This is a genomic window from Pseudomonas arsenicoxydans, from assembly GCF_006438915.1.
Classification (GTDB): Bacteria; Pseudomonadota; Gammaproteobacteria; order Pseudomonadales; family Pseudomonadaceae; genus Aquipseudomonas; species Aquipseudomonas arsenicoxydans_A.
This window is the reverse complement of sequence record NZ_RCZE01000016.1, coordinates 1-54982: the sequence shown is the minus strand read 5'-3', so window position 1 is coordinate 54982 and position 54982 is coordinate 1. Positions and strand designations below refer to the sequence as shown.

The window sequence follows — 54982 nt, the reverse complement described above, 5'->3', positions numbered from 1 at the left end:
TTGACCGCCAGCGCCAGCATCCCTTCATCATCCAGCCCCGGTTCTTCTTCATGCACCGCATGCACCGCCAACCGCCCCAGCGCGCGCTCCGCCCGCAGATCCACCCGCGCGGCAATCCGTTCGTTGTGCAAAAACGGCAACACGTAATACCCGTAGACCCGCTTGTCCTGCGGCGTATAAATCTCCAGTCGATAGCGGAAATCAAACAACCGCTCGGTGCGACTGCGTTCCCAGATCAGCGAATCAAACGGTGAAAGCAATGCACTGGCCTCGACCTTGCGCGGCACTTTCGGCTCGGGCAGGCAATACGCCGGTTGCCGCCAGCCTTGCACTTCGCAGCTCAGCAACTCACCGGCCTCGACCAGTTCCGCCAGACGCGGGCGACTGTCTGCCGGGTTCAAACGAAAATAGTCCCGCAAATCCTTTTCCGTACCGACACCCAGAGCCGTCACTGCATGCAATAACAGTCCGCTCTGGGCCTCGGCCTCACTGAGTTCTGGCTGCTGCAAAATGGCCGAAGGAATCACCCGCTCCGGCAAATCATAAAGCCGTTCGAACCCACGGCGCCCCGCCACCGTCACTTCACCGGCGGCAAACAACCATTCCAGCGCGTGCTTTTCCGCGCTCCAGTCCCACCACGGCCCGGCTCGCTCCTCACGGGTCGACAGGCTTCCGGCACCCAAGGCACCGAGCTCTTCGACCGACGACAGCACCCGGCGGATCGTGTCCTGTTGTTCACGTCCGAAACGCGCCAGTTGCTGATAAATATCTTCGCCACGGGTCGCGCGCTGCATGCGCCACCGCATCAGGGGATACATCGACAACGGCAGCAACGAGGCTTCGTGCCCCCAATATTCAAACAACGTGCGACGTCGGCCCTGACTCCAGGCAGCCTGATCAAGCAAGTCGGATGAGTAATTACCGAGGCGGGAAAACAAAGGAAGGTAGTGCGAACGCACCAACGCATTGACCGAATCGATCTGCAGAATGCCCAGCCGTTCAATCAGCCGGTTGAGCTGAACCGGTTTGATCGTCGCTGGCGGCTGGCGCCCGTTGAACCCTTGGGCAGCCAGTGCCAGACGTCGAGCTTGCTTGTTGGAAAAGGACAGCGTTGCGGGCATGAATACCTCCGTGTCTGCTCGCAACCTACCTCACCAGAGAGGGGTTTGTGTAGCAATGGCCTCATCATTTATGCATCGGATCATCCCAGAACGGCCTGATCGATTCATGTTCGACATCGGCACGACTGACGCCGATGTCCTTCAATGCTTCATCGCTCAGACTCGCCAGCAGCTCGCGCTCACGATGAAGTTCGTACCAGCGGCTAAATTTGTGCAGCAGATCGGATACCGCATGAATGGAGAATCTTTCTGCCGTTACGTGTTGATGTTGACCTTTCATCTCGTTGTCCTCCGTTGGGGATGGCTCAAGTCTCGCCTGAGGGATAAGATCAATCCAACGAATGTTTCTGATGGTAACCATCTCGGAGATTGATGGATGTCAGCTTTCCCCAGTATTGATACGGATGTCCTGCGTACTTTTGTCGCCATCGCCGATCAGGGTGGTTTTACCCGTGCCGGTGAATTGGTCAATCGCACGCAGTCGGCGGTGAGCATGCAAATGAAACGTCTGGAAGAGGACGTGTTGCAGCGCCAACTGTTCGAACGTGACGGGCGACAGGTCAAACTGACCGCCGAAGGCCAGGTTTTGCTGGGGTATGCGAGACGCATCCTGAAACTCCACAGCGAAGTGTTCAACACATTGCGTGAGCCGCACATGGTCGGCACCGTGCGTATCGGCACGCCGGACGATTACGTGATGCGCTTTCTGCCGGGGATTTTGTCGCGCTTCGCCAAGAGCTATCCGCTGATTCAGATCGAGGTTCACTGCGAATCAACAAAACAATTGCTGCAACGTCAGGACCTGGACTTGTCCATCGTGACCCGCGAGCCCGGCACCGAGATTGGCCAGTTGTTGCGCAAGGAACGTTTCGTCTGGGCCGAGGCGCAATGTTTCAGCGCCCATGAGCAGACGCCGCTGCCTCTGGCGATGTTCAACAGTGATTGTTTCTGCCGGCTGTGGGCGTGTAACGCACTGGATGCGATGGGCCGTGATTACCGCATTGCCTACAACAGTTCGAGCCTGTCGGCATTGATGGCCGTGGTCAGCGCCGGGCTGGCGGTGACCGCGCAACTGGAAAGCCTGATCACCCCGGACATGCGCATCCTCGGTGAAGCAGAGGACCTGCCGCAATTACCGGAAGCCTGCATCATGCTCGTGCGCAATCTGCACAACCCGTCGCCGATCACCGAGTGCCTGGCCGAGCACATCGTCGAAGGCTTCAAACTTTAAACGCGAGCATCACCGCAGAGCACACCAGAAAACCGCAGAACAACCCGCGCAGCAGTCGCTCCGGCATGGCGTGGGCGATCTTCACGCCCCAACTGATGCTCATCAACCCGCCGATGGCCAATGGCACGCCAATCAGCCAGTCGACCTGGTGGTGCACCGCGTAAGTCACCAGCGTGACGCCGGTGCTGGGTAATGCCAGCGCCAGCGACAACCCTTGGGCCACCACTTGGCTGGTGCCAAACACGCTGGTCAACACCGGCGTCGCCACCACCGCCCCGCCTACACCAAACAAGCCGCCCATGGTTCCGGAGGCCGCGCCGAGCACGCCCAGCCATGGCCAGCCGTAATGCATCTGCGCCGAGGCCGGGGTGTTGGCGATGAACATTCGGATCAGGTTGTAGGCCGACAGCGCCACCAGGAACGCGACAAAGCCGATGCGCATGGTTTGAGCATCGATGCCGACCGCCCAGATCGAGCCGATCCACGCAAAACAGAACCCCATCGACGCCAAGGGCAACGCGTGACGCAACTCAATGCGATTGCGCTGGTGGTAGCGCCACAGCGCCAGCATGACGTTGGGTACAACCATCACCAGCGCGGTGCCTTGGGCGATCTGTTGATCGAGCCCGAACAGCACGCCCAGCAACGGGATCGCGATCAAACCGCCGCCGATGCCAAACAACCCGCCGAAGGTGCCGAGGGCCGCGCCAAACACCAGATACATCACAAACTCAATCACAGGCGAATCCTCTTTGTCAGGGTGTTCATGCTACGCAGTCCGCGATGGCGCGGAAATGCACAGCAACGCACAATGGCTATGCCAACTTCGCATAGCCGTGATCACCATGAACCCTAATCAATTGACCGAACAGCTTGGGCTGTTTCTGGATGTGCTGGAATCCGGGAGCTTCTCCGCGGCCTCCCGCCGCCATCCCCTGACCCCATCGGCCGTGGCGCGGCGCATCGATAGTCTGGAAAAGGCCGTCGGCAGCCAGTTGTTCAACCGCAGCACTCACACAGTGATGCCGACCCCGGCGGGCCTGGCCTTTGCCGAGCGCGCCCGACGAATTGTCGCAGAGCTTCGACTGGCCCGCGCCGAAGCGGTATCCCTGAGCAGCGCGCCGGAAGGCTTGATCAGAATCGATGCGCCCGCGGCGTTCGGGCGACGGCATCTGGCCCCGGTGATTGCCGACTTCCTGATGCTGTACCCCGGTCTCGACGTGCAACTGCACCTGATCGACAGCTTTGTCGACATGCAGGGCTTGAACCTGGGCAAGGTCGATCTGGTGCTGCGCGCCGGACAGATGGCCGACACCCGGCTGGTGGCCACGCCACTGGCGAGCTTGGTGCGCATTGCCTGCGCCAGCCCGGACTATTTACAACGCCGCGGCGTGCCGACCGAGCCCGCACAGTTAGTCGATCACGACGGTCTCGATTGGGATGGGCTCGCCCCGCCCTTCGCCTGGCGCTTTGAACGCGGCGGGCAGATTCATTTGCACCGCCCGGCGCGGATCCGCATGAGCGCCAACAATGCCGAGGCGTTGCTCTGTGGCGCGCTGGCCGGACTGGGCATCGCCCACCTGCCGACCTGGCTGGCCAGCGAATACCTGCTGCGCGGCGAACTGTTGCCGCTGTTCTGCGAAAACGGGCTGCCGAAACCGGAGAGCGCCGGCATCTATGCCTTGCGACTGGCGCAACAGCCCAATTCGCGCAGCCGGTTGTTGCTGGAATACCTCAAGACGCGCTTCAGCCCCATCCCGCCATGGGACCTGGCATTGCAAAACACGCTGGATCGCCATTAGTCGAAAATTATCTGGCGCATTAAAGATTCGCCCGCTAGATTCATGAAGATTACCGATCAAGGCTTTTGAGATGACCACCAAACGCGACACCCCGGATAACTGCGATCAGCTGCTGCTGGATAATCAGGCCTGTTTCGCCCTGCACTCGACTTCGCTGCTGATGACCAAGGTCTATAAACCGCTGCTGCAAGCGCTGGGCCTGACCTATCCGCAATACCTGGCGATGATGGTGCTGTGGGAACGCGATGGTTTGACCGTCGGTGAAATCAGCACACGCCTGCTGACCGATCCCGGCTCGCTGACGCCGTTGCTCAAACGCCTGGAAGTTGAGGGACTGCTCAGCCGTACACGCAGCCGCGAAGACGAACGGGTGGTGATCGTCGAACTCACCGAACAAGGCCACGCCTTGCGGGAAAAGGCACGCAGCATTCCACAATGCATCCTCGGCGCCAGCGGGATGACCGTGGAGCGACTGAACAAGCTGCAAGCGGAGCTGCAAGTGCTGCGCGGTAATTTGCAGGATAGCCTCTGATCCCCCAGCCAAAGTAGATCCCCTGTGGGAGCGGGCTTGCTCGCGAGTGCGGTGTGACATTCAGCATTGATGTTGGCTGACACACCGCATTCGCGAGCAAGCCCGCTCCCACATTTGTTTTGCGTCGTTCTTTCGATCTGTTTCAGCCCATCCTCAAAAAATTTTCACCTCTGAAATCCTGCCTCGACCGCTCTAGCCCAGCCCTTCACATCATCTGCCCCAATCTCAACCAAAACTTTCTCAAAAATTTATATTGCGCGATAAATACTTGCGCGATACATTCACCTCGCACTTACTTAGCGCACAAACATTTAGCGCAAAACATCCAAACCGAATGAGGCTCACACCATGCAAACTCTCTATACCGCAATCGCAACGTCCACCGGTGGCCGTGATGGTCGTGCCGTTTCCAGCGACAACATCCTCGACGTCAAACTCGCTACCCCGAAAGAACTCGGCGGTGCGGGCGGCGCAGCGACCAATCCTGAGCAACTGTTCGCAGCCGGTTACTCCGCCTGCTTCATCGGCGCCTTGAAATTCGTTGCCAGCCAGACCAAACGCAGCATCCCGAACGACGCCTCGATCACCGCCCATGTTGGTATCGGCCAAATCCCTGGCGGCTTCGGTCTGGACATCGACCTGCACATCAGCCTGCCAGGTCTTGAACAAGCCGATGCGCAAGCCTTGGTCGACGCTGCCCACCAGGTCTGCCCGTACTCCAACGCCACCCGTGGCAACGTCGATGTGCGCCTGCACGTCACCGTCTAACCGCTGAGCCCAAGGCCCGAACAGGAAACGAACATGAACACTTTCAGCAAAGTCTTGACCGGCACCCTTCTCGCCCTGTCCATCGGCAACGCGTTCGCAGGCGACGGTGTTGAACACAACACCCATGCCTTCCTCGACGTACTGAATGCCGGCACCGGCAAACCGATGGAGCAACTCACACCGAAAGATGCCCGCGCCGTTCTGACGGGCGCGCAAGCCTCGGTGAAACTGACGCTGCCCAAAGCGGATGTCAGCGAGAAGACCATTCAAGTCGATGGCCAACCGCTGCGCCTGACTATCGTCCGGCCGGCCGGGGTCAAGGGCGAACTGCCCGTGTTCATGTTCTTCCACGGTGGCGGCTGGGTGTTGGGCGACTTCCCGACCCACGAACGATTGGTGCGCGATCTGGTAACGGGCTCGGGGGCGGTTGCGGTGTTCGTCAATTACACCCCGTCGCCGGAAGCGCATTACCCGGTGGCGATTAACCAAGCGTATGCGGCAACCCAATGGGTAGCCGAGCACGGTAAAGAGATCGATGTCGACAGCAAACGCCTGGCCGTGGCCGGCAACAGCGTCGGTGGCAACATGGCGGCAGTGGTTGCGCTGATGGCCAAGGACAAGGGCACCCCGGCGATCAAGTTCCAGGTGCTGCTGTGGCCGGTGACGGACGCGAACTTCGACACCGCCTCATACAACCAGTTTGCCGAGAGGCACTTCCTCACCAAAAACATGATGAAGTGGTTCTGGGACAACTACACCACCGACGCCAACCAGCGTAACGAGATCTACGCCTCGCCGCTGCGGGCAACCACCGCCCAACTGAAGGGCTTGCCACCTGCACTGGTGCAGACGGCGGGCGCTGACGTTCTGCGCGATGAGGGTGAAGCCTATGCTCGCAAGCTTGATGAGGCTGGAGTGCCGGTGACGTCGGTTCGCTACAACGGGATGATCCACGACTACGGTTTGCTCAATGTGGTGAGCCAGGTGCCTGCGGTGCGTTCGGCGATGTTGCAAGCGTCTGAAGAACTGAAGCAACATCTGAAGAAATAACGCAGTACAAATGTGGGAGCGGGCTTGCTCGCGAAGGCGATACATCAGCCAACATTTTGTCGACTGACACACCGCTTTCGCGAGCAAGCCCGCTCCCACAGGGGATTTGCTGCGTTCACACGTAATGCGCAGACACAAAAAAGCCCGACTCACTGGTCGGGCTTTTTCATTACTCAAGCGGTGCTTATTTAGCACGGCCTTTGTAGGAACCGCCTTCGCGGGTATCGATTTCGATGCGATCACCGATTTCGATGAAGTCAGCAACTTGCAACTCGGTACCGTTGCTCAGCTTGGCAGGCTTCATGACTTTGCCGGAAGTGTCACCGCGAGCGGAACCTTCGGTGTAGTCAACTACGCGCACGATAGTGGTCGGCAGTTCTACGGAAACCAGACGCTCTTCGAAGAAGATCGCTTCGCAAACATCGGTCATGCCTTCTTCAACGAAAGGCAGAACGGCTTCGATGTCTTCAGCGTTCAGCTCGTACATGGTGTAGTCAGTGGTGTCCATGAACGTGTAGGTGTCGCCGCTGATGAAGGACAGGGTCGCTTCTTTGCGGTCGAGGATTACATCGTCCAGTTTGTCGTCAGCGCTGTAAACGATCTCGGTCTTGTAACCGGTCAGCAGGTTTTTCAGCTTGGTCTTCATGATCGCGCTGTTACGACCGGATTTGGTGAATTCAGCTTTCTGAACCAGCCAAGGATCGTTTTCGAGACGGATCACGGTACCGGGTTTCAGTTCTTTACCAGTTTTCATTGCGAATATCCGAATTTGGATGGGATTTACAAAAATCTAGGCCGCGTATCATATCCAATTTACATAAAACTGTACCAGCGCCGCGGCAAGATCGGCCTGCAAGGCTTGTTCCAGACACCACGCCTCGGCGTGTTTTTGCAGCTCTGGCCAGTGTTTGCAGGCCGTGCGCCAGTGGTCGGACATATCATGACCGGCATTCCAGGCGTGCCAAAGTCCGTTTATCGCGTGGCTGGCGGGCTCTGACAGGCCTTTTGTGTACAGCGCGAGGAACGCATCGAGCTTGTCCAGGTGGATGTGTTCCTCCTGCTGATAGATGTGCCAGAGCATCGGCCGACCTGCCCATTGGGCGCGGACGAAGGAATCTTCACCGCGCACAGCGTTGAAATCGCAGCACCAGAGCAGGTGATCGTATTGATCCTGTCGGACGAACGGCAGCACCTGGACGGTCAATCCGTTACGGACATGCAATGCCCCTGCGGCTAATCCTTCAACGCCGAGCCAGCGTTCGACATCGCCGAGAACCCGCCCTTCTGGCACCAGCAAATGGGTAGGTGTCGAATCGGCGGCGAGCACATTCAGCCAACTTGATAACCCGGCATTCTCATAGGCAAACAGCGAGATCAATTGCGCATCAGACGCACGATCTATCCCCAGCCCTTGAAGGAATATTCGCTGAGCCTCGGGACTTTGCTGAAACTGCCGTCGTCGCTCAAGCAGCCCACTCTCACGCAACAGGCCTCCGGTGCCCGGCTGGAATCCTGGAAAGAAGAAGTACTTCTGCACCGTTTTGTATTTGACTGACGGCAAACCGTGACAGCCGATCACCCAGTCCTCGGCGCTCAGGTAATCGAGGTTCATCCACAGCGGTGGCGTTACCCGCGCGGCCATGGCTTCCATGTAGGCACTCGGCAACTGGCAGGCAAACGCGGCGATGACCACATCCGCCGCTTCGGTGGCCAACCACTCGGTTGGCCATTGGCGCACTTCGACACCGGCCTGCCATTGCTGCGCGACATGGGTATCGATTTCGGGACATAGACGTTCGAAGGCGCGCAGGTCATCGACCCACAAGCGCACCTCCAGCCCGTGGTCGGCCACCAGTTGTCGAGCCAGGCGCCAGGTCACGCCGATGTCGCCAAAGTTGTCGACCACGGTGCAAAAAATATCCCAGCGCCAGCGGTTTTTCACTTGAGGCAGTTCAGGCATTCCAGATTCCCGTTGGCAAAGGCACCGATTGTCCGCATAAATTACCTCGTGCAGAAGAGCCGACGGCGATTAATCTTCGTGCGACAATCGCCACTCGCCCGCGACCATCCGCCAGGAGGCAGCCATGCCCTACCGTCCCAACCCGCGCCGTCCGTTGCCGATCCAGCTCAACGCCCTGCAATTGACCGGCAGCATCGCCCTCGGTTTGTGGCTGGGATTTCTCGCCATCGCGCTGACCTGCTGGCTCGTTTCGGCGGTGTTTTTCAAAGAGCAACTGGCACCGGTAGCCGCCGCGGTGGAGCAACTGGCCAAGCCGCCGGTTGTCGAACAGCCGAGGCCTGATATTCCACCGCAGAGCCCGTTGTTCGAGCAATACGAAGAGAACCTGCGCAAGGACGAGCAACAGGTCCGTATGGATCAGGCCCGTAGCAGCAGCCGCAATCTGTCCAACCCGAAATGCCAGTTCTGGCTGCAGCAGGACCATAACGCGCCGAGCGAAAAAAGCCGCGCCAATGTCCAGCAATTCTGCGACTGATCATGAACAAACAGACCGTCCACCAATTGATTCTCGACAAGCTGCGGATCGATCTCGACATCGCCGAGCGTGCCGCGCAAACCGCGTACGAAACCGCGACCCACGAAGAAAACATCGCCGAAAACAAGTACGACACCTTGGGGCTGGAGGCTTCTTATCTGGCAGCCGGCCAGGCCAAACGGGTCGAGGAAATCCGCCAGTCACTGACGCTGTGCCAGAACCTGGCCTTGCGCCCTTATGACGATCAGCGCGGCATCGAAGTCGGCGCGCTGCTCGGCCTGGAAGACGAGAAGGGTCGCGAACAATGGCTATTTCTGGCTCCCGACGCAGCCGGCCTGAAGGTCGATCTGGTGGGGCAACTGATTACCGTCATCACCCCCCGCTCGCCGCTGGGCAAAAGCCTGCTGGGCAAGTTCGAAGGGGATGAGGTGGAGATTCTGGTGGCGGGCGCTCGGCAACAGTTTTCTGTTACCGAGGTGGTCTAGCACCAATCAGTGGACCGGCAGTTCGACGCCGTCGAACAGTTCTTCCAGTTCCTGCTTGTTGTGGCACTGAATGGCTTTGGCCATCACTTCGCGGGTCAGGTGCGGGGCAAACTTCTCGATGAAGTCGCACATGAAACCACGCAAGAAAGTGCCGCGACGGAAACCGATTTTGGTGATGCTGGACTCGAACAAATCGCTTGCGTCGAGCATGACCAGATCGCTGTCGAGTTTGGCGTCGACCGCCATTTTCGCCACGATGCCCACGCCCAGACCCAAACGAACGTAAGTCTTGATCACGTCGGCGTCAGCGGCGGTGAACACCACTTTCGGCGTCAGGCCACGATGGCTGAACGCTTCGTCGAGCTTCGAGCGGCCGGTAAAACCGAACACGTAGGTCACGATCGGGTATTCGGCCAGGGCTTCGAGGGTCAGCTTCGACAGCTTGGTCAATGGGTGACCTTGTGGCACGACGACGCAGCGGTTCCAGCGGTAGCACGGCATCATCACCAGGTCGCCGAACAGCTCCAGCGCTTCGGTGGCAATGGCGAAATCGACGGTGCCGTCAGCGGCCATTTCAGCGATCTGCATCGGCGAACCCTGGTGCATGTGCAGAGCAACGTCGGGGTATTGCTTGATGAAGCTGCTGATCACCGGCGGCAACGCATAACGTGCCTGGGTGTGGGTGGTGGCGATCGACAGGGTGCCCTTTTTTTCGTTGGAGAATTCCTGGGCAATCTGCTTGATGCTTTCAACCTTGCGCAGGATTTCGCCGGCGGTGGTGATGATGCGTTCGCCGGCCGGGGTGACGCGGGTCAGGTGCTTGCCGCTGCGGGCAAACACCTCGACGCCCAATTCGTCTTCCAGCAGGCGGATCTGTTTACTGATACCCGGTTGCGAGGTGTAAAGGCTTTGGGCGGTAGCGGAAACGTTGAGGTCGTGGTGCGCCACTTCCCAGATGTAGCGCAGTTGTTGAAGCTTCATATGAATCCCTCAAAGCAGGTAGACGCCACGGGCATCAGCGACGGTATATAACTATATTAATGGCTTGAAGAATAAATCTAGAACTTTTTTGTCAAATTGCCACTATTTGTGTTCTAGCGATCTTCCTGACGGCGACGCTCTACCAGCGGCACCAGATAGACCGGCACCCGCGACAGCTGCAACACGCGCGCTGCGGTCCTGCCCAAGGGCGTTTCCGCGCCGGCACCATGGCTATGACTACCTACGATCAGCAAATCCACAGAGAGTTTCTGCGCCTGGTCGAGAATCACCTGCGACGGGTCCCCCTGAAGTACCCGCACCGCGCGGATTCGCGCCAGGTCCTGCTCCCCTTCATCCCCCAACTCTTCGCGAAAACTGTCGAGCACCCGCTGCTCGATATTGGCAATGACGGTACTCAAGCCCTGACTGTGAAACTCGTTCAAGGCCTGTTCATCCAGATAACTTTGAAGCACCGATTCGGCAAACAACCCCATGGGCTCGACCGCGTGGACCACATACAAGTCGGCATTGAATGTCCGCGCCAGGGCCAAGGCATGTTGCATCACCAACGGTGCATATAGGCCAAGGTCAGTGGCATACAGCATCGACTGAATCATTAGGATCTCCTCGCAAGCCAACATGGCGGAGATTTGATTCAGCTTAGCAGTGCCTTGGCGAGTACGACGCTCTGCGTAACGCGTTGAACGGTGGGCTTAAACCTTTTGCTCGTTGCTTATGCCGTGCGGTACGTGACCGGTGGCGACGACTTCGCGGGCCAGTTCGCAATGGCCGGCCTGATCGTCGAAAAACACATCGGCTGCAAACGCTTCGAGAAACGCCGATTTAGTCAGGCCACCGAGAAACAGTGATTCGTCCAGGCGAATGTCCCATTCGCGCAACGTACGGATCACGCGCTCATGGGCCGGCGCCGAACGCGCCGTGACTAGCGCCGTACGGATCGGACAGTCGTCGTCAGGAAACTCACGCTGCAACAAATTGAGGGCGGCCAGGAAGCCTTTGAACGGCCCACCGCGCAACGGCTCACGGGCGGCTTCACGTTCGCTGGCCTGAAACGCTTCCAGGCCACCCGACTGGTAGACCCGCTCCGACTCGTCGGAAAACAGCACCGCATCGCCATCGAAGGCAATCCGCAATTCATCACTGGCCGCGCGGCTGGCACCGCCCGACAGAATGGTCGCCGCCGCGAAACCCGCCTCCAGTGCGCTGCGTACGTCTTCGGCATGCGTCGACAGAAACAGGTCACAGCCAAAGGCCTTGAGATACGGATAAGGACTGCGCCCGCCGACAAACGCCGCGCGGGAAATCGCCAGCCCGTAGTGATGAATCGAGTTAAACACCCGCAACCCGGTGTCGGCGCTGTTGCGCGACACCAGGATCACCTCGACCCGAGCACGGCCAAGAAGGGTATTGAGGTTCAGGAGTTTCTGCACCAGAGGGAAGGCATCGCCGGGTTCGAGGATTTCGTCCTCGTGCTCGATCTGGTATTGCCGGTAGGCCTCGACGCCACTCGACAGATACACCTTGTGGCTTTCGCTCAGGTCGAACAGTGCGCGCGAAGAAATCGCCAGCACCAGTTTGTCGTCGATAGTTTTGGCCATGCCCTTCCCCCCGGATTGATCGACTCAGTTATTTCGTCGATCGATAAAACTCAAACTGCGATACAACGCTTCGATCAGCGGCAATTCACACCCTGCCACTTTGGCGGCTGCCAGGGGACGCGCGTAGATCGCGGCCAGTTCCAGCGGTCGTTTGTGCAGGAAGTCGTGGTACATGCTCGGCCAATAGTCCGGCATTTTTTCGGTCACCATGAACAGATGGTCGGCGTAACCGGCCGGTATGTCGTGGCCACAGGCGATTGCGCCCTGCACCACTTCGGCCATCAATGCCTTGATCAGTTCCCGGCTGTCAGCATCAGCCATCAATGGTGTGGTGCTGGCCCCCAGCAGAACCGACAGGCCGTTGTACGGGACATTCCAGACCAGTTTTTGCCAACGTGCCTGATGCAGGTTCGGCATGGCCTGGGAATCGATGCCGGCGTTGCGGAACAGTCCGGCACCCTCTTCTACAATCGCCACGCGCGCAGCTTCATCGGCCGCGGGACCACTGTGATAGCCGATGTTGACGGCGCCGAGTGCTTGATGGGTAATTTCCCCGGGACCGGTGCGATGGACACAGATAAAACACAGCCCGCCGAGCAGGTGCAAAGAGCCAGGAAGCACCTCGCGCAGGCTGTCTTCGACGTCCAAGCCATTCTGCAAGACCAGCACTTTGGCGTTCGGAGCAGCCGCCTGAATGATGGCGGGGGCCAGGTCGGCATTGCTGGTAGTTTTGGCGCCGACCAGCAACCAGTCGCAGGCGGGCATGTCTTGCGCGGATGAATAGGCCTGAACCGGGTTCAACGTCAGCGCGCCATGCGCCGCGCTGTCGAGCCGCAACCCGCGCTCGGCCACCGCTGAAAATTCACTGCGCAGCAAAAAGTGCACATCGAAGCCGGCACGCGCCAGCATCATCCCGTAGAACCCGCCGATTGCGCCGGTCCCGATCACACCGATTGTCGGCCTGGTCACTGCCCCCATCATGGCAACTCCTCTGCTGTTTTCATCAGCGCCCGTCCGACCGCTTCATTGAGTTCGGTGCCGGTCAGGCGCGATTTTAATGCCCCGAAGAACTCACCGTCGCGCACTAAAAACAGCGCCGGCAAATGAAAAACCTGATAACGCTCGACCACCCCGCCATTGTTCCCGGCATCGATCCAGCACAGTCGATCGACTGCCAGATCGAGCCTTGGCAATTGCTCACGGGCGAATCGGCAACTGGCGCAGCCGACACTGGTGAAAATCACCAGGGAAACACCGGGCATTGCCAGCAGCCGTTGGTCGGCATCGAAATCGGTCAGTTCCAATTCGACCACTATACTGGGGGAAACAATGTCAGATGGCCGACACAGGGAGTCCGTGTTCATGGGACGTTTTATTCCTCATCCTGACGATGTGCCCGTCGAATTAACGTTGCTCACGCATGAGTGCATCTCGCGACAGCGCTTGCACACTATCAGCCTCGGGGGCATGGCTTGCAATTATCACCGGGCCTGGCGCCACGGCACGGCGCTGGAAGTGCGCATGCCGACCCTGAACCCCGACTTGCGCTACTTGGGCTATGTGGCTTGGTGCCTGCGGCGCAAACGCGGCTACCTGGTGGGCATTGCCTTTGTCGACGAGCAGATGCTGTTCAGTGCCCGAATGGGCGAGCAAGTGTGCCAGATCGAACGCTATTGTCGCCTGCATGACGCGCACGACGACTTGCAGGGTATTCAGGCGCTGGCCCTCGAATGGGTCCAGGCGCATGCCGACGAGTTCTCTCACGACACCGTGCGCAAGGCATTTGCACAGGCTGTGCTGGATTAAACAGGTGTGTGCCCATTGTCGAGCAGGCGCGTAACGCGCTAAGGTTCGGGTCCCCGACGCGCTTAATTTGCTGTGCTCCGCCGCGCGGGTTCGCTGGCGGCCGGCACCCGTGACCTGACGAGTAAACGATGGCTGATTTACCGATCAACGACCTAAACGTCGCCTCCAACGAGACGCTGATCACTCCTGATCAGCTCAAGCGTGACCTCCCCCTGAGCGACGCCGCCCTGCGCACCGTCACCAAGGGCCGCGAAGTCATTCGCAATATCCTGGATGGCACCGACCACCGCCTGTTCGTCGTCATCGGGCCTTGCTCGATCCACGACATCAAGGCTGCCCACGAATACGCCGAGCGCCTGAAGGCGCTCGCGGCAGAAGTGTCCGATACCCTGTATCTGGTCATGCGCGTGTATTTCGAGAAACCACGCACCACCGTCGGCTGGAAAGGCTTGATCAACGACCCGTACCTGGACGACTCGTTCAAGATTCAGGACGGCTTGCACATCGGTCGCCAGTTGCTGCTGGACCTGGCCGAAATGGGCCTGCCGACCGCAACCGAAGCCCTCGACCCGATCTCCCCGCAATACTTGCAGGACTTGATCAGCTGGTCGGCCATCGGCGCGCGCACCACCGAATCCCAGACGCACCGCGAAATGGCGTCCGGCCTGTCTTCGGCTGTCGGCTTCAAGAACGGCACCGACGGCGGCCTGACCGTGGCGATCAACGCCCTGCAATCGGTTTCCAGCCCGCACCGCTTCCTGGGCATCAACCAGGAAGGTGGCGTGTCGATCGTCACCACCAAGGGCAACGCCTACGGCCACGTGGTGCTGCGCGGTGGCAACGGTAAGCCGAACTACGATTCGGTCAGTGTCGCGCTCTGCGAGCAAGCGCTGAACAAGGCGAAGATCAAGCCGAACATCATGGTCGATTGCAGCCACGCCAACTCCAACAAGGACCCGGCCCTGCAACCGCTGGTGATGGAGAACGTCGCCAACCAGATCCTCGAAGGCAACCAGTCGATCATCGGCCTGATGGTCGAGAGTCACTTGAACTGGGGCTGCCAGGCGATTCCGAAAGACCTCGCCGACCTGCAATACGGCGTGTCGATCACCGATGCCTGTATCGATTGGTCCGCCACCGAAAACACCTTGCGCAGCATGCATGCCAAGCTCAAGGACGTGCTGCCCAAACGCGATCGCACCTGATCACCGTTTAGCGCACACAAAAACGCCAGGCTTAAACCTGGCGTTTTTTTATGCGTTCGTTTGGGTCACAGCTTGGCGGCGTGCCGCTGGTGACGCTCCATGTAGCGCTCAACGTAGGAGCACGATGGAATGACGGTGTAACCCATTTCGTCAGCGTACTCCAGCGCCTTCTCGGTCAATGCCGCAGCGATGCCGCGACCACGCAAAGCGTTGGGTACGAAGGTGCGATAGATATCCAGGGTCTGCTTTCCCAGATCCATATAGGTCAGGTAGGCACGATGACCGTCCACACTGGTCTCGAATTGATGACCAGCCTGGTCATGGTGGATGGACAACGCCTCGCTCATCACTACTCCTCGCGGGTCTTGAATTCTGACCCCTACCTTACCGATGTTTTTCCGGCGAAGGAACATCTACGCCACCCCGTGCCAATGGACACCGAGAAGAACTGCAGCGATCTCGCGCAACCGAGCACGTATCAAATAGTAGGCACCATTGGCAGAAATGCTCAAGGTGCGCTCGTCATCAGGCTCAGTCAGCGGGTGCAGCTCGGGGTTACGCAGGGACGGCTCGACCGACGGTCTTTGCGGGTCGGCAGCCTGAACATTGCCGGATATTGAGACATAAGACGAATCCGCGCTCTTAAAGTCACCTCTAGATGGATAAAGATTATGAGAGTCACTGCGCAAAATTCGAACAGAAGTATGGACGAACTCATTTAGCCAGACTTTAGCCAAGACGGAAAAAAAGCCCTGTGAGTGCGCGGAACTTTTTTTGAGCGGCTCGCTCATCTCGGGCCTCGCAGCTGGATATTTTTTAAACAATGCAGTTAAAAGTTGCTCGAAAAAGAATCAACGCCTACAATTTTTTTTGCTTCTTGCTTTACGTCAGTTTACTTACGAGTAGTAATGAGTAGTATGTACGCCGGCTATTTCCTCACTCTGAGGAGACAGCTAACTTAATAGAATGTCCTTGAAGGGGAACACGATGAACAACGTTCTGAAATTCTCTGCTCTGGCTCTGGCCGCAGTTCTGGCTACCGGTTGCAGCAGCGCATCGAAAGAAACCGAAGCACGTCTGACCGCTACTGAAGACGCAGCTGCTCGCTCCCAGGCTCGTGCAGACGAAGCTTACCGTAAAGCTGATGAAGCTCTGGCTGCTGCTCAAAAAGCACAACAGACTGCTGACGAAGCTAACGAGCGTGCTCTGCGCATGCTGGACAAAGCTAGCCGTAAGTAATAATCCCTCGGGATTGTTATCAAGCCGACCCATTTATGGGTCGGCTTTTTAATGCCTGATGTTTCCATCGGGCATTAAAAAAACCGCCGACGCGGCCTGCGTCGGCGGGTTTTTTTAGGCTTTACTGCAACGGATCGAGCGGCGTATTCGAGACCATCGGCGCGGAGCCATTGGGCACCGCGATTTCCACTGGCAGGCCATCTTCAGCGGCGACCACGTCCCGCACCACATCCCAGTTCATCCGCAGGTTGTTGGTGATGTCTTCACGCTTGAGCATCGCATTGATCACCGACGTGTGCTTGTCGACCACCGACGGGTTGCCCTTGTCATCCAGCGGGGTGTGCGCTTCGAGATACACCTTGCCGCCGCTTACGCCAAACTTGTACGGGTCGTTGATGATCCGTACCGATGTGCCGACCGGCACCATTTTCGCCATTTCCAGCACGTTATTGTTGAACATGCGGAAGCAGCCGTGACTGGTGCGCATACCAATGCCGAATTTCTTGTTCGAACCATGAATCAGGTAGCCCGGCGTGCCCAGGCTGAACTTGAACGGCCCCAGAGGGTTATCCGGGCCCGCTGGCACCACATTCGGCAGCGGATCACCATCGGCGGCGTGCTCTGCCTTGATCGACGCTGGAGGGGTCCAGGTCGGGTTAGGCGTTTTCGCGGTGATGGTGGTGTGGGCGATCGGCGATCCCCAACCCTCACGACCAATCCCCAACGGGAACGTGTACACCACGTTCTGGCCTTTGGGGTAGTAATAGAGGCGGTACTCGGCCAGGTTGATCACGATGCCTTCGCGCGGGCCCGGTGGCAGGATGAAACGGGTCGGCAGAATGACTTCAGTACCGGCGCCCGGCAACCATGCATCGACACCCGGGTTGGCCGCGATCATTTCCGTGTAGCCCAGGTCGTAAGCGGTACCAAGGTCGGCGAAGGTATCTTCGTACTTGGCCTTGATCACCTGCACCTGGCCGATGATGTCTTCACCGGGCGGTGGCAGGGGAAACTCCAATGCTGCAGCTGGACCGGCCATACAAAGGGCGGCAAGAGACAGGCAGCGGGTGACGGCAGGAAAACGCGGCAACATCCGGAAAGTCCTTCGCATGATCGACAAGGGTATAAAAACGGGATTGTACACCGCCGCCTGGAATTTCGGGGAGTTGGCCGATAGCACGCTATCTTTTAGGCGTCAGAGCTCGAAACGCAGTTCTGGCCAGATCGGCGAGGTGCCGCGTTTTTGCGATTCCAGGATGGCCCGGCACAGCGAGCACAGGCGCTGGTCCTGGAAAACCCGACGATCCACACTCGACCAGCGTGGCTGTGCTGGCAGCAGGCTGCCGCACAAGGTTCGGTCCGCCGAGCCGCCTAGTTCCAGTTGTCGGGTTACCAGATGCACCCGCACTTCCTGGCAGGCGAACAGATCCAGCTGTTCGTCAGGCTCGATCAGTTGGTAGGCAAAAAGTGACCAGGCAGGACGCGGCATCGGGGGCTCCAAATCGGGGGCCGCCACCTTAGCCGAAAGCCTGCGCCTAGAAAAGGGTCATAACAGCGGTTTTAGCGTAGGCCAGACATTATCCAGCAACTTGTCCTGAGCCCCGGCCGCCGGGTGTATGCCGTCAGCCTGCATCAAGTCCGGATGACCGCCGACACCGTCGAGGAAAAACGGCACCAGCGCGATGTTTTTCTCAGTGGCCAGCGTGCTGTAGACCCTGGCAAAGGCCTCGGTGTAACGCACACCGTAATTGGGCGGCAGTTGCATGCCCAATAGCAGAACCTTGGCACCGCTTGCGCGAGAGCTGTCGATCATTGCCGCAAGGTTTTGTTGCAATTGAGTCGGAAGCAATCCACGCAGTCCGTCATTGCCACCCAACTCGAGGATGACGAGTTGCGGCTTATGCTCTGCAAGCAGCGCAGGCAGGCGCGCCTGGCCTCCGGCACTGGTGTCGCCGCTGATGGAGGCATTGACCACTTTATCGTCGAAACCTTCGTGCTTGAGCCGTTGTTCGAGCAGCGAGACCCACCCCAACCGGGTATCCAGTCCGAAACCCGCGCTGATACTATCGCCAACGATCAGGACAGTACCCGCCGCTGCGTTCTGGGCCATGCACATCAAGGCCAGGCCAGCACTCAAAAACCACACACGCATCGGATTCTCCATGGGCGCAAGCATTCTCACCGCGAAGAACCTCAGCAAAGTGGTTCCCAGCGCGGAAGGTGAACTGACTATCCTGCACGAACTCAGCCTGGAACTGAACAAGGGTGACAGCCTGGCCATCGTCGGCGCCTCCGGTTCCGGCAAGTCCACCCTCCTCGGCCTGCTCGCCGGCCTCGACCTGCCCAGCAGCGGCGAAGTCACCCTCGCCGGGCAAGGGCTGAGCACCCTCGATGAAGATCAACGTGCGCGCATTCGGGCCGAGCATGTCGGTTTTGTATTTCAGTCCTTTCAGCTGCTCGACAGCCTCAACGCCCTGGAAAACGTCATGCTGCCGCTGGAACTCGATGGCCGCAAAGACGCTCGCGAACGTGCCACCGAGTTGCTGCAACGGGTCGGCCTGGGCCAGCGCCTGACCCACTCACCGCGCCAGCTCTCGGGGGGTGAACAGCAACGGGTGGCGATTGCCCGGGCGTTTGCCGCCGAGCCCGACGTGCTGTTCGCCGATGAACCCACCGGCAATCTCGACAGCCACACCGGTGAGCGCATCAGCGACTTGTTGTTCGAACTCAACAAGGAACGCGGCACGACGCTGGTACTGGTGACCCACGACGAACGCCTGGCACATCGCTGCCGGCGCCTGATCCGCCTTGAAGCCGGCCTGCTGGTCGCCCCATTGGAGCCTTGATGGCACGCCTGCCGCTGTTGCGTCTGTTCAGTCTTGCCATCCGCCAACTGCTGCGCGATGCCCGCGCCGGCGAATTGCGCGTGCTGTTCTTCGCCTTGCTGGTGGCCGTGGCGGCGAGTACCGCCATCGGCTACTTTGGCGCCCGCCTGAACGGCGCCATGATGTTGCGCGCCACCGAATTTCTCGGCGCCGACCTGTTGCTCGAAGGCAGCTCACCGGCACGCCCTGAACAGATCAAAAGCGGTACGGAGCTGGGGCTTGAACACGCTCAAGTGGTGGAGTTCTCCAGCGTCATCGCCACCGATAACAGCATCCAGCTGTCCAGTATCAAAGCGGCTGACGCGGTCTATCCACTGCGCGGCCAACTGAAAAGCGCCCCGGCGCCTTTTGCCCCGGAAGAACCCGGTGGAGGACCGAAATCCGGCGAGGCCTGGGTCGAGGCACGACTGCTGACGGCGCTGGATCTGAAGATCGGCGACAGCATCGACGTCGGCATGAAAACCCTGAAACTGGCGCGCGTCCTGACCTACGAACCCGACCGCGCCGGCAATTTCTACAGCCTTACGCCCCGGGTGCTGATCAACCTCAGCGACCTGGCCGCCACCGGTGTGGTGCAACCCGGAAGCCGGGTCAGCTACCGCGAACTCTGGCGCGGCAAGGCCGAGGCGCTGGAAACCTATCGCCAACTGATCAAGCCTGGCCTGGCCGCCAACCAGCGCCTGCAGGATGCCCGCGACGGCAACCGACAAATTGGCGGCGCGCTGGGCAAGGCCGAGCGTTACCTCAACATGGCAAGTCTGGTGGCAGTCCTGTTGTCCGGCGTGGCGGTAGCGCTGTCGGCCACGCGCTTCGCCACGCGCCGCTTCGATGCCAGTGCCCTGCTGCGTTGCCTTGGCCTGTCACGCCGGGAAACCATGGTGCTGTTCAGTTTGCAGCTGACGGTACTCGGGCTGCTCGCCAGCCTCAGTGGCGCCCTCCTCGGATGGCTGGCACAGCTGGGGCTGTTCGCGTTGTTGCATGATTTGCTGCCGACCGACGTGCCGCCGGGTGGTCTGCTGCCGGCCATCGCCGGGATCGGTACCGGTTTGGTGGCACTGGCCGGATTTGCCCTGCCACCGCTGGCCGCGCTCGGTCGCGTGCCACCCTTGCGCGTGTTGCGCCGAGACATGTTGCCGATACCGTCCAGCACCTGGATGGTCTATGGCGCCGCCCTCGGCGCGCTCGGCCTGATCATGTGGCGCCTAAGCCTCGACCTGGTGCTGACCTTCGCCTTGCTCGGCGGGGGCGTGATCGCCGCGCTGGTGCTCGGCGGCATGCTCTTGCTACTGCTCAAAAGCCTGCGCCGGCTGCTGGCCCGCGCTTCGCTGCCCTGGCGCCTCGGGCTGGGCCAGTTGCTGCGCCATCCACTAGCCGCAGCGGGACAAGCCTTGGCCTTCGGCCTGATTCTGCTGTCCATGGCGCTGATCGCGTTGCTCAGAGGTGAACTGCTGGACACCTGGCAGAACCAATTGCCGAAAAACGCGCCGAATTATTTTGCGCTGAACATTCTGCCGGCGGACAAACAGTCCTTTACGGATCGCCTGATTCAACTGTCGGCGCAGTCCGCGCCGCTCTACCCGGTGGTACCAGGTCGACTGATCAGCATTAATGGTGAACCGGTGCAGGACATCGTCAGCAAGGACTCGGCGGGGGATCGGGCGATCCAGCGCGACCTGAGCCTGACCTGGGCGGCGGACTTGCCGGCGGGCAACAAACTCACGGCGGGCAACTGGTGGACCGAGCAGGCACCCGACGAGGTACCCGGTGTGTCGGTTGAAGGCAAAGTGGCCGAAAGCCTGAAGCTCAAGCTCGGTGATCACCTGGTGTTTACCGTGGGCGGGGTCAATCGTGAAGCGACGGTCACCAGCTTGCGAGAGATCAACTGGGACAACTTCCAGCCGAACTTTTTCATGATCTTCCAGCCCGGCACCTTGAAGGATTTGCCGGCGACGTACCTGACCAGTTTCTATCTGGCGGCCGGTCACGATCAGCAGATTGTCGACCTCTCGCGCAGCTTCCCGGCGGTGACGATTCTGCAGGTCGAAGCCTTGCTGGAACAGCTGCGCAGCATCCTCGCCCAGGTCACGCTGGCGGTGGAATATGTGCTGTTGTTTGTACTCGCGGCGGGGATGGCGGTGTTGTTTTCCGGCCTGCAGGCGACGCTCGATGAACGCATTCGTCAGGGCGCCCTGTTGCGCGCGCTGGGAGCCGAACGGCAGTTACTGGTGAAGGCCCGGCGGATCGAGTTCGGTTTACTCGGCGCGGTCAGCGGTTTGTTGGCGGCACTCGGCTCGGAACTGGTGAGCCTGGTGCTTTACCGCTACGCTTTCGACCTGCCGTGGCATCCGCATCCGTGGTTGTTGGTGCTGCCCCTGATCGGTGCGGTGCTGATTGGCGGTGCCGGTGTGTTCGGTACGCGTCGTGCGTTGAACGCCAGCCCCCTGACAGTGTTGCGCGAGGGTTGATAGACTCGAACCTTGCCCATTACAAGAAGTAGCCATGAGCCGTTATCGTCCACCCCGCCCCGCTGGCACCGCGCTGATCACCCCTGAAGGTGAAGCACGGATGCGGGCCGAGTTTCATGAGCTTTGGCATGTACGGCGACCGCAGGTGACGCAGTCGGTGAGCGAGGCTGCGGCGCAGGGTGATCGTTCCGAGAACGCGGAATACACCTACGGCAAAAAAATGCTGCGTGAAATCGACAGCCGTGTGCGCTTTCTCACCAAACGGCTTGAAGCGTTGAAGGTGGTTAGCGAAAAGCCCAGCGATCCGAACAAGGTCTATTTTGGCGCCTGGGTCACGATTGAAGACGAAGACGGCAAAGAGTCGCGCTATCGCATTGTCGGTCCGGATGAGCTGGACCTGAAGTTGGGGCTGATCAGCATCGACTCACCCCTCGCCCGCGCACTGATCGGCAAGGCGCTGGACGCCGAAGTTCGGGTCCAGACACCGACCGGTGAGCAATGCGTGTACATCGTGGCGATTGAGTATCCGTAAACCTTAGCGCCGGGTAATCAACCCCTGTCGAGCAACGCGGGTCAGTTGCCTGATCACTTCCGGCGCGTCGTCGAGGTTCGGTGATTGAATCACCGCCAAGTCAAAACTGTCGCTGGCAAATCGAGCCAGCGATTCGCCGTCTTCAACAAACTGGATCAGGAAAGCTGCAGGCCCACCGGTACGACGTGGCCAGCCGTCGAGGTAACGCAGAAGCGTCGGCTGATGTTTACCGCCAAGCAGGATTTTTGGATTGCGCTGGGTGAGATGTGCCGTGATCGGCGCGGGACGTACTACGGGGCTAAGTGCGTTCATCGAGTCGTGTCTCTGCCTCAAAATTCTGCATGGCAGGTGAGAGGCAACACCGAACCAGCGCTTTAGCGGTATTTCGAAGCCTGTTTCAAGCTTCTATCGGCAACTGGATGAGTCACCTGGCGCCCCGCAAGTAGCTGTTTAAATCGGCGCATGGGCAACATCCTAGAGAAGCTGACCGGACAGTGTCAAGAATGACGCGCAACAAAAAGGCCCGCGCAATGCGGGCCTTTTCGTTGAGCCAGAGCGGTCAGTCGGTGATGGCGCGGTCCAGCGACATCTTGCCGGCACCTTCGATCAATACCGCAATGCTGCCACCGAGCAAGGCCAGGGCGAATTCATAACCGTTGTTGGCCATGAACAAGCCGTTATGGATATGCACCGAGAAAATCGCGACCAGCGAGAGGAAGGTCAGGCCCAGTGCAGCCGGACGTGTCAGCAGACCGATAATCAACGCCAGACCACCAAAGAATTCGGTACCACCCGCCAGAATCGCCATCAGGTGACCGGGTGCCAGGCCCAGGCTTTCCATGTACTGCGCGGTGCCGGCAATGCCGTAGCCACCAAACATACCGAAGAGCTTCTGCGCGCCATGAGCTGCGAAGATGACCCCGACGACAATCCGTATCGCGGTCAGGCCGAAACCGGCGCGGGTAAACAGTACCTTGTTGATCAGTGAGCTCATGCTGTGTCATCCATTGTGAGTGTGTGTTCGTTGGGCGCCATATTAATCGATAAAACAAATGTAAAAAGCGCAATAGTTGCGACATAACAATCAGTTTAGTCGATCATTTTCGAGAGACCACTTTTTGTCCCTGCGGCTCCAATGACTCCCTCTCACGATCGAACGCCAGGTAATACTTATTCACGCTATTAACATAGCTGACGGGCCCCATTCCCACCTGCTCCATGGCTATGCGCTCGACCTGGAAGAACCACTGATTGGGATTAAGGCCGCGTCGCCGGGCTTCGGCGCGCATGCCCTGAACCCGCTCGGGGCCAATGTTGTAGGCCGCCAGCACGAAGGCCATGCGCTCACGTTCGTTGAGCTTGGGGCTGGCGAAGAACTTGCGGCGGATCATGGCCAGGTACTTGGCCCCGGCCTGGACGTTGGCGTCGAGGTCTTGAATGTTATTGACCCCCACCCGCTGGGCGGCCGACGGGGTGATTTGCATCAGGCCGGTGGGGCCACCCCCGTTGCGGGCACTGGGTTGCAGCGCCGACTCTTTAAACGCCAGCGCCGCCAGGTTCAACCAGTCCATGCCTTGGGCATCGGCGTGCTTCTGCAGTACCGGGCGCAGTTTTTCCAGACGTTGGCGGTCGGACTTGGCCAGTGGATAGTGCACTTGATACAGCCGGCGATAGATCCGTAGAAACGCAACGTCCTGGTCCGATGGCTTCTTATACGTAGTCAGAAAACGATCAATGCTCGCCCGCAGCATCGAGGCATCGCGGCGCACAAACCAGAATTCTTCGCCCGGATCACTGATCAGCACCTGCTTGTCGAAACGCAATTTTGGCAGGATCTTGCCCCAGCGCTCGGCAATTGGTTGCTCGACGATGGTCAGGTGAAAGATCCCGCCCTGAACCATTTCCAGCACATCTTCGACGGCCAGACTGGGATCGACCCACTCGATCGTTATCGGTGCCAATTTGTGCAGGGCGAGTTTTGAATTTATCTGGCTCACGGCATCGCCGGCTGCGCTGCCGGTGGGTAACGCCAGGGTCTTGCCCGAGAGTTGTTCGACCCGCGTGTAACGTCGCTCGCCCTTGATCCCCACCAGCACCAACGGGATATTGCTGGCGATCGGTTCGCTGCTGCTGACCGCGTGGCCAGGTTGCAAATCGAGCAACTCCCCAGGCGCGACCAGATCCCCTTCCCCGCGCTGCAAGGCGCCGAGCAATTGATCCTTGGATTTGGGGATGATTTTGAGACTAACTTCCTGACCGTCGCGGGCGTGGCCGTTGAGGTATTGTTCAAAGGCGCGCAAGCGGTGGTATTCGACGCCGATGGCCTGGCCCTGGACTTCGCCGGAGCTGTTGCGGCTTTGATTGACCAGCACCCGCAACACGCGACTGCTGCGAATCTCCGCCAGGTCGCGCACTTTGGCGGCCGGCACGGCTTGCAGCGGCCCGGCCAGACGCGCAACCGCCGGCATCGGCAGCAGCAACGAACAGCACAGCAGTAGCAAAATCGAGGGACGTGTCATCCACTCTCCGGAAAGGATACTGGGCCGATTTCCAAAAAAAACACGAAATCGAACGTCAGAAACAGAGCGCCATGAGCGCTGGCAAAGTGCGAAAGACTGGCACAGTGATGGCACAATGACCACCCTGGCCTGTCTCGCGGCATCAAGAGACAGCTTTAACTCGTTGTAGTTCTTGGCTTTTCTTATAAATCTACAGCTCTGATATGCTTTCCGGCCTTTGGTCCGAGGTAGCACCATGCAACTCATCGATATCGGCGTCAACCTGACCAACCCCAGTTTTGCCGACAAACACCAGGCCGTACTCGACCGCGCGTACGCCGCCGGGGTTTGCCAATTGGTCCTGACCGGCACCAGCGTCGAGGGCAGCGAACAGGCACTGGAACTGTGCCAACAACTGGACGAAAGCGCTCAACGCCTGTTCGCCACGGCGGGCATTCATCCGCATGCGGCCAGCGACTGGAACGCTGACAGCGCCCAGCGTTTGCGCAGCTTGCTCAAGGAGCCGAATGTGGTGGCCGTGGGCGAATGCGGGCTGGATTTCAATCGTGACTTCTCGCCACGCCCACAGCAGGAAAAAGTCCTCGAAGAGCACCTGGCGATGGCAGTCGAGTTGCAATTACCGGTGTTCCTGCATGAACGCGATGCCAGTCAGAGACTGCTGGAAATCCTGCGTGATTACCGTGATCAATTGCCGGCCGCCGTTGTGCACTGCTTCACCGGCGAAAAGAAAGCCCTGTTCAGCTACCTCGATCTGGATTTGCACATCGGCATCACCGGCTGGATCTGCGACGAGCGCCGGGGCACGCATCTGCATCCATTGGTTAAAGAAATCAAACGCGGCCGCTTGATGTTGGAGAGCGATGCACCGTATCTGCTGCCACGAAGCTTGCGGCCCAAGCCGAAAAACGGTCGTAACGAGCCGGCGTATTTGACTGAAGTACTGCGGGAAGTGGCGTTGCATCGTGGGGAAACGGTGGAGGATCTGGCGGTTCACACCACAGCCTGCGCACGAGCATTCTTCGGTCTGCCCGCAATCCCCCAGTAACCACAACTCAAATGTGGGAGCGGGCTTGCTCGCGAAGCGTCGTATCAGTCGACATCTACATAGACTGGCACACCGCCTTCGCGAGCAAGCCCGCTCCCACATTTGGATTGTGGTGCATGTTGATCCACATCAAATTCAGAATTTCTCGATAGCGGCACAATGCTGGCACCTTGCCAATGCTGTTTCCGCTATCAGAGAAGACCTCCATGGGTGCCTGGCTTAGCAACATCTCGCTGAAATACAAATTCTGGGCAGTGAACGCGGTCGCCTTCTTCACCACCTTGTTGCTGGTGCTGTACGCCGTGCAGCTCGAACAACAGGCCCGCAGTCATGCTGCGCAAGCCTCCGCTCAAGCACAGGCGCGGTTGCTCAGCGCCTGGCCATCCGGGCAACCGTTGCCCAAGGCCGACAACCTGCTGACCTTCGACCGCGGGCAGGCCCCATTGCTGAACGGTCAGCCGCTGCTGGAGCTGACGGACAGCCAAGGCTGGATCGAGATCAACCCAATGCAGCTGTTCGGCGAAAATCCGTTAATGGGCGCCGAAGTGTTCACTCGTCCTGATGGCCTGCACGTCGCAGTGATTGCTTTTGGCCCGAGTCTGAGCCAAGTCTTCAGCGAGCGTTTCGCTCACTACGCGGTGGCCGTCTTTATCCTGATGCTGGCGATGCTTGGCGCTTCGCAACTGTTGATCCGCTTCCTGCTGAGTCAGCTCAACACCTTGAAAGACGTGATGCTCCATGTCGAGAAAACCGGCGACCTGTCGGCCCGTGTGCCGCTGGCCTGCAAAGACGAAGTCGGACAGATGGCCAATGCCTTCAACGCGATGCAGGCCGGTTACCAGCGGGTCGTCAACACCGTCGCCAGCACGGCACGGCAATTGGATGTCGGTGCTGCACGCCTCGCCTTAAACATGAACGAAGTCCGCCAGGGCATGCTCGGCCAGCAAAGCGAAACAGATCAGGCGGCCACGGCGATCAATGAAATGAGCGCCACCGTTTATCACATCGCCCAACACGCTGGCGCCACCCGCGACCTCTCGCAAACGGCAGACACGCTGGCGGGCAGTGGGCAGCAGGTGGTCAGTCGAGTGCAGATGTCGATTGCCGGGTTGTCCAGTGGTGTGCAGCAGACGGCCGAGATGATTCAGCGCCTGGCCGAGGACAGTCAGAAAATCAACGGCGTGGTCAGCGTGATTCACAGCATTGCCGAGCAAACCAACTTGCTGGCCTTGAATGCGGCCATCGAAGCGGCTCGCGCCGGTGAAATGGGCCGAGGCTTTGCGGTCGTCGCCGATGAAGTGCGTAACCTGGCCAAGCGCGTACAGACCTCCACCGACGAGATCACCCTGATGGTCTCGGCGTTACAGGCCGGGACTCGGGACGCGGTGGACTTCATGCAGGAAAGCGCCTTCAAGGCTGACGACTGCGTGAAGCAGGCTCAAGAGGCCGGCGCCGCGCTGGCTGAGATCACCAGCTCCGTGGCGCAGATGCGTGAAAGCAATACGCAGATTGCGGTGGCCGCCGAGCAGCAAAGCCAAGTGGCGGAGGAGATGAATCGGGCGGTGGTGAGCATTCGTGATGTGACCGAGAACACTGTGCAGCAGACCATTAATTCTGCGACTACCAGTCATGAGTTGGCGGCGTTGGCTGGGGAACTGAGTAAGGCGATTGGGCAGCTCAAGCTGTAAGGGCCCCATCGCGAGCAGGCTGACTCCTACAGTTGACCGAGTTCCTACAGATTAAATGTGGGGGCGAGCTTGCTCGCGATGGCGTCAGCCCGGCCAACATCAATCCCGACCTATCACCCCCATAGCCAACCTCGATTCGCCGACCGCCCTCCCCCCGCCTATTCTTCAAACATACGGTCAACACGGATTGAGGAGTTTCAACATGGGCAAACGTCACCCCAACCTACCCGCCTGGCAATGGCGCGCGTACCCGAACAATCACCAGCACCCGACCAACCTGGTATTGCACCTGATTGCCGTACCGCTGTTCATCGTCGCGTTTCTGCTGATTGTTTCCGGGGTGTTCAGCCCGAGCCTGTTGAACATCGCCATCGGCGTGATCGGCCTGCTCGCGGCGCTGGGTCTGCAACGTCACGGTCACAGCCTGGAGGCGCAAGCCTCCGAGCCGTTCAGTGATCGCAAAGACGCGGTGTCACGCTTGCTGGTCGAGCAGTTCCTGACCTTCCCGCGATTTTTCCTCAGCGGTGGCTGGTGGCGCGCCTGGCGTGAGCGCCACCGTCGGCACTGATCAGGCGAAAATCGTTACCGTCTGCCGGCTCATGGCGATCAATCGACCGTCTGCGCTCCACAGTTTCGCCGCCGCATGACCGTAGCCGTCTGCGGCATGCTCGGTTTCGACCAGGTATTTGCACCAGTCCAGCGTGCTCAGCTCCAGCAATGGCTGGACGAATTCGATGGTCCAGGTCAGCGTGCTGCCCATCGCGGTTTTTTTCAGGTGCGGCAGCAAGGACGGCGGCCAGGCATCCACTAGCGCGAGGATATGCGACTCGGTGACAGCCTCTTCCTTTACATCCCCACGCAACCGCACCCAACCGCCCATCTCGCGGGAAGTGTTGCCGGTGAACGGCATGCCGCCGACGGCCCAGCGCATTGCCAGATGGCGCATGAACTCCGGAATCACGCCGGGGATGAAGGGCAATTCCTGGCACTCGTCCCAGTGCTTCATTTGCGGAGCAGGTTCGGCCGTGATCGCTACTTCGGAAGGCCGCGAGGCACCGAAGCTGCCCTGGATCAATGTCACCACTTGCCCCTTCTGCATTGCCCGGCCCAGCACCTGGCTGACGGCTTTGCCTTCGCGCAACACCTCGACTTCAAAGCTGACGGGCACTTCAGGCTCGACCGGTCCGACAAAGGTGATCGCCAGCGAACGCACTGGCCGGTCTGCCGGGACTTTTGCGCGCATGGCTTCGTATTGCAACGCCGCCACCAGGCCACCAAAACTGGCTCGCCCCTGCGCCCATCCGGCCGGAATAGACAGCTCCAGCGGTTGCCGGCGGACGGCGTCGAGCAGATCGCAAAAGCGCATGAAGACCTCGGAAACGGGAAAAAGAAGAGAGGATCTTAACCAGCCAGCGAGGTGGATACAGCACCTGTTCCGGCCAAAAGTACTGACAGAAGAGCCGCATCCGAGATTCCATGCTCAACACAAAAACAATGTGGGAGCGGCGGTGCGACGATTCGACTTGCTCGCGAAGGCGGTGTGTCAAACGACATAAATGTTGAATGACACGCCGCCTTCGCGAGCAAGCCCGCTCCCACAGTTCGATCTGTGTGCTTTCAGGATTTGAAGCAGCGGGCGCTGAGTTTGTCGAGAACCCGGTCAGCGCGGGCTTCAGCGTTAGCCATGGTGGTTTTCCAGACGGCGACACAAGGCTGCAAATCTACCTCTTCTTGCGCCCTGACCAGCCATTGCCAACAGTCGTGCCAATCACCCAAGGCACCCTGCGCCGATTTCAATCGGGGCAAGGCAGGCTTAGGCAAACGGTCCAATTCGGGATACGCCTCGATGCCATAGCGCACACGCTTGATCAGCAGGCGCAAGCGATGACGGTCGTGGGCCGGGTCGTGCAGGGCAACGTCGAGTTTCTTCCACTGTTTGCCCAAGCGTTTTTCAATGCGCTTGTGCAAGCCCTTGAGCAAACCCTGACGCTGGGACGCGCGCAAAAAACGCGGAAAAGCATCCAGGATCATCAGCAACTGCGCCAGCTCGGGACTCACCGCCACCGCCGGATACGCTTCAGCCATCAGCGCCATGCGCCGGTGCGCGGCTTCGGGTTGACCGTGCTCGAGCAAGTACGCCGCCAGCACTTCACGATCGCGCAACGGCGTGGTCATCTCTCCGACCCGGGACGCCGCCGCTTCCACCTGCTCGACACCGGGCAGGCCACGCAGGGGCCGCAACAGACTGCGCAAACGGCGAACCGTGGTGCGCAACTCGTGCAACGCTTCAGGGTCAGTGCGGGCAGTCAAACGTGCCTGACAGGCCAACAAGCGGACTTCAAGGCCCAGGACATGAGCCACCAACCGATCAACCAAATCAGACATCGTTTACTCCCGGAATCGAGTGTCCCCTATACCACTGCTTCAACGACCGGCACGCGACTCACGAATGTAGAAGCGCGCTTTCTCGGCTTTGCTGGTGCAGCCTTCGTAGGCTTCGAATTGTTGCTGGGTCTTGGCGCCGGTCAGCAACGACAGGGCCTTGGAGTAGCTGACAGTCCCGGCGAAACCTTCGGCCTTGGCCAAGTCTAGCTCATGCCATGCGGCGTCAATCTGGCTACCGCAGCTCTCGCGGTAAGCCGTTTTACCCGCGCAACCGGCGAGCGCCAGCGCAATCAAAGGTACGCAAATCCAGGCTTTCATCAATACCACCTCAAGATAGGTCAACAGTCGTGCAGGTATGACGGCCCTGCGCGTGAAAAGTGCCTTGGCCGCACACAGCAAACTCACTACAGCGCGGGCAAGAATAGCCAAGTGCCGCCATGGAGTGTCGAAAAAACGACGCCCTCGGCCTATCGAGCGCCCTTGTGATTGAAGCCCGCCCCTTGAAGGGTGCATTGTTGAACCTTGTCAGACGAGGGCGATTCATGAAAAAGCGTATCGCACTGGTACTGGGCTCAGGTGGAGCCCGGGGCTACGCCCATATCGGTGTCATTGAAGAGCTCGAACGGCGCGGTTACGACATCGCCTGCATTGCCGGTTGTTCCATGGGCGCGGTGGTCGGCGGGATTTATGCAGCTGGCAAACTTGACGAGTATCGCAACTGGATCGAAAGCCTGGATTACCTCGATGTATTGCGTCTGGTGGACGTCAGCTTTCGGCTAGGCGCCATTCGCGGTGAGAAAGTCTTCGGGCAGATCCGCAAGATCGTCGGCGAGATCAATATCGAGGACTTGCGCATTCCCTACACGGCCGTGGCCACGGACCTGACCAACCAGCAGGAAATCTGGTTCCAGGAAGGTTGCCTGCACCAGGCGATGCGCGCCTCGGCGGCGATCCCCAGCCTCTTCACCCCGGTGATGCAGGGCAACCGAATGCTGGTGGATGGCGGCATCCTCAACCCTTTGCCGATCGTGCCGGTGGTGTCGAGTCATTGCGACCTGATCATCGCGGTCAACCTCAACTCCACCAACCAGCGCCACTATCAATTGCCAGTAATCCAGCGCCCGGCGGCGTTCAAGAGCCGTTTCGACAGCCTGATCAATTCACTCGGTTCGAAACTGCCATTCCGGCGCAAACAGGCCGAACAATTGCTGCTGCTGGAAAAGGAAGCGCTGATGGCCGAAGCGGCTGACATCAACCCCTGGATCGAATCAGCCCAACCCGAGGCGCAGCAACCTGCAGCCGCTCCCGAGCGCGAAGGCGCGCCGAAGTCGGCCACCGGTTCGTTCATCATCGATAACGTCGGGCCGGCGTCTTTGCTGGACTTGATCAACCAGAGTTTCGAGGTAATGCAGACGTCGTTGGCGCAGTACAAGATTGCCGGGTATCCGCCGGATATCCTGATCAACGTGCCGAAACGGGTATGCCGGTTTTTCGAGTTTTACAAGGCGCCGGAGTTGATCGCGCTGGGTAGGGAGATTGCGCGGGATACGCTGGATCGGTATGAGAGTGAGCGGGATTCCTGAAGTTCTCGAGTGAATCCAAGGGCCTCTTCGCGAGCAAGCCCGCTCCCACATTCGACCGCATTCTCATTTGAGGAACCCGATTTAATGTGGGAGCGGGCTTGCTCGCGAAGACGCCAGATCAGGCAAAGCAGAACTAAAGGCTACCCTCACTCAACAACCGATACCCAACCCCCGCCTCAGTCACGATAAACCGTGGCTGAGTCGGATCATCCGCCAGCTTCTGGCGCAAATGCCCGACCACAATCCGCAGGTAATGACTGTCCTCGGTATGGGTTGGCCCCCAGATATCCTTGAGCAGTTGCTGCTGGGTAATCACCCGCCCCGGATGCCGCGCCAGTTGCGCCAGCACCGCGTATTCCTTGCGCGTCAGCGCCACTTCGACGCCATCGAGCAGCACACGCCGATAAGCCAGGTCCACGGTCAACGGCCCAAACGTCAACGCCGCTTGCTGAGCTTCACCGACAGGCGCCTGGCGCAACAAGGCGCGCACCCGCGCCAGAAATTCCTGAATGCCAAAGGGTTTGGTCACGTAGTCATTGGCGCCGCCATCAAGTGCCTCGACTTTCTGCCCCTCGCTCGCACGCACCGACAGCACCAGCACCGGCACCGTCGACCATTCACGAAACTCGCGCAGCACTTGCTGGCCGTCCATGTCGGGTAAACCGAGGTCGAGCACCAGCAAATCCGGTTTGTTCAGCGCCGCTTGCGCCAGGCCTTCGGTACCGGTGCCGGCTTCCAGCACTTTGTAGCCTTGGGAGACCAGACTGATACGCAGGAATTTGCGGATTTGCGGTTCGTCATCGATGACCAAAATGGTCGCGGTCTGGCTCATGGTTTCTGATCGCGGCATGGAGATGTCCAAAGGGTATCAGGCTTCACTTCAGCGCTCACTTTCAAAGGCAGGTTGTTCCTGCAAGGGTAAGTGAAGCGTGATGCAGGTCCCGCGCCCTTCGATGCCATCGGCGACGCTGATCCGCCCGCCATGCGCACCGACCATGCCCTGACAGATCGCCAACCCCAGCCCGGTGCCCTGCCCGCCCCGATCACCGCGCGCGGCGGTGTAGAACATGTCGAAAATCTTCGCCCGTTCCTCCTCCGGAATCCCCGGCCCCTCATCGCTCACCGAGAAAAACAGCTCGCTATCATCGGCCCCCGCGCGCAATTGCAGGCGACCATGCACCGGTGAAAATCGCGCGGCGTTTTCCAGCACGTTGACCAGCGCCTGCTCGATCAGCGCCGCGTGGACAAACAGCAGCGGCAACTCCGGCGGCACGTCGGTGCTGACCTGCAACGGCGCCAGCACGGCGCGCAACCGGTTGAGTGAACTGCCGACGATGTCGGCCGGCGACACCCAATCACGCGCCAGCTTCAGTGCGCCGTGACCGAGGCGGGTCATGTCCAGCAGATTCTGGATGTAGCGATCCAGGCGTTCGGCTTCGTCACGCGTGCCTTCAAGCAGTTCGCGGCGATCCTCCAGCGGAATGGCTTCACCGAGGGCCAACAGGCTGTCGATGCTGCCGCGCATGGACGTCAGCGGCGTGCGCAAATCGTGGGAGACCGAAGCCAACAGTGCGCTGCGCAGTTGCTCGGTTTCGCCGTGCAGTCGCGCCGCTTCGAGGTCTTCAGCCAATTGCGCACGGGCCAGCGCCTGGGCCAGCGGTTGGCTCAACGCGGTCAACAAACGCCGACGCTGACCGCTTAAGGTCTGGCCTTCTTTGGCGCACACGCCCATCAATGCCAGTGGTCCGTCTTCCACCGATAACGGCCACCACCACCAACGCCCCAAAGGCAAAGTGCCGGTGCCTGCGCCCGCCGGTTGATCGTGTTGCCAGGCCCAATCGGCCGCCGCGCGTTCAGCTTCGGAAAACTCCAGCGGGCCGCCGGTTTCAACTTTCCAGCCACCCTGCCCGTCTTGATTGAGCAGGCACAGTTGCAAGTCACTCCAACCGTTGAGGTGCTGGGCGGCGGCGCTGACCACAGCTTGACGGTCGGTGGCCGCCGTCAGTTTGCGCGACAGGTCGAGCAACTCCGTGGTCTCTTCCTGAGTGTCTCGCAGTGCCTGCAATTGCCGGCGTTGACGCGCGGCGAGGTTGCCGGTGAGCGCCGCCATCAGCAGGAAGAACAGCAACGTCAGCACGTCTTCTTCGCGCTGAATGGCGAAGGAAAAATTCGGTGGGATGAACAGGAAGTCGTAGGTCAGAAACGACAGCGCCGCACAGGCCAACGCCGGGCCGAGGCTACTGCGCACCGCCACCAGCAGCACCGCGGCGAGGAACACCAGCGAGATGTTGGGCAGCGGCAAAATACTCGCCACGCCCCAGGCCAACGCACTGGCCAAAACGGTCGCCACCAGCGCCAGCGCGTAGTCAAACCACACCAGCGCCTGGGCCGAACGCTGGCGCGGCTGCTGCGGTAAGTCATCGCTGTCGAGGACGTTGATTTCCAACCCGCGTGCATCGCGCAGCAGGCGTGACGCCAAGCCACCACCGAACAAGCGCCGACGCAAACGCTGCCGCGACTGGCCGACCAGCACCAGGCTCGCGCGGCGTTCCGCGGCGTGCTGAATCAGGGTTTTCGCGACTTCGCCGGCGCGCAGCAACACCACTTCGCCACCGAGGCGTTCGGCCAGTTGCTGGGCACTTTGCAGGCGCAGGCGCGATTGCTCGTCGCGCACACTGCCGTTGTCGACATGCACAAGGCTCCACGGCAGATGCCGACGCTGGGCGACACGACTGGCGTGACGCACCAGGCGCTCGGCCTGGGCATCGCCATCGACCCCCACCAACAGTCGACCGCGCACCGCTGGCGCTGCTTGACCGAGTTGGCGATACCCCTGGGCCAGGTCGTTGTCGACTTGAGCGGCGGCGGTTTGCATCGCCATTTCGCGCAGGGCGGTCAGGTTGGTCTGGGTGAAAAACGCGTCGATGGCCGCCCGCGCCTGCTCCGGCACGTAGACCTTGCCGTCGCGCAAACGCTCAAGCAGCTCACGCGGTGGCAGGTCGATCAGCAGCAGCTCGTAGGCTTCTTGCAGCACCCAGTCCGGCAGGGTTTCACGCACCTGCACACCGGTGATGCCGCGCACTTGATCGTTGAGACTTTCGAGGTGCTGGACGTTGACCGTGGTGAACACGTCGATGCCAGCGGCGAGCAATTCCTGAATGTCTTGCCAGCGTTTGGTATGGCGGCTGCCGGGGGCGTTGCTATGGGCCAGTTCATCGACCAGCACCAGTTTCGGCTTCGCGGTGAGCAAACCGTCGAGGTCCATTTCTTCGAGCATCACGCCACGGTATTCCGAGCGCACCAACGGCTGCTGCGGCAAGCCACCGAGCAGCGCTTCGGTTTCGGCGCGGCCATGGGTTTCGACCACGCCGGCAATGACTTTCACGCCTTGGCGCAGCTGGGTGTGAGCGGCTTGCAGCATGGCGTAGGTTTTGCCGACACCGGGCGCTGCGCCGAGGAAAACCTTGAGCCGACCACGGCCATCGCGGGGCAGGTCTGCTAACAACGCGTCGGCGCGGCCGGAATCGCTCATGCTTGAAGTTCTCTTCTTTCAGATGTTGATGTGTTGATTATTCGGCCGCCTTCGCGAGCAAGCCCGCTCCCACATTGGAATGCATTTCAACATGTGGGAGCGGGCTTGCTCGCGAAGGACGCCACCGCCGATCTAGAGTTTTTCCAGCGCGATGTTAAGCGCCAGCACATTCACTACCGGCGGCCCCACCAATGGCTGCTCGATATGCGCGTCCAGCAGTTGTTGCAGCGTAGACACCGGCAGGTTCCGGGCGGCAGCAACACGCGCCAGTTGATAGGCAATCGCGGCCGGTGGCAAGTGCGGATCGAGGCCGCTGCCGGAGGTGGTCACCATGGCCAACGGCACAGGCCCCTGACCCGGTACCAGCAGTTTGTTGGCATCGTCGATCACTCGGGTGGCCAGCGCCGGATTGCTCGGCGACAGGTTACTCGCGCTGCTCGACACGGTGGCAAACGCACCGGCGGAGGGGCGTGGATGGAACCAGGCGTCACCGACAAAATCCTGGGCAATCAGCGACGAGCCACGGACCTTGCCGTCGGCATCGCGCACCAGGCTGCCATTGGCTTGATCCGGGAACGCGACCTGGGCGACACCGGTGACCACCAAGGGGTAGGCGACGCCGGTGATCAGGGTCATCAGGACCAACAGGCTCAGGGCCGGACGTATCATTGTGGACATTTCAAAATCCTCGAATTCAGTGAAAACAGACACATCATCTGTGGCGAGGGAGCTTGCTCCCGTTCGGCTGCGAAGCAGTCGTCAGCGGTGTGTTTGAACACATTGCGGTGGCTGGGATAGGGGCTGCTTCGCAGCCCAGCGGGAGCAAGCTCCCTCGCCACAAAAAGCCCCTTAACCCCAGCACCTCATCGTCAAACCAGATGCAACGCCGTCAACAGCATGTCGATGGCCTTGATGCCCACGAATGGCACCACAATCCCGCCCAATCCATAGATCAGCAGATTGCGTCGCAGCAACGCCGCCGCACTCGCGGCTTGCACTCGCACGCCACGCAAGGCCAGCGGAATCAGCACGACGATGATCAAGGCGTTGAACACAATGGCCGAGAGAATCGCGCTCTGCGGGCTGGTCAAGTGCATGACGTTCAGCACGCCCAGTTGCGGGTAGATCGAGGCGAACAGCGCCGGTAAAATCGCGAAGTATTTGGCCACGTCGTTGGCGATGGAAAACGTCGTCAGCGCACCACGGGTCACCAGCAATTCCTTGCCGATCTGCACCACGTCCAGCAGCTTGGTCGGGTCGCTGTCGAGGTCGACCATGTTGGCCGCTTCGCGCGCCGCTTGGGTGCCGTCGTTCATCGCCATACCGACGTCCGCCTGGGCCAAGGCCGGGGCGTCGTTGGCGCCGTCGCCGCACATGGCAACCAGGCGACCGTCGTTTTGCTCATGACGGATGCGCGCCAGTTTTTTCTCCGGGGTGGCTTCGGCCAGGACATCATCGACGCCCGCTTCGGCGGCAATCGCGGCGGCGGTCAGCGGGTTGTCGCCGGTCACCATGACCGTGCGAATCCCCAGTTTGCGCAACTCGGCGAAACGCTCGCGGATGCCGGGTTTGACCACGTCCTTGAGGTGAATCACACCGAGCAGTTTGCCGTCAGCGCAGACCAGCAACGGGGTGCCGCCGCTTTGGGCGATCTTGTCGACTTCCCGGGACAGTGGCGCGGCCAGGTCAGCGCGCTTCAGGCCGACGAAGGCCAGCAACGAATCCACCGCGCCTTTGCGATACACGCGGCCCTGATAGTCGACACCGGACAGACGGGTTTCAGCGCTGAACGGTACCGCTGTCAGCAACTCAGCGGCAGGTTCGGGTTGTGGCTGAGTGCCGCGCAGGTACTCGACGATGGATTTGCCTTCAGCCGTGTCATCGGCCAGCGAGGCGAACAACGCGCCCTCGGCCAGTTCCTTGGCGGTGACGCCCGGTGCCGGATGCACTGCGGTGCAACGACGGTTACCGAAGGTGATGGTGCCAGTCTTGTCCAGCAGCAGGACGTGTACGTCCCCCGCCGCTTCCACGGCACGACCGGACTTGGCGATCACGTTCAAGCGCACCAGACGGTCCATCCCGGCGATACCGATGGCGGACAGCAAACCGCCAATGGTGGTCGGGATCAGCGTGACCAATAACGCCACCAGGAACACCAGCGGCAGGCTGCCATTGGCGAAGTGGGCGAACGGTTGCAGGGTCACCACCACCAGCAGGAAGATCAGGGTCAGGCCGATCAGCAGGATGTCGAGCGCCACTTCGTTCGGAGTTTTCTGGCGTTTGGCACCTTCGACCAGGGCGATCATGCGGTCCAGTGTCGACTCGCCGGGGTTGGCGGTGATCTTCACCAGCAGCCAGTCGGACACCAACCGGGTGTTGCCGGTGACGGCCGAGCGGTCGCCGCCGGACTCACGAATCACCGGCGCGGATTCACCGGTAATCGCCGCTTCGTTGACCGCCGCGATGCCTTCGATCACTTCGCCGTCACCGGGAATCATTTCCCCGGCTTCGACGCGCACCACATCGCCTTTTCGCAGACTCGTGGCCGGCACCACCTGAAAGGTGCCGTTGCTGGTTTTACGACGAGCGCTCAAGCCTTCGCTGCCGGCCTTGAGGCTGTCGGCGCGGGCCTTGCCGCGACCTTCAGCCAAGGCTTCGGCGAAGTTGGCGAACAGCACGGTGAACCACAGCCACAATGCGATTTGCGCGGCGACAAACGTCGGCACGGCGCTGTCGGGAATGAAGCACAGCACGGTGGTCAGTACGGCGGTCAGTTCGACCACCAGCATCACCGGCGCACGCTGCAATTGCCGTGGATCGAGCTTGACGAAGGCTTGCACCAGCGCCGGGCGCCAGAGGGCCGAGATCGCGGTTTTCGGTTGTTCCGGCGCCTTGACGACGGCGGTTTTAGTTACGGGCATATTCATCATTGACTCCTTAGAAGCCCATGCTCAAGTGTTCAGCGATTGGGCCCAACGCCAGGGTCGGCAGAAAGGTCAGGCCACCCACCAGCAAAATGGTCACGGTCAGCAGGGTCACAAACAGCGGGCCGTGGGTCGGGAAGCTGTTCTGGCCGATCGGTGCGGTTTTCTTCATCGCCAGGCTGCCGGCCAAGGCCAGTACCGGGAGGATGTAACCGAAGCGACCGATCAACATGCCAAGACCGAGCATCAGGTTGTGGAACGCGGTGTTGGCCCCGAAGCCGCCGAACGCCGAACCGTTGTTGGCACTGGCCGAGGTGTAGGCGTAAAGCAACTGACTGAAACCGTGAGGGCCGGGGTTGCTCACAGCAGCGACCGGACCTGGCAGGCTGGCCGCTATCGCACCGAGCACCAGTACGCCGACCGGCATCACCAGCAAGGTCACCACCAGCAATTGCACTTCTTTGGCTTGCAGTTTCTTGCCGAGGTACTCCGGCGTGCGGCCAATCATCAGGCCGGCGAGGAACACCGCGATCAACACGTTGAGCAACATGCCGTAGAGCCCGGCACCGACGCCGCCGAAGATCACTTCGCCGACCATCATGTTGACCAGCGCGACCATGCCGCTCAGCGGGTTAAGGCTGTCGTGCATGCCGTTGACCGAGCCGTTGGACGCCGCCGTGGTGGTCACCGACCACAGCACCGTGGCCGTGGTGCCGAAACGCGCTTCCTTGCCTTCCAGCGGCGCGGTCTGTTCGACGGCAACGTTGTTCAGGGTCGGGTTCGGTTGGTATTCCGCCCACAGCGAAGTCGCGCCGCCGATCAGGAACAGCGTCAGCATGCAGGCAATGATCGCGCGGCTCTGACGCAGGTCTTTGACGTAATGGCCGAAGGTGAACACCAGGGCGACCGGAATCAGAATGATCGAGCCAACTTCAAACAGGTTGCTCCACGCCGTCGGGTTCTCGAACGGGTGCGCCGAGTTGACGCCGAAGAAGCCACCACCGTTGGTGCCCAGTTGCTTGATCGCAATCTGGCTGGCAGCCGGGCCGAGCGGAATCACTTGATCGACGCCTTGCAGGGTCACCGCATTCACGTACTGGGCGAAGGTTTGTGGCACGCCCTGCCAGACCAGATACAGCGCCAGCAGCAGGCACAGCGGCAGCAAGCCGTAGAGGGTGGCGCGGGTCATGTCGACCCAGAAGTTGCCGAGGGTCTTGGTCGACTTGCGACCGATACCGCGACACAGCGCCACCAATACCGCCAGGCCGGTGGCGGCGCTGACGAAGTTTTGCACGGTGAGTCCGACCATCTGGCTCAGGTAGCTCAACGACGCTTCGCCGCTGTAGGCCTGCCAGTTGGTGTTGGTCATGAAGCTGACGGCGGTGTTGAACGCCAGCGTCCATTCCTGGCCCGGCAGGTTTTGCGGGTTCAGCGGCAGGTGGTCCTGAAACAACAGGATCGCGAACAACAGCAAGAAACCCGCGAGATTAAAGGCGAGCAAAGCCAGGGTGTATTTCTGCCAGCTCTGTTCGGCCTGCGGATCAACGCCGGCCACGCGATAACAGCCGCGCTCCACCGGCCCGAGAATCGGCGTCAGCCACGTGCGCTGACCTTCCATTACCTTGTAGTAGAAGCGCCCGAGGAACGGCGCCGGGACCAATACCACCGCGAAAAACGCGAGGATCAGCCAATAGTCATAACTGTGCATAGCCGCTCCTAGTTCCGGTCCGCGCGCAACAGCGCAACCAACAGATAAATGAACAGCCCCACTGCCAGTAGCAGTGACACTCCGTCCAGAACGCTCATGGAAGTTCTCCGTGTTACGGCGTATTGCCGCGTGTGGAGTCATTGTCGGCAGGGAGGCTGTAAAGGAACGAGATCGAGGGTGCGGGCGGGGCATAAAGAAAGCGTAAAGAGTGGGTTTATGCCTGCTTTACAGCGTGGTTTTGTGGGGATTTGGCTGGCCCCTTAGCGAGCAAGTCGAATCGTCGCACCGCCGCTCCCACACTCAATTGCATTCCATCGGGAGAAATGCGGTCAAATGTGGGAGCGGGCTTGCTCGCGAAGGCGGCATTACAGGCAACAACGCTCTGAACTGGCGCACAAATATGCGCACATCCAGCAGCAAACATCCCCGATACGACACCTTTTTACCCTTTACGACTGCCATCACAACGCTGGCACGTCCACTGCAAACGCCCTCCCCCGAGCAAATCAAACCGTTCAGGGAGCAAGCGCATGAACACACAACTCAAACCCACATTGGGCACATTGCACTTGTGGGGCATTGCCGTCGGGCTGGTGATTTCCGGTGAGTATTTCGGCTGGAGCTACGGCTGGGGCGTCGCGGGCACGTTGGGCTTTCTGGTGACCTCGTTCATGGTCGCCACCATGTACACCTGCTTCATCTTCAGTTTCACCGAACTGACCACAGCGATTCCCCATGCCGGCGGCCCCTTTGCCTACAGTCGCCGTGCCTTTGGCGAAAAAGGCGGATTGATCGCCGGGCTGGCGACGCTGATCGAATTCGTCTTCGCCCCGCCGGCCATTGCTTTGGCAATCGGCGCCTACCTCAACGTGCAGTTTCCCGCACTCGACCCGAAACACGCGGCAGTCGGCGCCTACATTGTGTTCATGGGCCTGAACATCCTCGGGGTGAAACTCGCGGCTACGTTTGAGCTGGTGGTTTGCGTGCTGGCGGTCGCCGAGTTGCTGGTATTCATGGGCGTGGTTGCGCCGGCGTTCAGCTTCAGCAACTTCGCGCTGAATGGCTGGGCCGGTTCAGATGTGTTTGGTGCCCCGGCGATTGCCGGGATGTTTGCGGCGATTCCGTTTGCGATCTGGTTTTTCCTTGCCATCGAAGGCGCCGCCATGGCTGCCGAAGAAGCCAAGGACCCGAAACGCACCATTCCCAAGGCTTACATCAGCGGCATCCTGACCCTGGTAGTGCTGGCCATGGGCGTGATGTTCTTCGCCGGCGGCGTGGGCGACTGGCGCGCCCTGTCGAACATCAACGACCCGCTGCCACAAGCGATGAAAACCGTGGTCGGTGAAAGCTCGGGCTGGTTGCACATGCTGGTGTGGATTGGCCTGTTCGGGCTGGTGGCGAGTTTCCACGGGATCATTCTCGGCTACTCGCGGCAGTTCTTTGCCCTGGCCCGGGCCGGTTACCTGCCAACCTCACTGGCCAAGCTGTCGCGCTTCCAGACGCCGCACCGGGCAATCATTGCCGGCGGTGTGATTGGCATCGCGGCAATTTACAGCGATGGTTTGATTAACCTCGGCGGCATGACACTGACCGCGGCGATGATCACCATGGCCGTATTCGGTGCGATCGTGATGTACATCATGAGCATGCTCAGCCTGTTCAAACTGCGTAAAACCGAACCAAACCTGGAGCGTACGTTCCGTGCGCCGTGCTATCCGCTGGTGCCAATGATCGCGCTGGTGTTGGCGGTGGTCTGCCTGGTGGCGATGGCCTGGTTCAATATGTTGATCGGGCTGATCTTCCTTGGTTTCATGGCGGCAGGTTTCGTGTACTTCCTGCTGACCGCGCAGTTGCGCGCGGATGCACCGGCGGACGCTATGTTGACCGGGCTGTAAACGGTTCAGGTGCAGTTGGCTTATCAGGCATAGAATGGAACCACTGCGAAAATCCATCGCTCAAAGTGGTATGCACGATCGATTGGCGACCTCCGCCAATTGGCCTGCCCTCAAGGAGAGCCCTATGCCCTGGTATGCCTGGTTGATTCTGGTCGTTGCAATCGGCTCGATCGTTGGTGGCTTGATGATGTTGCGAGACACCGCCACCAAGGTCGACCTGACCGAAGAGCAACGTAAACGCGTCGCTGAACGCAATGCGGAAATGGATGCCAAGGAAGCACAGGACCGCTAACGAAAAAGCCCCTGTCGTTCTCAGTGAATGACAGGGGCTTTGCTTTTATTGTTCCCAGTCGGCTTTGGCGATGTGCAAGCCGTGCATGCCTTTGTACGCCGCACGCTCCGGCTGGCTCCAGCCTTCCAGCAACGACTCTTCCAGCCGATAAATCTCCACGCCCAGCGGTCGACATACGGTCAGCGGATCCTGCGCATCCGGCCCCCACATGGCCAGCGACAGGTCACCACCAGGACAGGTCGAGAGCGCGCACAGCAAATCGATCTCGGCAAAGAACTCCAGGTAATCGCCCTTCTGCGCCGGACAGGCTTTCATGAAGTACAAATCATCGTGGTTCAGGCCGGTGCACTGGAAAATGTTCAGCACATCATGCACATCGAACTCGGTCAGGCCATGGGGCAACACGGCGCGCGTCAGGTTGGAGTGGCAGTGATGATGAAAATCCTCGCCGGTGAGCATTTTGTTCACATAAGGATCGCAGCGGGTGCCAAGTAAATCGTGCAAGCGACCGCCGTGTTCGTCGATGCCATAACTGGCCAGGCTGTCGTCGGTAATAGTCACCAGCGGCCGCAGAAAGGGCAGGTTTGACCAGAGCCGGTCGTGGGTGCTGACGTGGGCGCCCTGCAATTGACGGGTGCGCGCTGCCCACAAACGCTCCCGTGGGTCGTGGGCATTCCAGACGTTGAAATCCCCCACTTGCGGCCCGACCGGTGTAGTGACTCGGAACACATGGCCTGCCGGCACGTTCCAGGCGCGGCCGGTGCGGATCGGTACTTCGAACTGCTCGATCAGCGTGCGCCCGTCCTTCGCATCCCGAATCCGTTCGTAGAAGGCTGTATCCACCTGCAACGCCGAGCCTTTGCTGACTTGATAGGCCGCCGGATAGTCTTTGTACATGGCACGAATCCTCAATCAGTGATGGGAAGAAGGGGTACATATCTGCAACAGGAGGTGTTCCGAATCATCCAGGTAAAGGCTCATGGCATCCGCAGCGGCGCGGATGTCACCCTCGGCCAGCAAGGCATGGATCTGCCGGTCACGCGCCAGCCACGGCGCCTGAAAACGTGATTCATCGGGGGCGGTGGAGAACACCAGGCGCAATTGCGCGACAACGTTGGTGAAGAACTCATCAAACAACGGACTGCGCAGCAACCCGACTATGTGTTGATGAAAGGCCAGGCTGTGAGTACCGACGGCACGCCAGTCCTCGCGTTCCGTGGCCAGTTCGGTGGCTTCCAGGGCCTGGAGCATCCGCTCGGATTGATCGTCGCGCAGCGGCTGGCTGGCGTTGATGGCGTGCAACTCGAGGGTGCGCCGGACCTTAAACAGGTCCCGCACGTCCACGACACCTAGCCTGCGCACACTCACACCTTTGTTGCGGACATACACGGTCAAGCCTTCCTGGCCCAAGCGGTGCAAGGCCTCGCGGATCGTGTTGCGAGAAGCGTTATAGGCAGACACCAGATCGTTTTCCACCAACGCCATGCCGGGCACCAATCGGCCGCCAATGATGTCGGCACGCAATTCCAGTGTGATGTGGTCCGCCAGGGATTGCCCGTTGCTCATGCGCTTCGCCTTATGATTGTTCAACAATCTCCAGCCAATGAGTAATCACTATCCGTGCCAGATCGCGTCGTGTTCAGGACGGAGTCGGACGCATCCGCATGCTTTATAGAAGTAGAAGTACAGTCACCATCCCATTTTCATTGGTTAAGATGGCGCATTGTTGCGGAGATTTCAGATGCGTTACTCGCAGGACCATAAAGCCCAGACCCACCAGCGCATTATCAAGGAAGCGTCAGCGCGATTCCGCCGCGACGGTATTGGTGCGACCGGCCTGCAACCGCTGATGAAAGCGCTGGGGTTGACCCATGGCGGCTTTTACTCGCACTTCACGTCCAAAGACGAACTGGTTGAAGAGGCATTGCAAGCGGCTGGCGATCAGTGCGATGTGGTGTGTGCCGAGCTGTTCGCCCAGGATCGACCGCTGGAAGCGTTTATCGACACCTATTTGTCGGAATGGCACCAGACGTCGCCGCATGAAGGATGCCCGTTGCCGACCATGTCTTCGGAGCTCGGCTTACGCGGGCAACCAAGCCCGACATCGGACGTGGTGCTGAACGCACGGCTCCAACAAATAGGAAACACCCTTGAAGGCGAAAATGCCGCTGACCAGAGCGTCTTTATCATGTCCGCCCTGGTCGGCGCATTGTTGCTATCGCGCAGTGTCGAGAGTCCGGAACTGGCTCAGCGGATTCTCGACGTAACCCGCGCTTTTCTTAAACAGCCCCAGGATTAATCCTGCCAGCGCTTGAACAACACGCTGGCATTGACCCCGCCAAACCCGAAGCCGTTGGACAGCGCATACTCGATAGCCATTGGCCGCGCCTGACCATGGACGATGTCCACACCTTGCGCCGCCGGGTCAGGGTTCTCGAAATTCAAGGTGGCCGGCACGATCTGATCGCGAATCGCCAACAGCGTGAAGATCGCCTCAATCCCGCCAGCGGCACCGAGCAAATGCCCGGTCGCCGATTTGGTCGACGTGACTGCCACCTTGTTGTCTGAACCGAACAACGACTTGATCGCCGCCAACTCGCCGAGGTCGCCCACCGGCGTCGACGTGGCGTGCGCATTGAGATGTTGAACCTGGGCCGCTGAAACACCGGCCTGCGCCAACGCCAGCGACATCGCCCGGCGCGCACCATTGCCATCTTCCGGGCCCGCCGTCAGATGGTAGGCGTCGGCGCTGGTGCCGTAGCCGACCAACTCGGCTAACGGTTGAGCCCCGCGCGCCAAGGCATGCTCCAGGGATTCAATCACCAGAAGGCCCGCGCCCTCGCCCATCACAAAGCCGTCACGATCACTGTCGAACGGCCGGGAAGCACGCTCCGGGGTTTCGTTGAAACCGCTGGACAAGGCACGTGCCGCCGCGAACCCGGCAAGACTGACCCGATCGATCGACGCCTCCGCGCCGCCGCACACGGCAATGTCCGCTTCGCCACAACGAATCAGCCGCGCCGCATCACCAATCGCTTGAACCCCCGCCGCACACGCCGTCACCGGAGCGCCCAACGGCCCTTTGAAACCGTGCTGGATCGACACATGACCCGCAGCGAGGTTGACCAGGAACGAAGGAATGGTGAAAGGCGACAGTCGCCTTGGGCCACGGCTGTCGGTGGTGCGCACTGCATCGGCAATGGCACCGAATCCGCCGACGCCTGAACCGATGATGGTTGCGGTACGTTCCTGGGCTTGCGCATCCAGCGCCTGCCAACCCGCCTGCTCCAATGCCTGCCGCGCGGCTTCCATGGCAAACAGAATGAAGCGGTCCATCTTCTTCTGCTCTTTGGGTGGCGTCGCCCGATTCGGGTCAAAACCCGCCTCGGCATCCTCCTCGACAGTCGGCACCACGCCGCCCACTTTCGCGGGTAAATCGGCGACCACCTCGTCCGGCAAATTTCGCAACCCGGAACGCCCGGCCAGCAGACGCTCCCAGACAGCTTCTACACCGCTACCCAATGGAGACACCAGGCCCATGCCGGTGACAACTACTCGACGATCAGTCATGCCGTAATTACCTCAATACGATTGAAGGTGTTTCATTTGTAACGTGCAGCGGCGGTACTTTTGGAAAGATTCGGCGCCATGACCAGGCGGGCCTTTACAAAGTCCTCCCACTCGGAGGCGTTTGGCAACGATGGAATGGTGATCAGCTCACCTTGGTCCAGGCCGGATAACGCCGCATCAACCATTTCACCTGCGTCCATGACCATGTCCGCCGGAATCTGGCTGGCGTCGATACCGGAGCGCTCCCAAATCTCGGTGCGCGTGACGCCTGGCAAAACGGCCTGGACCTTGACCCCGGTGCCGTCCAGTTCGGCATTCAAGGATTGGGTCAGGCTTAACACATAAGCTTTACTGGCGCTGTAGGTCGCGTTGAAGCGCTCAGGGAACAGCGCGACTACCGACGCGATATTGATGATCGAACCACGGCCTGCCTTGGCAAAACTGGCGGCTGCCGCCGATGCCAGGCGTGTGACCGTGGTGACGTTCAGTTGAATCAGTTTTTCAAGCTGTTCCATATCGGCATTCGCCAGAAGGCCATCCGCCGCAACACCAGCATTGTTCAGCAACAGGCTGATACTCGAATCGCTGCGCAGTCGTTGTTCGATCTTCAGCACATCATCCTTCTGTGTCAGGTCTGCCTTGAGCACTTCCACCTGAACACCGTGCTCGGCGCGCAACTTACTCGCTGCTGCCTCAAGCCGCTGCTCGTCGCGAGCGACCAACAGCAAATCAAAACCACGCGCTGCCAACCGCTCAGCGTAAATCGCACCGATACCGGAAGATGCACCGGTGACAAGGGCCGTACCTTGGGACTGGGTGGACGTCATGACTGTGCTCCAGGGAAATACTTGAGGAAAGTGAGCGTCTGAACATCAGTACGCTTCAGCGGCACGCGAGTGAATTATAGGCATAATATTAGATGCATATGATAGCCATAATTTTTTATCAGCCGATGAAAGGCGCTTCACAATCCCTATTGCCAGAAAACAAAAAGGCCGGTCAATGACCGGCCCCTGGCGTTGAGTTACAAGCTTAGTTCACCTGAAGCTTTTCGCGGTTCTTGTCCAGAATCGCTTTGCCTATTCCCTTCACTTCCAGCAGTTCGTCTACGGACGAAAATGGCCCATTACTCTCGCGATAAGCAACAATCGCCTTGGCTTTGGCCTCACCGATACCGGACAGCTCACGCTGCAACGTCGGTGCATCGACTTGATTGAGATCGACTTTGCCGGCCTGCATCTTAGGGGAAACTTCCAGCACCACAGGTGCGTTGCCCACTTCGGGTTTCGCCGCAGGTGCAGCAATTGTGGCAACAGAAGCGCTGGTGAGCAGGGCAAAAACCAGAGAGTAGAAATAGCCAGTACGCATAGATGAAGCTCCATAACATCGTTTGAGAAAGCAGCTTTTCCGAAGCTGCCTTCCAAACTTAGGCTATGTAGTGGAGCTGTCAAAAGTGTGTCTGTTGCAGGATGTGAAACAATCAGGGATCGAGGCGGAGCTGTTGATGAATTCAGTTAACGACTTCACCAGATTGACCCAAGAATCGGGGGCAACGGAAAAGAGACTGACTGCCGACAACCACGCCGCTTCAGCTCCAGCTCCGAGACTCTCCCGGCGGCGCGCACAAGTCGATTAAGGTAGCGCCAGGAGAATTTCCTGCGCACCAGACTTGGCGATCATCTATTGGATGCGTTTGGATTTGTCGACTTAGAGGCCGGCAATCGCCCGATCCGCGATGCATGGGTCATCACCAATAAAGGCTACGGAACGTATGGCCCGGCCCATGGGAAGAGCCGCAACAAGCCGATTGCCGACTAAGCCGGCACTATAAATAGCAACCGTGGTGAGGCCCTCAACTCGATTACTGAACGGTACGTGCTGAGCACCGGCGAACCAGTCATCCATAAAGTAATGGCGCATTCACAGTCGCAGACCGCCGATAATGGCGCGGTTGAGCCGCCAGTGGTTGAAGATGATTGTGCGAGGGATTGCAGCTTCATGGTTGACATATTATCGATGCCAAGGCGAACGATAAATGCGAACCGAACAGCGCCTCTGACTAGAAAAACATTTGTGGCAACTTGAATCCGTCGTTCTTGCCTGCGCTAAACCTAACAAAAGGCGTGTGTTTAATCTATAAACATCAAACGATCAGCCCTGTTATCTGAAGACAATGAGCCGGCATTATACGAAACAACCCAAAGCCGCTCTAGATTGATCTAAATGGAAAGTGCTTAACGGTCAACACTGCAATTTCCCCGCTTTATATCTATCGGCGGTTACCAGCAATAGGATGTAGGTCTTTATTACCCCTATTCAGCCAAAAATCGGCCACGTAAAGTGCATGGGGCAACAACCAGAACACATTGGTCAAGGCCACCTTAGTTCCACTGGTAAATGCCGACCCTACCGACGCGAGGCGTGCAGCTCCCTGGCAGCAAAGCCTCGAAGCCTTCTACGCTCGAGGCTTGTGACTGATCCAGTTGCTGGCCAGGTAGCTGATAACTTTGCCCGGGGCACTTTGCGCCGTCACTTGTGGATAGATTTTCTCGAGCTATGTTTGCAACTGCGCCAACATCAGCAGGCTGCTTTGCTGTCGGCTTTCGTGGCGATGTTCATCGCCGATTTCTTTTAAATCTTGCTGGATACCATACAACTGGTTCATCAGATTCAGGGCGATATCGGAACGGCCGGTTTACCTTTGGGCTGCACTTTTTGCGCATTGACAAACTTGCATCGCGCTTAGGTCCAACAGCCTAAACGTTCGACACCGAATTGTATGTCCAAGGCGTTATAACCAGCTAAATCATCGATCATCAAGTAGTCGCGACAAACTTCGAGCAGGTGCGACCGAACCTCCTGTGCCCGGCTAGTCGAGTAGTCAAAAAGGATCACAGACTGATTCGAAGGCCCGCCGGTTTGCCCCCACATGCAGGATTGGTTGGTGGGCACTCGATCTAGCTCTTTTATCACCTGTACACGCGTTTCGTCGCAGTGGATTACGCGACTTTCCAGCGGTCGATACCCCATCAAATTCAGCAACGGTTGCAGGCTTTCGCCGCACTGGATCACCCAGCGCTCAACCAGTTGCTTGAGCAACAGGGCCGTCAGGAAGGTCTTTGCGCATGGCGTCTCCGCGGCGATGGTCACGAGAAAGCTGTACAAAAACCGGTGAACATCGACCCTCAGGAATAGACCGTTCAGCACATCGCGAGAATGCTTACCGCGATGCGGAATCATGCGTGCCGCCTCAAGGATCTGTAGAATACAATACCTGTGATCATGCCAGACGATCCGTAACGCTGTGCCCTGTCCGTAAATTTAGTAGCCATTTTTTCCGTATAAAAATGTGCCGTTCGTGGTATTTATCCGCGCAAATAAATGCCTGCAGGCCAATTTTTAATTTCCTCTGTAGTTTCTTGGAACTCCTATGAAAGACATTTCTCTTTTCTCTGCTGCAAAGGCAAATGCGGGCCTTGACTTTGTCACCCCTTTGAAAGCGGTTCTGGACAGTCATTGGTACGTCTTGGGCAACGAAGTAAAATTGTTTGAAGAAGAGTTTGCCAGCTACGTTGGTGTTGGCCACTGCGTCAGCGTCGCCAATGGCTCGGATGCTCTTGAACTCGCGCTTAAGGGGTTGGGTGTAGAGCCTGGCCATCGCGTGGTGGCGGTCGCCAATGCCGGGTTCTATGGCAGTACTGCGATTCATGCGGTTGGTGCCCAGCCTGAATATATCGACGTCGATCCGGCGACCTTGACCCTTTGCCCGAAGGCATTGGCTGCAATGGTTGAAAGCAAACCTGCAGCAATTATTGTTACTCATCTGTATGGGCAGCTTGCAAATATCGAGGAAATTGTTCGTATCGCTTCAGCGGCAGGCGTACCCGTCCTGGAAGATTGCGCACAATCCCATGGCGCACATCGCAATGGTAAACAGGCGGGCAGCTTTGGCACCATTGCCTGCTTTAGCTTCTACCCGACCAAAAACCTGGGGGCCTTGGGCGATGGTGGCGCAGTAGTCACCAATGATGGCGTACTTGCTGCTCGTATTCGTCAGTTGCGCCAGTATGGCTGGTCGCAGAAATACCACGTGGCTATCCCTGGTGGACGCAATAGCCGTCTGGATGAAATGCAAGCCGCTATTCTGCGTATTAAGCTGCCTCACTTGGACACCTGGAATGAACTGCGGCGATCCATCGCCAAACGCTACAACGCGGCGTTTGCTAACCTGGACATGCAACTGCCTTGGTCTACTGGTGACGACTATGTTGCTCACCTTTACGTAGTTCGGGTCAAAAACCGAGTCGACTTTTCTGCGGCACTGAAAGAGAAGATGATCGGCACAGATATTCATTACCCGATAGCAGATCACCACCAACCTGCCTACGCAGTCGAGCAAGCACGCGCACTTGTTGTCACAGAGCTTGCTTGCGAAACCGTTATTTCGCTGCCTTGCTTCCCTGGTTTGACCGACGAAGAAGTAGAGCGTGTGATCGAGGCAGTCACTGCTTACTTCTCCCGGGAGATATAACTTGTTGACGCTGGTCATTCCCGTATATCGAAACGAAGGTAATCTTGCTGATTTACTAGTCGCCGTTGCTGGTTTGAATGTGCAGTTGGAGAACACACTGGAAGTGGTCTTTGTCGTGGACGGCAGTCCCGACCGTTGTTACGAAATACTGCGTGACCAGCTGCCTTCCCAGCCTTTTCGATCAAAATTGGTTCTGCTGTCCAGAAACTTTGGCTCGTTCATGGCGATCAGAACCGGCCTACAGCATGGCTGCGGCGAACGATTTGCGGTAATGGCGGCGGATCTTCAAGAGCCACCAGAACTGGTGCTGGAAATGAATCGAGTACTGGCGTGCCAGGATATCGATGTCGTAGTGGGAGTGCGCGAGAGCCGCCAGGACCCATGGCCTAGTCGGATGGCCTCGAAGATATTCTGGGGTCTTTACCGACGCTATGTCATTCCTGAAATTCCTCCGGGTGGCGTCGACATGTTCGCGTGCAGCAAAGCATTCCGAGACACGCTACTCACCCTTGAAGAGCGCCACAGTTCGCTGATCTCTCAAATTTTCTGGCTGGGTTATCGTCGTGAGATAGTGACCTATACACGCCAAGAAAGGATCCACGGGAAATCTGCCTGGACCTTCCGCAAGAAGGTCAACTATTTGATGGACAGTATTTTCTCCTTCACTGACCTGCCCATCAGGCTGGTGACTAGAGTTGGCGCCTTTGGTTCTGGCCTGGCAGCGTTGTTCGGCATTTTCACGCTCATTGCCAAACTTAACGGCCTGATCGAGGTACCCGGATACGCGATGATCATGCTGACGCTCACCTTCCTCGGTTGTTTGAATCTACTGGGGCTGGGCATTGTCGGCTCCTATGCGTGGCGGACTTACGAAAATACAAAAAATCGACCGCTAGCGATCCCGATGCGGGTCGAAGGTTTTGGAGACATGAATGAGCAGTGATAAAGAGTTTTTTGTTCATAGCCACGCGTTGTGCGAATCGGAAAGTATCGGCAAAGATACCCGCGTCTGGGCGTTCGCTCATATCCTGCCGGGAGCACGGTTGGGTGCCGAATGCAACGTTTGCGACCACGTATTCATTGAAAACGATGTGCTGATTGGTGATCGGGTCACCTTGAAGTGCGGTGTTCAGGTTTGGGATGGCATTACTATAGAAGACGATGTATTCATCGGCCCCAACGCCACGTTTACCAACGATCTGTTTCCACGCAGTAAGGTTTATCCGGAAAACTTTGCTCGGACTATTATCAGAAATGGTGCTTCGCTTGGTGCGAATAGCACTATTTTGCCTGGTGTGACCATCGGTACGAACGCAATGGTTGGCGCCGGTGCCGTAGTCACGCGGTCTATTCCCCCGAACGCTATTGTCGTAGGAAATCCCGCCAAGATTATTGGGTATGTAGACGCCAAGCCGGGCAGTAATGGACGCGAAAGCCTTCAGCGTTCGGTCATACGTGGCGTGGTTGAAACATCGGTAAAGGACGTGACCCTTCACACTATGCACGAGGTCGCTGACATAAGGGGCAGTTTGTCTGTAGGTGAGTTCGAGCGCTCCGTGCCGTTCAAGACACAACGCTATTTTATTGTTTACGACGTGCCAACTGCGGAAACCCGGGGCGAGCACGCTCACCGCACTTGCCATCAGTTTTTGGTCGCGGTAAAAGGCTGTGTACATGTCGTGGCTGATGACGGTAAAACTCGAGAGGAGTTCGTACTCGACAAGCCAAACCAAGGCATTTATCTGCCACCTATGACTTGGGGCATTCAGTACCGCTATTCGAATGACGCAGTACTGATAGTGTTCGCTTCGCACTATTACGATGCCGCAGACTACATTCGGAACTATGACGAGTTCAAATCCATCATTGAAAGCGCCGAATGACAGCTTTATGATGAATCAGTCATTTTCCAGGTTGCTCAAGCAGGATTTCGCCAAATTCTTGATCTCGGGTGGCTTCAATACCGCCCTGACATACGGAGTATATTTACTCCTGCTGATGTTTCTACCCTACACAGCGAGCTACACGATTTCGTATATCACTGGTATCGCGCTCGCTTATCTGTTGAATCGCTTCTTCGTATTCAAAAGCCATCAAGGCATTAAATCAGTTGCCCTGTTGCCTCTCGTTTATCTGATTCAATACATGGTAAGTATGCTGATTTTGTGGTGCTGGGTTGAAAAACTCGGATTTGCTGATCGTCTGGCTCCGCTGGCGGCCATCATTATAACGATCCCCATCACCTATATGCTTTCGAAATTCGTGTTCTCAAAATGACCGACCTAGAGGGGCTTAGAAAATTTGAGGCGGTTCACTACGTGACTCATTACCCGAATGGAAGAACCAAGAGATTTCATTGCTTAATTTTCTTAAAATATTTACATAAAGAGTTAAAGACTTGACTACTTCAAACAAAACAAAGCTATTGCAGAAACATCCATGGTTTTGGCGGGTAGTTGCTTTTTTTACTGCCGGGCTCATCATGAGTTTTATTTTATTTTATTTGCCTGCTAGCGGAACATCGCTGGTGATTGATATGAACTCAAAAATAGCAGGTTCATCTCAAATATTTTTTGGTAAAAAGGGACTGTATTCAGCGACAAATAGCACCTGGTATCATATTGCTCCTGGCAGGAATAAATTAACATTTCCACTGAGCGGCTTATACTCATCTGTTCGATGGGACCCCCTAACTGCAGGAGGGACAATTGACGTTAATGAAATATATGTATCTATTCTTGGGGCAAGATTGGATGTAGGTAATATTTTATTGAAGCCCTTATTCGACATTGAGAAAATACAATCATCCGAAGGCAAAGTTATCGTCGTAATGAAAAATGGTTCTACTGACCCCCAATTGGGTATTGAACTTAATTTCAAGGAGCTTCATAGGAAACTCGCTTTTTTTAGCACCCTATTAGGGTTCGTTATAGCGATTTTTATGGCTGGGCTACTATTTTTTAAGAAAAAAATAAAACGTGCATTAACCTTTGTCGATTGTTCACTGGATTATTTGTTTGAAAAGGTGCGCAATGATGGATTTAATTTTAGGGAAATAGGGGTTCTGGTAGCCATTGGCTCCATATTGTATGTTTATTTTTTATCAACATTTTCATTTTCAATTGACGATGAGATGGCATCTACTCGTCAAAACCCATCCGACTGGGTTTCTCAAGGACGTTGGTTTGTTTATCTAGTAGAGAGGTATATCTTCCCTCAGCCATCTATTCCTTTCGCACCGTATATTTTTTTGGTTTTTTCTCTTTCTGTTTCTTATGCATTAATCTTAAGAGCTCACGGCTACGCGCCGAGCTGGAAAACATATGCGTCGTATCCTATTTTTTGCGCATTCCCAACATGGTGGTTTATATCTGAGTTCTACTCAAATGTTCCTGCCTTAGGGTTTGGTGTTTTTTTTATAAGTTTAAGTTCTTACTTAGTATTTAGAAAAGCTGATGATGATGCCTTAAGCAATGGCGGCTTGATCTTTGTAAACTCTATAATAGTTCTCGCTCTTGCGTGCGCAATAGCTGCATATCAGTCTTTGTTGCTTTTGTTCATGTGCATTGTCTTTGGTGCTTTACTTATCAGATGCCTACGCAGTGATGATACTGGTCGCGAGCTACTTAAGTACATAGCAATGATGCTATCCAAAATCTTGTTGCTGACCTTGATTGCATTGATTCTCTATTTTTCCATAAATTTCGCGGCTCAGAAAATCATTGCCAGTGATAGTGGATACATAGACGGTTTCATAAATTACAGCGCTATTTTAAAGGACCCTTTGGGCGTTGTTTTTCTAGTCATCAATGAGATGACATCTATATATTCAGGAAGCTCACTGCGGTATGGTGCAAGTATATACATATCGGGCCTTGCTATATTGCTGGCAACTTTAAAGATCCTGTCTATAGATTTTGAAAAAACAATTATAAGATTGTTTTTATGGAGTGGGGTTTTAGTCGCTCCATTTGCGTTCCATTTTATATCGGGAGGGATGCCTCTTCCAATGCGGACCATGTTGGCCGTGGCTTACGTTAGCTGGCTGTCAAGTGCTATTTTACTTTCTGATAAGCGGTCGTCATTCGTTCTTGCCGGGGTGATCATTGTTGGTTTATATCAGATCCAGATTTTTAGTATTACATCACAATATATGGCTTCAGCGACCATTACACAATCACATGACCGGATGCTTGCGGCCGACATATACAGACGAATCGGTGAACTAAGTGGTGATTTCGACCGAAATACGTTTTCGAAAATTGATGTTTATGGTAAAAAAACTTTAAATACAGTGTATGCAAAAGGTTGGTCGTCGGCTACACAAGGCTCTTTCTTTTCATGGGATGACGGAAATATCCTTCGCATGGTTACCTATATGAAAGTTATGGGATATGAAAATATCTATATAGCTAATAATGATGAGCGAATTGCTATGACACCATTTTTCAAAGAGATGCCTGTCTGGCCTGCAGCTGGCTCAGTGAGAAAAGTTGGTGATTGTTATCTTGTCAGGCTCAGCAAAGAGCCAGATTCGACACATGCACAATTTAAACAATAAGTACCTGAGGAAGAGCTGTAGCACTCCATAATCTATGGTCACCCCCTACACCCTGCGAGAGCTACGTTTTCGCAGGGTGTTTTATTGTAAGCGATCCATGAACCCCCATTGAAAGTGCCTAGCTGATCCCGGATGCGGTTCTCCCGATCCCCTCAGGAGCAAGCTCGTCATGATGCGACAATGCGACCCGACGCTAAAGTCGAAAAAGCCTATCTCTACCCCAAGCCCGTCGACTTGTAAGCGCTCCATAAACCCCACATTCAAAGCGCTTAGCTGATCCCGGATGCTGTGCTCCCGATTCCCTCAGGAGCCAGCTCGCCATGATGCGACCCGATGCTAAAGTCGAAAAAGTGTATCTGTACCCCAAGCCGGTCGACTTCCGAAAATCCATCGACGGCTTGGCTGCGCTGGTCGAGCTGGATATTAAAGTCGCAGTATTTGACCCCGTGCTTTTCGTTTTCCTCAACAAGCCCCGCAACCGAGTGAAGATTTTATATTGGGAGCGCAACGGCTTCTGCCTTTGGCTCAAGCGA

General features: G+C 58.1%; 58 protein-coding genes and 2 pseudogenes (1 of these 60 cut by a window edge). 26 read left to right on the top strand and 34 right to left on the bottom strand.

Translation table 11 applies throughout. The features are described from left to right. Window positions 1-1121, bottom strand: the 5' portion of a protein-coding gene (locus tag EAH78_RS27695; protein WP_140670915.1) for a winged helix-turn-helix domain-containing protein. 109 nt of this gene lie to the left of the window's left edge; only the first 1121 of its 1230 coding nucleotides appear in the window; its start codon is at window positions 1119-1121; its stop codon lies off the left edge, out of view. Window positions 1122-1185: 64 nt separating this feature from the next. Beyond that, window positions 1186-1401 (bottom strand): DUF1127 domain-containing protein, encoded by a 216-nt coding sequence (locus tag EAH78_RS27690; protein WP_140670913.1) that lies wholly within the window; start codon window positions 1399-1401, stop codon window positions 1186-1188. Window positions 1402-1497: 96 nt separating this feature from the next. On the opposite strand from EAH78_RS27690, the gene EAH78_RS27685 reads away from it, so the two are divergent. Continuing rightward, complete coding sequence (locus EAH78_RS27685) at window positions 1498-2352, top strand: LysR substrate-binding domain-containing protein (protein ID WP_140670910.1); 855 nt, start codon at window positions 1498-1500, stop codon at window positions 2350-2352. Here the strand turns inward: EAH78_RS27685 and EAH78_RS27680 are convergent. Continuing rightward, the gene (locus EAH78_RS27680; RefSeq protein WP_140671067.1) at window positions 2342-3076 is read right to left on the bottom strand and encodes a sulfite exporter TauE/SafE family protein; all 735 of its coding nucleotides are present in this window, start codon (window positions 3074-3076) and stop codon (window positions 2342-2344) included. The genes EAH78_RS27685 and EAH78_RS27680 overlap by 11 nt on opposite strands. 121 nt (window positions 3077-3197) lie before the next feature. On the opposite strand from EAH78_RS27680, the gene EAH78_RS27675 reads away from it, so the two are divergent. The 4 genes from EAH78_RS27675 (at window position 3198) to EAH78_RS27655 (ending at window position 6504) form a co-directional block, all read left to right on the top strand. Beyond that, entirely contained in the window at window positions 3198-4154 is a 957-nt protein-coding gene (locus EAH78_RS27675; RefSeq protein ID WP_140671065.1) for a LysR family transcriptional regulator, read from the top strand. A 70-nt stretch (window positions 4155-4224) separates the two neighbouring features. Next, on the top strand, window positions 4225-4686 hold the full coding sequence (locus EAH78_RS27670) for a MarR family winged helix-turn-helix transcriptional regulator (RefSeq protein ID WP_140670908.1): 462 nt from the start codon (window positions 4225-4227) through the stop codon (window positions 4684-4686). A gap of 348 nt (window positions 4687-5034) precedes the next feature. Beyond that, window positions 5035-5454 (top strand): organic hydroperoxide resistance protein, encoded by a 420-nt coding sequence (locus tag EAH78_RS27660; RefSeq protein ID WP_046031808.1) that lies wholly within the window; start codon window positions 5035-5037, stop codon window positions 5452-5454. A 33-nt stretch (window positions 5455-5487) separates the two neighbouring features. After that, complete coding sequence (locus EAH78_RS27655) at window positions 5488-6504, top strand: alpha/beta hydrolase (protein ID WP_140670905.1); 1017 nt, start codon at window positions 5488-5490, stop codon at window positions 6502-6504. Window positions 6505-6688: 184 nt separating this feature from the next. Here the strand turns inward: EAH78_RS27655 and EAH78_RS27650 are convergent, their stop codons facing one another. Both EAH78_RS27650 and earP read right to left on the bottom strand, forming a co-directional pair. Next, complete coding sequence (locus EAH78_RS27650; protein ID WP_032626910.1) at window positions 6689-7258, bottom strand: elongation factor P; 570 nt, start codon at window positions 7256-7258, stop codon at window positions 6689-6691. Between the two features lie 48 nt (window positions 7259-7306). Continuing rightward, window positions 7307-8464, bottom strand: coding sequence for an elongation factor P maturation arginine rhamnosyltransferase EarP (gene earP, locus EAH78_RS27645; protein WP_140670902.1), 1158 nt, complete (start codon window positions 8462-8464; stop codon window positions 7307-7309). A 124-nt stretch (window positions 8465-8588) separates the two neighbouring features. Between earP and EAH78_RS27640 the strand changes: the two genes are divergently transcribed. Continuing rightward, window positions 8589-8999 (top strand): hypothetical protein, encoded by a 411-nt coding sequence (locus EAH78_RS27640; protein WP_140670900.1) that lies wholly within the window; start codon window positions 8589-8591, stop codon window positions 8997-8999. A gap of 2 nt (window positions 9000-9001) precedes the next feature. Next, window positions 9002-9484 carry a GreA/GreB family elongation factor gene (locus EAH78_RS27635; RefSeq protein ID WP_123432641.1) on the top strand — a complete coding sequence of 161 codons (483 nt, stop codon included), beginning with the start codon at window positions 9002-9004 and terminating at the stop codon, window positions 9482-9484. A 6-nt stretch (window positions 9485-9490) separates the two neighbouring features. Here EAH78_RS27635 and cysB read toward each other — a convergent pair whose 3' ends face one another. The 5 genes from cysB to EAH78_RS27610 all read right to left on the bottom strand — a co-directional run bounded on the left by cysB (window position 9491) and on the right by EAH78_RS27610 (window position 13448). Continuing rightward, window positions 9491-10465 carry an HTH-type transcriptional regulator CysB gene (gene cysB, locus EAH78_RS27630; RefSeq protein WP_140670898.1) on the bottom strand — a complete coding sequence of 325 codons (975 nt, stop codon included), beginning with the start codon at window positions 10463-10465 and terminating at the stop codon, window positions 9491-9493. A 113-nt stretch (window positions 10466-10578) separates the two neighbouring features. Beyond that, window positions 10579-11082: a universal stress protein gene (locus EAH78_RS27625; RefSeq protein WP_123432642.1), complete on the bottom strand. Its 504-nt coding sequence runs from the start codon at window positions 11080-11082 to the stop codon at window positions 10579-10581. 96 nt (window positions 11083-11178) lie between these two features. Then, the gene (locus EAH78_RS27620) at window positions 11179-12084 is read right to left on the bottom strand and encodes a 5'-nucleotidase (protein WP_123432643.1); all 906 of its coding nucleotides are present in this window, start codon (window positions 12082-12084) and stop codon (window positions 11179-11181) included. Window positions 12085-12108: 24 nt separating this feature from the next. Next, window positions 12109-13065, bottom strand: coding sequence for a putative 2-dehydropantoate 2-reductase (locus EAH78_RS27615; RefSeq protein WP_140670895.1), 957 nt, complete (start codon window positions 13063-13065; stop codon window positions 12109-12111). Then, window positions 13062-13448, bottom strand: a complete 387-nt coding sequence (locus EAH78_RS27610) for a thioredoxin family protein (RefSeq protein ID WP_140670893.1) — start codon at window positions 13446-13448, stop codon at window positions 13062-13064. Before EAH78_RS27610 ends, EAH78_RS27615 begins: the two co-directional genes overlap by 4 nt. Here EAH78_RS27610 and EAH78_RS27605 point away from each other — a divergent pair. Continuing rightward, window positions 13447-13890 (top strand): PilZ domain-containing protein, encoded by a 444-nt coding sequence (locus EAH78_RS27605; RefSeq protein ID WP_140670892.1) that lies wholly within the window; start codon window positions 13447-13449, stop codon window positions 13888-13890. The genes EAH78_RS27610 and EAH78_RS27605 overlap by 2 nt on opposite strands. 128 nt (window positions 13891-14018) lie before the next feature. Beyond that, window positions 14019-15095, top strand: coding sequence for a 3-deoxy-7-phosphoheptulonate synthase (locus tag EAH78_RS27600; RefSeq protein ID WP_140670891.1), 1077 nt, complete (start codon window positions 14019-14021; stop codon window positions 15093-15095). Between the two features lie 65 nt (window positions 15096-15160). Here EAH78_RS27600 and EAH78_RS27595 read toward each other — a convergent pair whose 3' ends face one another. Both EAH78_RS27595 and EAH78_RS27590 read right to left on the bottom strand, forming a co-directional pair. Beyond that, window positions 15161-15442, bottom strand: a complete 282-nt coding sequence (locus EAH78_RS27595) for a GNAT family N-acetyltransferase (RefSeq protein ID WP_046031797.1) — start codon at window positions 15440-15442, stop codon at window positions 15161-15163. Between the two features lie 66 nt (window positions 15443-15508). Continuing rightward, the gene (locus EAH78_RS27590; RefSeq protein WP_140670890.1) at window positions 15509-15886 is read right to left on the bottom strand and encodes a hypothetical protein; all 378 of its coding nucleotides are present in this window, start codon (window positions 15884-15886) and stop codon (window positions 15509-15511) included. 196 nt (window positions 15887-16082) lie between these two features. Here EAH78_RS27590 and oprI point away from each other — a divergent pair, with 196 nt between their 5' ends. Then, window positions 16083-16334, top strand: a complete 252-nt coding sequence (oprI, locus tag EAH78_RS27585; protein ID WP_003199355.1) for an outer membrane lipoprotei OprI — start codon at window positions 16083-16085, stop codon at window positions 16332-16334. Between the two features lie 121 nt (window positions 16335-16455). On the opposite strand, the gene EAH78_RS27580 is transcribed toward oprI, so the two are convergent. The 3 genes from EAH78_RS27580 to EAH78_RS27570 all read right to left on the bottom strand — a co-directional run bounded on the left by EAH78_RS27580 (window position 16456) and on the right by EAH78_RS27570 (window position 18486). Further along, window positions 16456-17427: a L,D-transpeptidase family protein gene (locus EAH78_RS27580; RefSeq protein WP_140670889.1), complete on the bottom strand. Its 972-nt coding sequence runs from the start codon at window positions 17425-17427 to the stop codon at window positions 16456-16458. A 102-nt stretch (window positions 17428-17529) separates the two neighbouring features. Then, window positions 17530-17823, bottom strand: a complete 294-nt coding sequence (locus EAH78_RS27575; RefSeq protein WP_003226812.1) for a hypothetical protein — start codon at window positions 17821-17823, stop codon at window positions 17530-17532. 57 nt (window positions 17824-17880) lie between these two features. Beyond that, window positions 17881-18486, bottom strand: a complete 606-nt coding sequence (locus tag EAH78_RS27570) for an arylesterase (protein ID WP_140670888.1) — start codon at window positions 18484-18486, stop codon at window positions 17881-17883. A 10-nt stretch (window positions 18487-18496) separates the two neighbouring features. On the opposite strand from EAH78_RS27570, the gene EAH78_RS27565 reads away from it, so the two are divergent. The 3 genes from EAH78_RS27565 to greB are packed head-to-tail and all read left to right on the top strand — an operon-like array spanning window position 18497 to window position 22216. Further along, the gene (locus EAH78_RS27565; RefSeq protein WP_105343247.1) at window positions 18497-19180 is read left to right on the top strand and encodes an ABC transporter ATP-binding protein; all 684 of its coding nucleotides are present in this window, start codon (window positions 18497-18499) and stop codon (window positions 19178-19180) included. Continuing rightward, entirely contained in the window at window positions 19180-21684 is a 2505-nt protein-coding gene (locus tag EAH78_RS27560) for an ABC transporter permease (protein ID WP_140670887.1), read from the top strand. Before EAH78_RS27565 ends, EAH78_RS27560 begins: the two co-directional genes overlap by 1 nt. A gap of 34 nt (window positions 21685-21718) precedes the next feature. Next, complete coding sequence (gene greB, locus EAH78_RS27555; protein ID WP_123432654.1) at window positions 21719-22216, top strand: transcription elongation factor GreB; 498 nt, start codon at window positions 21719-21721, stop codon at window positions 22214-22216. Window positions 22217-22219: 3 nt separating this feature from the next. Here the strand turns inward: greB and EAH78_RS27550 are convergent, their stop codons facing one another. From EAH78_RS27550 to EAH78_RS27540, 3 genes are all read right to left on the bottom strand, one after another. Continuing rightward, on the bottom strand, window positions 22220-22528 hold the full coding sequence (locus EAH78_RS27550) for a class I SAM-dependent methyltransferase (RefSeq protein WP_140670886.1): 309 nt from the start codon (window positions 22526-22528) through the stop codon (window positions 22220-22222). Between the two features lie 247 nt (window positions 22529-22775). Next, window positions 22776-23210, bottom strand: coding sequence for a DoxX family protein (locus EAH78_RS27545; RefSeq protein WP_140670884.1), 435 nt, complete (start codon window positions 23208-23210; stop codon window positions 22776-22778). Window positions 23211-23313: 103 nt separating this feature from the next. Then, entirely contained in the window at window positions 23314-24735 is a 1422-nt protein-coding gene (locus EAH78_RS27540) for a transglycosylase SLT domain-containing protein (protein WP_140670882.1), read from the bottom strand. Window positions 24736-24970: 235 nt separating this feature from the next. Here EAH78_RS27540 and EAH78_RS27535 point away from each other — a divergent pair, with 235 nt between their 5' ends. The 3 genes from EAH78_RS27535 (at window position 24971) to EAH78_RS27525 (ending at window position 28036) form a co-directional block, all read left to right on the top strand. Continuing rightward, a complete protein-coding gene (locus EAH78_RS27535; RefSeq protein WP_140670880.1) occupies window positions 24971-25780 on the top strand; it encodes a TatD family hydrolase in 810 nt (269 codons plus the stop codon). A gap of 206 nt (window positions 25781-25986) precedes the next feature. Then, entirely contained in the window at window positions 25987-27468 is a 1482-nt protein-coding gene (locus EAH78_RS27530) for a methyl-accepting chemotaxis protein (protein ID WP_140670878.1), read from the top strand. Window positions 27469-27670: 202 nt separating this feature from the next. Further along, window positions 27671-28036 (top strand): Mpo1-like protein, encoded by a 366-nt coding sequence (locus EAH78_RS27525; protein ID WP_140670876.1) that lies wholly within the window; start codon window positions 27671-27673, stop codon window positions 28034-28036. Here EAH78_RS27525 and EAH78_RS27520 read toward each other — a convergent pair whose 3' ends face one another. The 3 genes from EAH78_RS27520 to EAH78_RS27505 form a co-directional block, all read right to left on the bottom strand. After that, window positions 28037-28834, bottom strand: a complete 798-nt coding sequence (locus EAH78_RS27520) for an acyl-CoA thioesterase (RefSeq protein WP_140670874.1) — start codon at window positions 28832-28834, stop codon at window positions 28037-28039. It abuts the gene before it with no gap. Between the two features lie 251 nt (window positions 28835-29085). Then, on the bottom strand, window positions 29086-29853 hold the full coding sequence (locus EAH78_RS27510; RefSeq protein ID WP_140670873.1) for a CHAD domain-containing protein: 768 nt from the start codon (window positions 29851-29853) through the stop codon (window positions 29086-29088). A gap of 39 nt (window positions 29854-29892) precedes the next feature. Beyond that, window positions 29893-30171 carry a hypothetical protein gene (locus EAH78_RS27505; protein ID WP_027925691.1) on the bottom strand — a complete coding sequence of 93 codons (279 nt, stop codon included), beginning with the start codon at window positions 30169-30171 and terminating at the stop codon, window positions 29893-29895. Window positions 30172-30395: 224 nt separating this feature from the next. Between EAH78_RS27505 and EAH78_RS27500 the strand changes: the two genes are divergently transcribed. Further along, the gene (locus EAH78_RS27500) at window positions 30396-31436 is read left to right on the top strand and encodes a patatin-like phospholipase family protein (RefSeq protein WP_140670871.1); all 1041 of its coding nucleotides are present in this window, start codon (window positions 30396-30398) and stop codon (window positions 31434-31436) included. 133 nt (window positions 31437-31569) lie between these two features. Here EAH78_RS27500 and EAH78_RS27495 read toward each other — a convergent pair whose 3' ends face one another. The 6 genes from EAH78_RS27495 to kdpF form a co-directional block, all read right to left on the bottom strand. After that, window positions 31570-32268, bottom strand: coding sequence for a response regulator (locus tag EAH78_RS27495; RefSeq protein WP_140671063.1), 699 nt, complete (start codon window positions 32266-32268; stop codon window positions 31570-31572). Window positions 32269-32316: 48 nt separating this feature from the next. Beyond that, on the bottom strand, window positions 32317-34968 hold the full coding sequence (locus tag EAH78_RS27490; protein WP_140670869.1) for a sensor histidine kinase: 2652 nt from the start codon (window positions 34966-34968) through the stop codon (window positions 32317-32319). Window positions 34969-35100: 132 nt separating this feature from the next. Further along, window positions 35101-35646, bottom strand: coding sequence for a potassium-transporting ATPase subunit KdpC (kdpC, locus tag EAH78_RS27485; protein ID WP_140670867.1), 546 nt, complete (start codon window positions 35644-35646; stop codon window positions 35101-35103). Between the two features lie 191 nt (window positions 35647-35837). After that, on the bottom strand, window positions 35838-37895 hold the full coding sequence (kdpB, locus tag EAH78_RS27480) for a potassium-transporting ATPase subunit KdpB (protein WP_140670865.1): 2058 nt from the start codon (window positions 37893-37895) through the stop codon (window positions 35838-35840). 10 nt (window positions 37896-37905) lie between these two features. Then, window positions 37906-39600: a potassium-transporting ATPase subunit KdpA gene (gene kdpA, locus EAH78_RS27475; RefSeq protein ID WP_140670863.1), complete on the bottom strand. Its 1695-nt coding sequence runs from the start codon at window positions 39598-39600 to the stop codon at window positions 37906-37908. An 8-nt stretch (window positions 39601-39608) separates the two neighbouring features. Next, window positions 39609-39698, bottom strand: coding sequence for a K(+)-transporting ATPase subunit F (kdpF, locus tag EAH78_RS27470; RefSeq protein WP_007899818.1), 90 nt, complete (start codon window positions 39696-39698; stop codon window positions 39609-39611). Window positions 39699-40130: 432 nt separating this feature from the next. On the opposite strand from kdpF, the gene eat reads away from it, so the two are divergent. Together eat and EAH78_RS27460 are read left to right on the top strand one after the other, a co-directional pair. Next, window positions 40131-41495, top strand: coding sequence for an ethanolamine permease (gene eat, locus EAH78_RS27465; protein ID WP_140670861.1), 1365 nt, complete (start codon window positions 40131-40133; stop codon window positions 41493-41495). 124 nt (window positions 41496-41619) lie between these two features. Beyond that, a complete protein-coding gene (locus tag EAH78_RS27460) occupies window positions 41620-41787 on the top strand; it encodes a DUF2897 family protein (protein WP_081744012.1) in 168 nt (55 codons plus the stop codon). A gap of 45 nt (window positions 41788-41832) precedes the next feature. Here EAH78_RS27460 and EAH78_RS27455 read toward each other — a convergent pair whose 3' ends face one another. Beyond that, complete coding sequence (locus EAH78_RS27455; RefSeq protein ID WP_140670859.1) at window positions 41833-42684, bottom strand: urea carboxylase-associated family protein; 852 nt, start codon at window positions 42682-42684, stop codon at window positions 41833-41835. Between the two features lie 15 nt (window positions 42685-42699). Next, entirely contained in the window at window positions 42700-43353 is a 654-nt protein-coding gene (locus EAH78_RS27450; protein ID WP_140670857.1) for a GntR family transcriptional regulator, read from the bottom strand. Between the two features lie 175 nt (window positions 43354-43528). On the opposite strand from EAH78_RS27450, the gene EAH78_RS27445 reads away from it, so the two are divergent. Then, window positions 43529-44086: a TetR/AcrR family transcriptional regulator gene (locus EAH78_RS27445; protein WP_140670855.1), complete on the top strand. Its 558-nt coding sequence runs from the start codon at window positions 43529-43531 to the stop codon at window positions 44084-44086. Here the strand turns inward: EAH78_RS27445 and fabF are convergent. The 5 genes and pseudogenes from fabF to EAH78_RS27425 all read right to left on the bottom strand — a co-directional run. Next, window positions 44083-45357 (bottom strand): beta-ketoacyl-ACP synthase II, encoded by a 1275-nt coding sequence (gene fabF / locus EAH78_RS27440; protein ID WP_140670852.1) that lies wholly within the window; start codon window positions 45355-45357, stop codon window positions 44083-44085. The genes EAH78_RS27445 and fabF overlap by 4 nt on opposite strands. A gap of 32 nt (window positions 45358-45389) precedes the next feature. After that, complete coding sequence (locus tag EAH78_RS27435; protein WP_140670850.1) at window positions 45390-46184, bottom strand: SDR family NAD(P)-dependent oxidoreductase; 795 nt, start codon at window positions 46182-46184, stop codon at window positions 45390-45392. 205 nt (window positions 46185-46389) lie between these two features. After that, the gene (locus EAH78_RS27430; RefSeq protein WP_140670848.1) at window positions 46390-46725 is read right to left on the bottom strand and encodes a ComEA family DNA-binding protein; all 336 of its coding nucleotides are present in this window, start codon (window positions 46723-46725) and stop codon (window positions 46390-46392) included. Between the two features lie 267 nt (window positions 46726-46992). Then, window positions 46993-47367: pseudogene (locus EAH78_RS32905) on the bottom strand (nucleoside-diphosphate sugar epimerase/dehydratase); the annotation flags it as partial. A gap of 469 nt (window positions 47368-47836) precedes the next feature. Further along, window positions 47837-48450, bottom strand: a pseudogene (locus tag EAH78_RS27425) (IS66 family transposase); the annotation flags it as partial. 337 nt (window positions 48451-48787) lie between these two features. Here EAH78_RS27425 and EAH78_RS27420 point away from each other — a divergent pair. From EAH78_RS27420 to tnpB, 6 genes are all read left to right on the top strand, one after another. Further along, window positions 48788-49888 (top strand): DegT/DnrJ/EryC1/StrS family aminotransferase, encoded by a 1101-nt coding sequence (locus tag EAH78_RS27420; RefSeq protein ID WP_140670845.1) that lies wholly within the window; start codon window positions 48788-48790, stop codon window positions 49886-49888. A gap of 1 nt (window position 49889) precedes the next feature. Continuing rightward, window positions 49890-50831 (top strand): glycosyltransferase family 2 protein, encoded by a 942-nt coding sequence (locus EAH78_RS27415; RefSeq protein WP_140670843.1) that lies wholly within the window; start codon window positions 49890-49892, stop codon window positions 50829-50831. Next, window positions 50821-51771, top strand: a complete 951-nt coding sequence (locus EAH78_RS27410; protein WP_140670841.1) for a WxcM-like domain-containing protein — start codon at window positions 50821-50823, stop codon at window positions 51769-51771. The genes EAH78_RS27415 and EAH78_RS27410 overlap by 11 nt, the downstream gene beginning before the upstream one ends. A gap of 7 nt (window positions 51772-51778) precedes the next feature. Next, the gene (locus EAH78_RS27405; protein WP_140670839.1) at window positions 51779-52165 is read left to right on the top strand and encodes a GtrA family protein; all 387 of its coding nucleotides are present in this window, start codon (window positions 51779-51781) and stop codon (window positions 52163-52165) included. 121 nt (window positions 52166-52286) lie between these two features. After that, a complete protein-coding gene (locus tag EAH78_RS27400) occupies window positions 52287-54449 on the top strand; it encodes a glucosyltransferase domain-containing protein (protein ID WP_140670837.1) in 2163 nt (720 codons plus the stop codon). Window positions 54450-54769: 320 nt separating this feature from the next. Continuing rightward, window positions 54770-54982 (top strand): IS66 family insertion sequence element accessory protein TnpB (gene tnpB, locus EAH78_RS27395; protein WP_240051946.1); only part of this gene is annotated, 213 nt, incomplete at its 3' end.

Coding starts and splice junctions, on each gene's coding strand:
- EAH78_RS27690 (WP_140670913.1), bottom strand. CDS start 1,401: ATGAAAGGTCAACATCAACACGTAACGGCAGAAAGATTCTCCATTCAT.
- EAH78_RS27685 (WP_140670910.1), top strand. CDS start 1,498: ATGTCAGCTTTCCCCAGTATTGATACGGATGTCCTGCGTACTTTTGTC.
- EAH78_RS27680 (WP_140671067.1), bottom strand. CDS start 3,076: ATGTATCTGGTGTTTGGCGCGGCCCTCGGCACCTTCGGCGGGTTGTTT.
- EAH78_RS27675 (WP_140671065.1), top strand. CDS start 3,198: ATGAACCCTAATCAATTGACCGAACAGCTTGGGCTGTTTCTGGATGTG.
- EAH78_RS27670 (WP_140670908.1), top strand. CDS start 4,225: ATGACCACCAAACGCGACACCCCGGATAACTGCGATCAGCTGCTGCTG.
- EAH78_RS27660 (WP_046031808.1), top strand. CDS start 5,035: ATGCAAACTCTCTATACCGCAATCGCAACGTCCACCGGTGGCCGTGAT.
- EAH78_RS27655 (WP_140670905.1), top strand. CDS start 5,488: ATGAACACTTTCAGCAAAGTCTTGACCGGCACCCTTCTCGCCCTGTCC.
- EAH78_RS27650 (WP_032626910.1), bottom strand. CDS start 7,258: ATGAAAACTGGTAAAGAACTGAAACCCGGTACCGTGATCCGTCTCGAA.
- earP (WP_140670902.1), bottom strand. CDS start 8,464: ATGCCTGAACTGCCTCAAGTGAAAAACCGCTGGCGCTGGGATATTTTT.
- EAH78_RS27640 (WP_140670900.1), top strand. CDS start 8,589: ATGCCCTACCGTCCCAACCCGCGCCGTCCGTTGCCGATCCAGCTCAAC.
- EAH78_RS27635 (WP_123432641.1), top strand. CDS start 9,002: ATGAACAAACAGACCGTCCACCAATTGATTCTCGACAAGCTGCGGATC.
- cysB (WP_140670898.1), bottom strand. CDS start 10,465: ATGAAGCTTCAACAACTGCGCTACATCTGGGAAGTGGCGCACCACGAC.
- EAH78_RS27625 (WP_123432642.1), bottom strand. CDS start 11,082: ATGATTCAGTCGATGCTGTATGCCACTGACCTTGGCCTATATGCACCG.
- EAH78_RS27620 (WP_123432643.1), bottom strand. CDS start 12,084: ATGGCCAAAACTATCGACGACAAACTGGTGCTGGCGATTTCTTCGCGC.
- EAH78_RS27615 (WP_140670895.1), bottom strand. CDS start 13,065: ATGATGGGGGCAGTGACCAGGCCGACAATCGGTGTGATCGGGACCGGC.
- EAH78_RS27605 (WP_140670892.1), top strand. CDS start 13,447: ATGGGACGTTTTATTCCTCATCCTGACGATGTGCCCGTCGAATTAACG.
- EAH78_RS27610 (WP_140670893.1), bottom strand. CDS start 13,448: ATGAACACGGACTCCCTGTGTCGGCCATCTGACATTGTTTCCCCCAGT.
- EAH78_RS27600 (WP_140670891.1), top strand. CDS start 14,019: ATGGCTGATTTACCGATCAACGACCTAAACGTCGCCTCCAACGAGACG.
- EAH78_RS27595 (WP_046031797.1), bottom strand. CDS start 15,442: ATGAGCGAGGCGTTGTCCATCCACCATGACCAGGCTGGTCATCAATTC.
- EAH78_RS27590 (WP_140670890.1), bottom strand. CDS start 15,886: ATGAGCGAGCCGCTCAAAAAAAGTTCCGCGCACTCACAGGGCTTTTTT.
- oprI (WP_003199355.1), top strand. CDS start 16,083: ATGAACAACGTTCTGAAATTCTCTGCTCTGGCTCTGGCCGCAGTTCTG.
- EAH78_RS27580 (WP_140670889.1), bottom strand. CDS start 17,427: ATGTTGCCGCGTTTTCCTGCCGTCACCCGCTGCCTGTCTCTTGCCGCC.
- EAH78_RS27575 (WP_003226812.1), bottom strand. CDS start 17,823: ATGCCGCGTCCTGCCTGGTCACTTTTTGCCTACCAACTGATCGAGCCT.
- EAH78_RS27570 (WP_140670888.1), bottom strand. CDS start 18,486: ATGCGTGTGTGGTTTTTGAGTGCTGGCCTGGCCTTGATGTGCATGGCC.
- EAH78_RS27565 (WP_105343247.1), top strand. CDS start 18,497: ATGGGCGCAAGCATTCTCACCGCGAAGAACCTCAGCAAAGTGGTTCCC.
- EAH78_RS27560 (WP_140670887.1), top strand. CDS start 19,180: ATGGCACGCCTGCCGCTGTTGCGTCTGTTCAGTCTTGCCATCCGCCAA.
- greB (WP_123432654.1), top strand. CDS start 21,719: ATGAGCCGTTATCGTCCACCCCGCCCCGCTGGCACCGCGCTGATCACC.
- EAH78_RS27550 (WP_140670886.1), bottom strand. CDS start 22,528: ATGAACGCACTTAGCCCCGTAGTACGTCCCGCGCCGATCACGGCACAT.
- EAH78_RS27545 (WP_140670884.1), bottom strand. CDS start 23,210: ATGAGCTCACTGATCAACAAGGTACTGTTTACCCGCGCCGGTTTCGGC.
- EAH78_RS27540 (WP_140670882.1), bottom strand. CDS start 24,735: ATGACACGTCCCTCGATTTTGCTACTGCTGTGCTGTTCGTTGCTGCTG.
- EAH78_RS27535 (WP_140670880.1), top strand. CDS start 24,971: ATGCAACTCATCGATATCGGCGTCAACCTGACCAACCCCAGTTTTGCC.
- EAH78_RS27530 (WP_140670878.1), top strand. CDS start 25,987: ATGGGTGCCTGGCTTAGCAACATCTCGCTGAAATACAAATTCTGGGCA.
- EAH78_RS27525 (WP_140670876.1), top strand. CDS start 27,671: ATGGGCAAACGTCACCCCAACCTACCCGCCTGGCAATGGCGCGCGTAC.
- EAH78_RS27520 (WP_140670874.1), bottom strand. CDS start 28,834: ATGCGCTTTTGCGATCTGCTCGACGCCGTCCGCCGGCAACCGCTGGAG.
- EAH78_RS27510 (WP_140670873.1), bottom strand. CDS start 29,853: ATGTCTGATTTGGTTGATCGGTTGGTGGCTCATGTCCTGGGCCTTGAA.
- EAH78_RS27505 (WP_027925691.1), bottom strand. CDS start 30,171: ATGAAAGCCTGGATTTGCGTACCTTTGATTGCGCTGGCGCTCGCCGGT.
- EAH78_RS27500 (WP_140670871.1), top strand. CDS start 30,396: ATGAAAAAGCGTATCGCACTGGTACTGGGCTCAGGTGGAGCCCGGGGC.
- EAH78_RS27495 (WP_140671063.1), bottom strand. CDS start 32,268: ATGAGCCAGACCGCGACCATTTTGGTCATCGATGACGAACCGCAAATC.
- EAH78_RS27490 (WP_140670869.1), bottom strand. CDS start 34,968: ATGAGCGATTCCGGCCGCGCCGACGCGTTGTTAGCAGACCTGCCCCGC.
- kdpC (WP_140670867.1), bottom strand. CDS start 35,646: ATGTCCACAATGATACGTCCGGCCCTGAGCCTGTTGGTCCTGATGACC.
- kdpB (WP_140670865.1), bottom strand. CDS start 37,895: ATGAATATGCCCGTAACTAAAACCGCCGTCGTCAAGGCGCCGGAACAA.
- kdpA (WP_140670863.1), bottom strand. CDS start 39,600: ATGCACAGTTATGACTATTGGCTGATCCTCGCGTTTTTCGCGGTGGTA.
- kdpF (WP_007899818.1), bottom strand. CDS start 39,698: ATGAGCGTTCTGGACGGAGTGTCACTGCTACTGGCAGTGGGGCTGTTC.
- eat (WP_140670861.1), top strand. CDS start 40,131: ATGAACACACAACTCAAACCCACATTGGGCACATTGCACTTGTGGGGC.
- EAH78_RS27460 (WP_081744012.1), top strand. CDS start 41,620: ATGCCCTGGTATGCCTGGTTGATTCTGGTCGTTGCAATCGGCTCGATC.
- EAH78_RS27455 (WP_140670859.1), bottom strand. CDS start 42,684: ATGTACAAAGACTATCCGGCGGCCTATCAAGTCAGCAAAGGCTCGGCG.
- EAH78_RS27450 (WP_140670857.1), bottom strand. CDS start 43,353: ATGAGCAACGGGCAATCCCTGGCGGACCACATCACACTGGAATTGCGT.
- EAH78_RS27445 (WP_140670855.1), top strand. CDS start 43,529: ATGCGTTACTCGCAGGACCATAAAGCCCAGACCCACCAGCGCATTATC.
- fabF (WP_140670852.1), bottom strand. CDS start 45,357: ATGACTGATCGTCGAGTAGTTGTCACCGGCATGGGCCTGGTGTCTCCA.
- EAH78_RS27435 (WP_140670850.1), bottom strand. CDS start 46,184: ATGACGTCCACCCAGTCCCAAGGTACGGCCCTTGTCACCGGTGCATCT.
- EAH78_RS27430 (WP_140670848.1), bottom strand. CDS start 46,725: ATGCGTACTGGCTATTTCTACTCTCTGGTTTTTGCCCTGCTCACCAGC.
- EAH78_RS27420 (WP_140670845.1), top strand. CDS start 48,788: ATGAAAGACATTTCTCTTTTCTCTGCTGCAAAGGCAAATGCGGGCCTT.
- EAH78_RS27410 (WP_140670841.1), top strand. CDS start 50,821: ATGAGCAGTGATAAAGAGTTTTTTGTTCATAGCCACGCGTTGTGCGAA.
- EAH78_RS27405 (WP_140670839.1), top strand. CDS start 51,779: ATGATGAATCAGTCATTTTCCAGGTTGCTCAAGCAGGATTTCGCCAAA.